We start from the raw sequence: 57,671 nt of genomic DNA, 5'->3' as shown, positions 1-57,671 counted from the left end.
CAGGCTCACTTTGCCCGACCAGCGCAGGCTAAGCGCACAACATAGATCGCGTAACAGAACAGCATCACTTTGGCCAGCTTCACCGGCCTTTGACGGCAAGCTCCGGACGGCCGGTCCGGAGCCGACCGACAACTGCAACCGGCCGCCGGCGATGCCCTCGCGTGGGCACCGCTGACGGAAAGCTACCCACAGCCAGCCGCTCCGGTCGGGCGTCCAGAGTCGCAGGTGCGTGCCCAGTCGCACGCCGCCTGCGGCGCCGACGTTCAGGGGAGGCGGCCATGGCGGGGCGGCACAGGTTCACCGGCGGTCTTCCAGGCGCTGCCGGCCGCTCCTCGCCGGGTGATGGCCCGGCCCGGGTCGCTGCGGTTGCGCACCGGTTCGGAGCGGCCGCATGACCACCTTCAACGTCGTCATCCTGGTCGTGGTGCTGCTGCTCGTCGTGGTGGTGGCCGGCGCCGTCCTGTTCGGCGTGCGTACCCTGCGGCGGCTCAGCCTCGCCCCGGCCCCGGAGGATCCGGCCTTCATCGCCGAGAAGGACCGCCAGGAGCAGTCCCTGGCGGCCCTGCGCAGCGCCGCCGACGAGGCGAACAGCACCATCGACGTGGCGAAGTCCGCCGCCGCCGCGGCCCGCGCCGAGGCCGCCGCCGCCAAGGCCGAGGCGAAGGCGGCCCGGGCCGAGGCGCGGCGGGTGCTCGACGACGCCCGGGCCGAGGCCGACACGGTGCTGGAGCGGGCGCACAAGCAGGCCGAGGCGGACGCCGAGCAGCTCCGCGCCACCGCCCGGCGCAGCGGCGAGCGGGAGGTGGCGGTGCTCGCCGCGACCACCCGGGAGCAGGCCGCCGAGGTCGAGCGGCGGGCCGCCCGGATGGACGAGCGGGAGCGGCTGCACACCGAGGAGGTGGAGCGGCTCGCCGAGCGGGAGCGGCAGCTCACCGCCGCCAGCGCCGCGCTCGCCGCCCGGGAGGCCGCCCTGGTGGAGCGGGAGCAGGCGCTCGCCGAGGCGGAGGAGCAGCGCCGCCGCGAGCTGGAGCGGGTGGCCGGGCTGACCGCCGACACGGCCCGGGCCGAGCTGGTCGAGTCCATCGAGGGGCAGGCCAAGCGGGAGGCCGCGCTGCTGGTCCGGGAGATCGAGGCCGACGCGCGGAGCACCGCCGAGCAGCGCGCCCGGCACATCGTGGTGGACGCCATCCAGCGGGTGGCCAGCGAGCAGACCGCGGAGAGCGTGGTCAGCGTCCTGCACCTGCCCGGGGACGAGATGAAGGGGCGGATCATCGGCCGGGAGGGGCGCAACATCCGCGCCTTCGAGTCGGTCACCGGCGTCAACCTGATCATCGACGACACCCCCGAGGCGGTCCTGCTCTCCTGCTTCGACCCCGTACGCCGGGAGGTCGGCCGGCTCACCCTGGAGAAGCTGGTCCTGGACGGCCGGATCCACCCGCACCGGATCGAGGAGGTCTACGACCTGGCCCGGCACGAAGTGGAGGAGCTGTGCCACCGGGCCGCCGAGGACGCCCTGGTCGAGGTCGGCATCACCGAGATCCACCCGGAGCTGGTCACCCTGCTGGGCCGGCTGCGCTACCGGACGTCGTACGGGCAGAACGTGCTCAAGCACCTCGTGGAGACCGCGCACATCGCCGGGATCATGGCCGCCGAGCTGCGGCTGGACGTGCCCACCATCAAGCGCTGCGCCTTCCTGCACGACATCGGCAAGGCGCTCACCCACGAGGTGGAGGGCAGCCACGCCATCATCGGCGCCGACCTGGCCCGCAAGTACGGGGAGAGCGAGGACGTGGTGCACGCCATCGAGGCGCACCACAACGAGGTGCCGCCGCAGACCATCGAGGCGGTGCTCACCCAGGCGTCGGACGCCTGCTCGGGCGGGCGGCCGGGGGCGCGGCGGGAGAGCCTGGAGGCGTACGTCAAGCGGCTGGAGCGGATCGAGGAGATCGCCGCCGGCAAGCTCGGCGTGGAGAAGGTCTTCGCCATGCAGGCGGGCCGCGAGATCCGGGTGATGGTCAAGCCGGAGGACGTGGACGACATCGGGGCGGCGGTGCTGGCCCGGGACGTGGCCAAGCAGATCGAGGAGGAGCTGACCTACCCGGGTCAGATCCGGGTGACCGTGGTCCGCGAGTCCCGGGTCACCGAGATCGCCCGCTGAACCAGCCGCGATGAAGACGCCGACGGGCGGGTGGGAAGACCACCCGCCCGTCGTATGTCGTGGGTCAGACCAGCTGTGTGGCCCCGGTGCCGCCGTCCGTCTGCACCGAGGGCACCGGCTTGGCCGCGGTGCGGGGCAGGCGGGTGAGCCGGCGCTGCAGCCACCACGCCAGGGCGGACAGCAGCCCGCAGATCGAGATGTAGATGGCCGCGACGATCAGGTACGTCGGTACGTACGGCAACCCGAACGGCAGACGCCCACCGATCTGCTTGCCGACGAAGAGCAGCTCCGGGTACGTGATGATGAAGCCCAGGGCGGTGTCCTTGAGCAGCACCACGAGCTGGCTCACGATGGCCGGCAGCATCGACCGGAACGCCTGCGGCAGCAGGATCAGCCGCAGCACCTGGTTCTTGCGCAGTCCGATGGCGTACGCGCCCTCGGACTGGCCGTGCGGCACGGCGTTGATGCCGGCGCGGAAGATCTCCGCCAGCACCGAACCGTTGTACAGGGTCAGGCCGATGACCAGCGCCCACAGCTTGTCGATCGACCAGCCGTACTGCAGCGGCACGTAGTAGCCGAAGAAGATCAGGATCAGCAGCGGGATGGCGCGGAACAGCTCCACCACGAAGGTGGCCGGGGCCCGCAGGATCCACCGGTCCGACAGCCGGGCGCTGGCGAAGACCGCGCCGAACAGCAGGGCCAGCACCGTGGCGATGGCGGCGGCCTTCAGGGTGGCCCAGAGGCCGGTGAGCAGCTCGCGCTGCACCGAGGCGTACTGGAACTGCTCCCACTTGCGGGCCTCGAACTGGCCGGTCTGGTTGAACTTGTAGACGATGAACGCGACCAGCGCGACGATCGCCGCGATCGAGACGATGCCGAGGATCCGGTTGCGCAGCCGGGCGCGAGGGCCGGGCAGGTCGTACAGGAGACTGCTCATCGGGCCACCGCCCACTTGCGCTCGAGGAACCGCTGGAGCACCACCAGCGGAATGATCAGGACGAGGAAGCCGATCACGATCCAGGTGAGCACCGCGAACTGCGGCTCACCCCGCTCGGCCATGTACGCCGGGATGGCGCCCGCCTCCACCACCGAGAAGCCGGCCGCGATCGTGGTGTTCTTCAACATGGCGATGAAGACGCTCATCATCGGCGGGACCATGGCGCGCAGCGCCTGCGGCAGCACGATCAGCGTCAGTACCTGGCCGAAGGTCATGCCCAGCGCGCGGGCGGCCTCGGCCTGACCGGTGCCCACCGTGTTGACGCCGGAGCGGACCACCTCGCAGACGAACGCGGAGGTGTAGACCGTGAGCGCGATGCAGGCGCTCGGGAAGTAGTCGATGTTGACGTCCAGCTTCGGCACCGCGAAGACGAGGAACGCGAACACCAGGGTCAGCGGCGTGTTGCGGATCAGGTTCACGTACGTGGCGCCGAATGCCCGCAGCGCGGGCACCGGCGAGACCCGCATCGCGCCGAGCAGCGTACCGAGGACGAGGCTGCCGACCGCTGCGATCAGGAACAGCTTGACGGTGTTCGTGAACCCGTCGAGGAACACCTGCTGGTTGTCCGTCAGGACGCGGAAGAACTCGCCCATGCCTCGCTCTCACTCTCGGGACGGGTACCGGGCGGGGAGAGAGCGCCTCCCCGCCCGGCCTGGTGTCGGACCGTCAGTACCGCTCGAGCTGCGGCGCGGTCGCCGGGGAGCCGGACTTGCCCAGCGTGCCGTCGTAGATCTTCTTCCAGGTGCCGTCGGTGAAGGCGGCCTCGATCTGGTCGTTGACGTAGTCGCGCAGCGCCTTGTCGTCCTTCGGCAGGCCGATGCCGTACTTCTCGGTGCTGAACGGCTGGCCGACCACCTTCAGCTCGTCCGGGTTCTGTGCGGCGTAGCCCTTGAGGATGGCGTCGTCGGTGGTGACCGCGTCGACCTTCTTGTCGAGCAGCTGGGAGACGCACTCGGAGTAGGTCTTGAACTCGACGATGTTGTTCGGCTCGGTCAGGCCCTCGTCGCGCACCCGCTGGATCGGGGTGGAGCCGGTGGCGGAGCAGACCTTCTTGCCCTTGAGGCTGTCCTTACCGGTGATGGAGGAGTCGTCCTTGCGCACCAGCAGGTCCTGACCCGCCACGAAGTACGGGCCGGCGAAGGAGACGTCGTTCTTGCGCTTGTCGGTGATCGAGTACGTGCCGACGTAGTAGTCGATCTCGCCACCCTTGATCGCGGTCTCCCGGTTGGCGGACGCGATCTCCTTGTACTCGATCTTCGCCGGGTCGACGCCGAGCTTGCTGGCGATGTACTGGGCGATCTCGACGTCGAAGCCGCAGCGCTTGCCCTGGGCGTCCTTGTAGCCGAGGTTCGGCTGGTCGAACTTCACGCCGACGGTGACCTTGCCGGCGCCCTTGATCTTCGTGAAGGTCGAGCTGCCGGCGATCGCGGCGTCCGTCTTCGGGGTGAAGGTCACGCCCGACGTTTTGCAGTTGTCGGACTGTGCCCCACCGCTGGCGTTGCCGCCGCTCGGGGCGGGGTTCCCTTCCTTGCCGCAGGCGGCGGCGGACAGGGCGAGCGAGGCCATCATGGCGACCGCCGCCACGCGCTTCATACGCATACTCTTCTCCTTCTTCGACGGAGCCGCCGGGGGACGGCGCGCTCCACTACGGACGCTCAGTGGGTGAGGATCTTGGAGAGGAAGTCCTTGGCCCGCTCGCTGCGCGGGTTGGCGAAGAACTCGGCCGGGGGCGCGTCCTCGACGAGCCTGCCGTCGGCCATGAAGATCACTCGGTTGGCCGCGTGCCGGGCGAAGCCCATCTCGTGGGTGACCACGACCATGGTCATGCCGTCGCGCGCGAGGGACGTCATCACGTCCAGCACCTCGCCGACCATCTCCGGGTCGAGCGCGCTGGTGGGCTCGTCGAAGAGCATCGCCTTGGGCTGCATGGCCAGCGCGCGGGCGATCGCCGCCCGCTGCTGCTGGCCGCCGGAGAGCTGCGCCGGGTACTTGTCCGCCTGGTTGGCGATGCCGACCCGGTCCAGCAGGGCCAGGCCGCGCTCACGCGCGGCGGCCGGCTTCTCCCCGCGCACCTTGACCGGGCCGAGGGTGACGTTCTCCAGGATGGTCTTGTGCGCGAAGAGGTTGAACGACTGGAACACCATGCCGACCTCGCTGCGCAGCTTGGCCAGCGCCTTCCCCTCGGCCGGCAGCGGGGTGCCGTCGAAGGTGATGGTGCCCGAGTTGATCGGTTCCAGCCGGTTGATCGTGCGGCACAGCGTCGACTTGCCGGAGCCGGACGGGCCGATGACCACGACCACCTCGCCCCTGCCGACGGAGAGCGAGACGTCGTCCAGCACGTGCAGGGGGCCGAACCACTTGTTCACCCCGTCCAGCACGATCAGCGGTTCGCCCGTCGTCACGTCGTCCACCGTCCCTGTCGTCCGTACGGAAAAGTGGGGTCGCGAGACCCCCGGTTGGGCCACTGTAGGCGGGGTGATGTGGCGGAACGCAACTCGAATGGTCACGGAGCGGTAACACCGGTCACCGCCGTGCCCGTGAGTCCGAATTCCGTCACGCAACGGGGCCTCCGAGTGGCGGCCACGAGGGTTCGCGGAGATCATGTGGGGATGACGGTGGCGCTGCGGTTGACCGATTACGCCCGGGGCGGCGGCTGCGCCTGCAAGATCCCGCCGGGCGAGCTGGAGACGATGGTGGCCGGCCTCGGTCCGGCCACCGGCGCCGCCGACCTGCTGGTCGGTCTGGAGCACGGCGACGACGCCGCGGTGGTCCGGCTGGACGAGCGCACCGGCCTGGTCAGCACGGCGGACTTCTTCACCCCGGTGGTCGACGACGCGTACGACTGGGGGCGGATCGCCGCCGCCAACGCGCTCTCCGACGTGTACGCCATGGGCGGCACCCCGCTCGTCGCGCTCAACCTGCTCTGCTGGCCCCGCGAGGTGCTGCCCCTGGAGTTGGCCCGGGAGGTGCTGCGCGGCGGTCAGGACGTGGCCCGGGAGGCCGGCTGCCACCTGGCCGGCGGGCACAGCGTCGACGACGACGGCCCGAAGTACGGCCTGGCGGTCACCGGCGTGGTCCGCCCCGAGGAGCTGATCACCCTGGACGCCGGCCGGGCCGGCCTGCCGCTGTCGCTGACCAAGCCGCTCGGCGTCGGCGTGCTGAACACCCGGCACAAGCGCACCGGGGAGCGGTTCGCCGAGGCGGTCGCCTCGATGGCCCGGCTCAACCGGGACGCGGCCCGGGCGGCGGTCGCGGCCGGGATCCGCTGCGGCACCGACGTGACCGGCTTCGGGCTGCTCGGGCACGCCTCGAAGCTGGCCCGGGCCAGCCGGCTCACCGTGGCGATCGACGCGGCCGCGGTGCCGTACCTGCCCGGCGCCCGGGAGGCGCTGCGCGACGGGTTCGTCAGCGGCGGCACCCGGCGCAACCTCGACTGGGTGACCCCGTGGACCGACTTCGGCGGGGTCGACGAGGGGGAGCGGCTGCTGTTGGCCGACGCCCAGACCTCGGGCGGGCTGCTGGTCGCGGGCGAGGTCCCGGGCGGCACGGTGATCGGTGAGCTGCTGCCGGCCAGCGAGCACCTGATCCAGGTCCGGTGACAGCCCGGTGATTCGAGGCGCGGACGCGGCACCATACCCGATAAACTGTCATCTTCCCGCTACTCTGGGCAACGTCGCCCGGGGAAATTTTGCCCGGAATGGTCACAGACCGGTAACTTGCGCCCGGCTGAGGTCATATGCACCCCACCATCGTCAGTAAGGCCCGATCCGGAGGCCGGTGGGACGAGCGCAGCGAGGAGGCGGCATGACCGAGCTGTGGAACTGGAGAATCGACGGCGCGGCGCCCGTGGAGGTCTACCCGGCGCTGGCCGAGGCGCTCGGCCGGGTGGTGATGCCCCTCGCCGTCGCCGACCCGGCCCGACTCCCCGCGTACGCGGTGGTCTGCGACGTGTGGGAGGCGCCCGGGGCGTACGGGACCGTGGTCGACTGTTACGGCGTGCCCGAGCGCCTGCCGGAGCTGCCCAGCATCGCGGCGCTGGCCCGGCTGCTGGACCGCAACTGCCTGATGCGCGACGACACCCTCGACGCCGGGCGGCACCTGCTGGTCGCCCCGGACGGCACGATCCGCCCGGTGCACTTCGACGTGGTCGAGACCGACGACGGCGAGGTCCTCAGCGACCAGCGGCTCTGCACCGTGGCGGACCCCCGCTGCCGGGGCTGGTCGCAGTGCCACCGCTCCCGGTGGGCCCCCGACTCGGTCGCCCCGGCCCTCGCCGCCGCCTGACCGGCGGCGAGGGGGGCCGGCCGGGCACAGCGGGCGCGGCTCCTCCTCGTTCGGTTCGACCAGCTCCGCCCGGATACGCTGTGCGGGTCATGACTACCGCAGCCGCGGGCAGCCCGCGCACCTACCAGGTGCGCACGTACGGCTGCCAGATGAACGTGCACGACTCCGAGCGCATCTCCGGCCTGCTCGAACAGGCCGGGTACGTGCGCGCCGCCGAGGCCGACGAGCAGCCCGACGTGGTGGTGTTCAACACCTGCGCCGTCCGGGAGAACGCCGACAACCGGCTCTACGGCAACCTGGGTCACCTGCGCCCCGTGAAGGACAAGCACCCGGGGATGCAGATCGCCGTGGGCGGCTGCCTGGCCCAGAAGGACCGCGGCGACATCGTCCGCAAGGCGCCCTGGGTGGACGTCGTCTTCGGCACGCACAACATCGGCTCGCTGCCGGTGCTGCTGGAGCGCGCGCGGCACAACACCGCCGCCGAGGTCGAGATCCTCGAATCCCTCGACGTCTTCCCGTCGACGCTGCCGACCCGGCGCGAGTCGACGTACGCCGGCTGGGTGTCGATCTCGGTGGGGTGCAACAACACCTGCACGTTCTGCATCGTGCCCTCCCTGCGCGGCAAGGAGAAGGACCGGCGCCCCGGCGACATCCTTTCCGAGGTGCGCGCCCTGGTCGACGAGGGCGTGCTGGAGGTGACCCTGCTCGGGCAGAACGTCAACTCCTACGGGGTGGAGTTCGGCGACCGCTACGCCTTCGGCAAGCTGCTGCGGGCCTGCGGCGACATCGAGGGGCTGGAGCGGGTCCGGTTCACCAGCCCGCACCCGAAGGACTTCACCGACGACGTGATCGCCGCGATGGCCGAGACGCCGAACGTCTGCCACTCGCTGCACATGCCGCTCCAGTCCGGCTCCGACGACGTGCTGCGCGCCATGCGCCGCTCGTACCGGTCGGAGCGGTACCTGGGGATCATCGAGAAGGTGCGGGCCGCCATGCCCGACGCGGCGATCACCACCGACATCATCGTCGGCTTCCCCGGCGAGACCGACGCCGACTTCGAGAAGACCCTCGACGTGGTCCGGGAGGCCCGCTTCTCATCGGCGTTCACCTTCCAGTACTCCAAGCGCCCCGGCACCCCGGCCGCGACCATGGACGGCCAGCTGCCCAAGCAGGTCGTGCAGGAGCGGTACGAGCGGCTGATCGCCACGGTCGAGGAGATCACCTGGGCGGAGAACCGGAAGCTGGTCGGGGAGACCGTCGAGGTGCTGGTCGCGGTCGGCGAGGGGCGCAAGGACGAGCGCACCGGCCGGCTGTCCGGCCGGGCCCGGGACGGCCGGCTCGTGCACTTTGACGCCGGGTCGCTGGCCGGGCAGATCCGCCCCGGCGACATCGTCCACACCACGGTCACCTACGCCGCCCCGCACCACCTCAACGCCGACGGGGAGCCGCTGTCGCACCGGCGCACCCGCGCCGGCGACGCGGCCGAGGCGGGGCGCTCCCCGCGTACCCCCGGGGTGCTGCTCGGGCTGCCGACGATCGGCGCGCCGGCCGCGGTGCCCGCCCCCACCGGCGGCTGCGCCGCGCACTGACCGACGGCCGACGGCCGGGACCGCCCCGTGGCGGCCCCGGCCGTCGCCGTGTCAGCAGGCGGTGCCGTTGAGCTTCACGGCGCCCGGCGCGGCGGCCGTGCCGTTGGCCGTGAAGCCGATGGTCACCGAGGCGCCCGGCGCCAGCGACGACGCCCAGGTCGGTGCGGCCGCGGTGACCGTGGTGCCGGACTGGGTGACGGTGGCGTTCCAGCCGCTGGCCAGGTTCACCCCGGACGGCCAGGTCCAGGTGGCCGACCACGGGTTGAGCGCGGCCGTGCCGCTGTTCTTCACGGTCAGCTCGCCCTGGAAGCCGCCCTGCCACGCGTTCACCTGCTTATAGGTGGCCGTGCAGCCGCCGGCCGGCGCCGGCGTGGTCGGCGCCGGCGTGGTGGGCGCCGGGCTGGTGGTGCCGCCACCCGTCGGCGGGATCAGGTAGGGCTGGAGGATGTCCTGCTTGGCCTGGTTGATGGTGGTCCAGTCGTCGTTGGCGATGCCGCCCGTGTCACCCGAGTTGGGGTTCCACGACCAGTAGGTGAAGGACATCCCGGTCACGCCGGTCCCGGTGTACGCCATCAGGTTCTGCAACCACACCTTGTCCTTCGGGTCCTGGAGCGTGGTCCCGAACTCGCCCATCATGATCGGCGCGATGTTCTGCTTGTAGAGGTGGCCCCAGTACCTGTCCCAGATCGCCGGCATGTTCGCCGGGTAGGTCGGGTCGTCGAACCAGGCCTGGTGGTAGACCGAGGTGGCGTACTCGTGCGGGGAGTAGACCAGCCGGTTGGCCACGTTGAGCCGGACCGGGAACTGCCCGGCCTTCGACAGGTTGCCGCCCCACCAACCGCAGTCCTCGTCGTTGCTCGGGTCGTTGTCCCAGACGTTCGACAGGCCACCGCTCGGGCAGCTCACCCCCTCCACGAAGATCAGCCAGTTCGGCTGCACCCCGAGGATCGCGTTGCCGGCCCGCTCGGCGGCCAGCCGCCAGTCCCGCGCGGTGTCGCCGCAGCCCCAGCAGGCGCCGGTGGCCGCCGGGTTGGTGCCCTCGGCGTGCGGCTCGTTGTGCAGGTCCGCGCCGATCACCGTGGGGTTGTTCGCGTACCGCTGGGCGAGCATCTTCCAGTCGGCGATCCAGGTCGCCTCGGAGACCGTCGAGGTGTACCAGAGCGGCGACTGCCCGGCCGAGGTCGGCCGGTGCCGGTCCAGGATGACCCGCATCCCCTTGCTGCCCGCGTAGTCGACGACCTTGTCGAGGATCTGCAACGGGGACAGGCCGACCAGGTCCGGGTTGACGAAGTCGTTGATGCCGGTGGCCGTCGCGCCCGGCTTCAGCGCGTCGTTCGAGTACGGGATGCGCAGCGTGTTGTAGCCCAGCCGGGCCATGGTGTCGAGCTGGCCGCGCCACGGGTTGCTCGACCACAGACCGTGGAAGGTCTTGTTGTCGGTTTCCATGCCGAACCAGTTGATGCCGGTGAGCCGGACCGTGGCCCCCGTGCTGTCGACGATCTTGTTGCCACTGGTGCGCAGGTAGCCGGTGCCGGTGCCGCCGGTGGCGGCGGCGGCCGGTGTGGTGCTGACGGCGGCGGCGACGAGGACGCCGGCGGCGGCGGTGGCGAGCGCCGCGAGGGCGCCGCCGAGGGCGGTGGGTCGGTGCATTGGCGAGCTCCACTTCGGATGCCCGCGCCGCGCGAGCGCCGCGGGCGGAAAGACCAAGGGAGACGGCCCGCTCGTCATCGAGTACGCGGACAGCGCGCGCCGGGCCGTGTCACGTGGACGGCCACCCGCGGGGGAAGCACCGGCGATCGTCGACGGCGGGATCGGCCGTCGTGCCCTCGTGCCGGTGCTGGAACCTGGCTCCGCCGCCCATTCTGATCAGCGTGGCTCGATGCCGTCAACGTCGATCCATTGATCACGGCGACGGCGGCCAGGGACGATGGGCGCAGGGGATCCGCTCCCGGCCGTCCTGCCTGGACACCCGTTCACCTTTTGCGTCTTCGGTCACGGCTGTCGGGCGGCGTTCCCGTTCCCGGCCAACGATGGGGCGGCAGCCGCAGGAGTACCGGGAACGGGGAATCGACGATGCGTGTGACAGGCGGGAGCAGGGAACACCGACGAACACTTGCCGCCCTGGTGCTGCTCGCCCTCGTGGCGGTGCTGGCGCCGGCCGCGCCGGCCCGGGCGCTCGGGCTGTCCGCGCCGAAGACCGTCACTGCGACGGCGCTCTCCCATGAGCAGATCCGGCTCACCTGGACGGCGGGCACCGGCGCCACCGGCTACCGCGTGCTGCGGTCCGGCAGCAGCGGTGGGCCGTACCAGCAGGTCGCGTCCACGAGCCAGCGGGAGTGGACCGACGGGGGCCTCACGGCGGCCAGCCGGTACTGGTACATCGTGGTGAGCACCAGCGGCAACCTGACCTCCCGGCCGTCCCGCGAGGTCAGCGCGGTGACCTGGATCAGCCCGCCGCGGGGCGTCCGGGCCACCGGCACACCCGACCGGATCACGCTGTCCTGGGAACCGAGCCCGGGCGCGACCGGCTACACGGTGCTGCGCTGGAACAACGGCAGCTACGAGAGCCGGGGCGACACCACGGGCACCAGCTTCGTCGACACCGCGGTGACCACCGGACCCGAGTACCTCTACCGGATCCGGGCCGTCTCGGCCGCGTCGAGCAACGAGTCCGCCGAGGTCTGGGCCCGGGTCGGCGCGCCGAGCAGCATCACCCTGACCGTCTCCCCGGCGCGCACCGAGGCGGGGCAGGCCGCGCTGCTGACCGCGAAGGTCGTCGCCGCCGATCCGGACACCCCGACGTTCCTCGGCGGCGTCCGCTTCTACGCGGACGGCCAGGCGCTCCCGGGCGCCTGGCTCGACTCCTCCGGCCGCGCCGAGATCTTCACGAGCCTGCCGGTCGGCGCCCACACCCTGCACGCCCAGTTCGCCGGCAGCCAGACACCGGCCGTCGGCGCCAGTGCCTCGGCCGCCGTCACGCACACCGTCGTGCCGGCGTACGGCCAGGTGAACTACGCCTCCTACCGCACCTACGGCTTCGGCACGGTGGTCCCGTCGAGCGTGGCAGTGGCGGACGTGACCGGCGACGGCCGCGGCGACCTGCTGATGGGCACCTACACGTACGCGGAGCTGCCGGAGGACAACTGCAAGCTCCTCGTACTCGCCCAGCGGCCCGACGGCACCCTCGCCCCGCCGCAGGTCCTCGCCACGCACGGCTACCCGAACGGGACGGTGGTGCTCGCCACCGGCGACGTGGACGCCGACGGCGACACCGACGTCGCGGCGATCGCGAACTCCGGGGTGGACGTGTTCCTGCAACAGGCCGGCGGCCTGGCCGCACCGGTCCTGCTGCCGTTGGCAACCCGTCCCACCGACCTGCGGCTGGCCGATCTGAACGCCGACGACCGGGCCGACCTGGTCGTCGCCGAGCAGGACCGGCTGACCGTGCACCGCAGCGTGGACGGCCGGACCTTCGCCCCGCCGGTCCTCGTCGACGACGGCTACGACCGGGGCCTGGTGGACACCGCCGACCTCGACGGCGACGGCCGCCGGGACATCGTCCAGTTGACCCACACCACGGCGACGGTGGAGGTCTTCACCCAGACCGCCGAGGGGGGCTTCGCCCGCGCCGGCGCGTACCCGGTGCCCGACGGGACCGCCCGGGGCGTCGGGTCGATGGCGGCCGGCGACCTGACCGGGGACGGGCGGGCGGACGTCGCGGTGACGGCGGGCGGCAACAAGCCCGCCTCCCGGCTGCTGGTGTTCCCGCAGACCGGCGCCGGCGCCCTCGGCGCTCCGGTCGCCTACCCGCACTACGACATTCCCCAGCCGGTGGTGCTGGCCGACGTGAACGGCGACGCCCTGCTCGACGCGGTGACCGCGCACGGCGGCTGGCAGGCGGCGGGGGTCTCGTTGCAGCGCCCCGACGGCCAGCTCGGCCGCGAGCGCTTGTTTGGTCTGCCCTACGCCAGCAGCTACCCCGGCCGGGGCCTCGCCGTCGGTGACCTCACCGGCGACGGCCGGCCGGACCTGGCCCTCGCCGACTACAACAGCGGGGTCGTGGTGCTGCCGCAGGTCTGAACACCGGGCGGCCACGCGGAAGCCCCCGGTCCCGAGGCGGGACCGGGGGCTCCCGGTGAGGCTGAACTCAGCCGGCCTGCTCGGCCAGCTGGAGGAACTGCCGCTTCGAGGCGAGCGCCTGCTCGGCCTCCTTGATCCGGCGGGTGTCGCCGGCCGCCTGCGCCCGGGCCAGCCGGTCCTCGGCCTCGGCGACCTGGGCCCGCATCTGGGCCAGCAGCGGGTTGTCCTCCTTGGAGGTGCGCCGCCACGCCGAGTCCATGACCTCGCGGACCTTGTCGTCCACGGCGCGCAGCCGGCGCTCCAGCCCGGCGGCGGCCTCGCGGGGGACCCGGCCGGCCTCGTGCCACTGCGCCTGGATCTCGCGCAGCTTCGCCTGGGCGCCCTTCGGGTCGCCGTCGACGTCGAGCGCCTCGGCCTCGGCGAGCAGGGCCTGCTTGCGCTCCAGGTTGGCGCGCTGCTCGTTGTCCCGCGCCGAGAAGACCTCGCTGCGCCGGGTGAAGAACTCGTCCTGCGCCGCCCGGAACCGTTCCCAGAGCTTCTGCTCGGCCTCCTTGGAGGCGCGCGGCGCGGCCTTCCACTGGGCCATCAGGTCCTTGAGCTGGTTGGCCGTGGCGCCCCAGTCGGTCGACTCCTTGAGCTTCTCGGCCTCGGCGACCAGCTCCTCCTTGATCCCCTGCGCCTGCTTGCGCTGCTGGTCCAGGGAGGCGAAGTGGGCGCCCCGGCGGCGGGTGAAGCCGTCGCGAGCGGCGGCGAACCGCTTCCACAGCTCACCGTCGGCCTTCTTGTCGACCCCGCGGATGGTCTTCCACTCGTCGAGGATCTCCTTGAGCCGGTCGCCGGCGGTCTTCCAGCCGGTCGACTCGGCGGCCAGCTTCTCCGCCTCCTCGACCAGGGCGGTCTTGCGCGCGAGGGCCTCGACGCGGGCGGCGTCGCGGGCCGCCCGGGCCTCGCCGGCCTTCTCCTCGGCCACCGTGGCCAGCTTGTCCAGGCGCGCGGCCAGGGCGTCGATGTCGCCGACGACATGCGCCTCGGGCAGCGAGGCGCGGATCCGCCGGATCGTGGTCAGCGAGTGGCCGGCGTCCGCCGCGCCCGAGTTGAGCCGGGCCTCGGTCAGGTCCACCTCCGTCACCAGGTCGGCGAAGCGCCGGGCGAAGTGGGCGAGCCCCTCCTCCGGTGCCCCCGCCTGCCAGGATCCGACCACCCGCTCGCCCTCGGCGGTCTTGACGTAGACGGTGCCGTCCCCGTCGACCCGTCCGAAGGCAGTCCAGTCGCTCATGTGCCCATCCTCGTTCTCCCGGCGTCGACGGGACTCCTCCCGCGATCGCCGCCACGGCGCAGCAAAGTTCTCCCGGCATTGTCACAGGTCCGACCCGGTCCGTGTCGAGCGCCTGTCGTCGACCGTGACCATACGGTGTCGTAGCGCCTCGATGACCGGATCGGCGCGGGGACGCACCGGGGGATACGGATAGGTTGGTGCCGTGCCCCTGGTCGCCGCCGCCGTCTGCCCCCATCCGCCCCTGATCGTGCCCGAGCTGGCCGGCGCCGCCGCGCCCGAGCTGGACGACCTCCGCGCCGCCGCCGACGCGGCCGTGGCCCGGCTGCTCGCCGCCGATCCCGAGGCGATCCTGCTGCTCGGCGCCGGACCCGAGACGGGGCGGTTCGGCACCGCCGACCACGGCTCGCTGCGCCCGTTCGGGCTGGACCGGCACGTCCGGCTCTGGAAGGTCAACTGCACGGGCGTCGACGAGCTGCCGCTGAGCCTGACCATCGGCGCCTGGCTGGTGAACCGGTCCGGCACGGAGCTGCCCCGGCTGGCCCGGGCGGTTGCCGCCGACGCCGCCCCGGCCGAGTGCGCCGCCCTCGGCGCGGAGCTGGTCGCCGAGGCCGACGGGCGGGTCGCGCTGCTGGTGCTCGGGGACGGGTCGGCCTGCCGGGGCGTCAAGGCGCCCGGCTACGACGACCCGCGCGCGCCCGCGTACGACGAGGGGGTCGCCAGGGCCCTGGCCGGCGCGGACGTCGAGGCCCTGCTCGGCCTGGACCCGGTGCTGTCGGCGGAGCTGAAGGCCGCCGGGCGGGCGCCCTGGCAGGTGCTGGCCGGCGCGGCCCGCGCGGCGGGCGGCGACTGGCGCGGCGACGTCAGCTACCACCAGGCCCCCTACGGCGTTGCCTACTTCGTGGCGAACTGGGAGAAGGTGTGAGTCGAACCGTCGTCGCCGTGGTCGGGCCGACCGCGGCGGGCAAGTCGGCGCTGAGCATCACCCTGGCGCACGCCCTCGACGGCGAGGTGGTCAACGCCGACTCGATGCAGCTCTACCGGGGCATGGACATCGGCACCGCCAAGCTGACCCCGGCCGAGCGGGAGGGCGTGCCGCACCACCTGCTCGACATCTGGCCCGTCACCGAGCCGGCCAGCGTCGCCGAATACCAGCGGCTGGCCCGCGCGGCGGTCGACGACATCCTGGCCCGGGGGAAGGTGCCGCTGCTGGTCGGCGGCTCGGGGCTCTACGTCCGGGCGGTGCTGGAGCAGTTCGAGTTCCCCGGCACCGATCCGGCGGTCCGGGAGCGGCTGGAGGCGGAGCTGGCCGCGGTCGGCCCCGCCCCGCTGCACGCCCGGCTGGCCGAGGCCGACCCGGTGGCCGCGGCGGGCATCCTGCCGAGCAACGGCCGGCGCATCGTGCGGGCCCTGGAGGTCGTCGAGCTGACCGGCGCCCCGTTCACCGCGTCGCTGCCCGCGCCGACGCCGTACTACCCGTCGGTGCAGCTCGGCGTCGACCTGGACACCGCGCTGCTGGACGAGCGGATCGCGCTGCGGGTGGACCGGATGTGGGCCGACGGCCTGGTCGCCGAGACGCGGACGCTGGTCGGCGAGGGCCTGCCCGAGGGGCGTACGGCCAGCCGGGCGCTCGGCTACCAGCAGGTGCTGCGGTTCCTGGCCGGGGAGCTGACCGAGACGCAGGCGTACGAGGAGACCATCCGGGCCACCCGGCGTTTCGTCCGCCGGCAGCGGTCCTGGTTCCGCCGCGACCCGCGGATCCACTGGCTGGACTCGGCCTCGCCCGCGTTTGTCGACACTGCGCTGCGGATGGTCGCCGAGCATCGGGAATGATGGAGGCGTGGAGTTCACCAAGGGCCACGGCACCGGCAACGACTTCGTCATCCTGCCCGACCCGGACGGGGCGCTCGACCTGACGCCCGACCTCGTCGCCGCGCTCTGCGACCGGCGGCGCGGCATCGGCGGCGACGGCGTGCTGCGCGTGGTGCGCGCCGCCAAGCACCCGGAGGGCGTGGCGCTGGCCGGCGAGGCCGAGTGGTTCATGGACTACTGGAACTCCGACGGCTCGTTCGCCGAGATGTGCGGCAACGGCGCCCGGGTCTTCGTGCGCTACCTGCTGGAGGCCGGGCTGGCCACCCCGTCCGGCGCGGCGCTGCCGGTGGCCACCCGGGCCGGCCTGGTCCGCGCCCGGGTCGAGGGCGCCGAGGTCGCCGTCGAGATGCGCCGCCCCCGGCTGTACGACACGGCGACCGCCACGGTGGGCGGGCTCACCCTGACCGGCGCGGCCGTGGACGTGGGCAACCCGCACCTGGTCTGCGCGCTGCCGGCCAGCCTGGACCTGAACGTCCTGGACCTCAACCGGGCGCCCGACGTCGACCCGTCCCTCTTCCCGTCCGGGGTGAACGTCGAGTTCACCACCCCCGGCGAGCCGGTCGAGGGCACCGACGGGCACGTGCTCATGCGGGTCTACGAGCGGGGCTCGGCCGAGACGCTCTCCTGCGGCACCGGCGCGTGCGCGGTGGCCGCGGTGGCCCTGCGCGACGCCGGCCGGGATACCGGCACGATGACCGTCGACGTCCCCGGCGGCCGCCTCACGATCACGATCACCGACGACACCTGCTGGCTCTCCGGCCCCGCCGTACTGGTCGCAACCGGCGAGATCACGCCGGCCGCGCTGCAGGCGTGAGCACCCGGTCGAGGTGGTAGGTCAGGACCGCGAGCGCCGCCCGCCCGTCGCGTTGCCCGCCGAGCACGCTGGAGCCGAGCCCGTTGGTCAGGGCGAGTAGCCCGGCGGCGGTCAGCTCGGGGTCCAGTCGCGGGTCGACCTCGCCGTTCTCCTGCGCCTGCCGCAGCTGCCGGCCGAGCAGCCGTTCGATCTTGTCGGATACGTCGCGCCGTGCCGCTCGGCGAGGTTGGCTGGGTGGTTTGCCCTGGTTCAGGGCGGCCAGCCTCATGATCAACGCTGAGAGGGCCCACGTGTGGTTGGGTTTGTGTCGCTCCAGTGGCAGCGGTGGACCCGGAAGGCGCGGTCAGGGGGTGGCGCTGGCGTTGGCCGCGATCTCGGGGAGGTCGGCCGGGCCCGGGTCGGCGGCCGGCGGGGGCGTCGTGGCCGGGTTCTGGGCGGCGGCGCGCACCGCGGCGGCCACCGCGGGGGCGACCCGCGAGTCGAAGACGCTCGGCACGATCACCGTCGGGTTGATCTTGTCTTCGCCGACCACGTCCGCGATGGCCCGGGCCGCCGCGATCGCCATCTCCTCGGTGAACTCCTCGGCGTGCGCGTCGAGCATGCCCCGGAAGACGCCCGGGAAGGCGAGCACGTTGTTGATCTGGTTCGGCTGGTCGGACCGGCCGGTGGCGACCACCGCGGCGTGCTTGCGCGCCTCCCGCGGGTCGACCTCCGGGTCGGGGTTGGCCAGCGCGAAGACGATGGCGTCCTTGGCCATGGCGGCGATGTCCTCGCCGGTGAGCAGGTTCGGCGCGCTCACCCCGATGAACACGTCCGCGCCCCGGATCGCACCGGGCAGGTCGCCGGCGTAGTTCTCCTTGTTGGTGTGGTCCGCCAGCCACTGCCAGGCCGGGTTGAGGTCGGGCAGCCCGCGGTGCAGGGCGCCCTGCCGGTCGTACGCGATGATGTCGCCCACGCCCTGCCGCAGCAGCAGCTTCATGATCGCGGTGCCGGCCGCGCCGGCGCCGGAGACCACGACGCGGACGTCGCAGAGCTGCTTGCCCACCACCCGCAGCGCGTTGGTCAGCGCGGCCAGCACGCAGATCGCGGTGCCGTGCTGGTCGTCGTGGAAGACCGGGATGTCCAGCGCCTCGCGCAGCCGGGCCTCGATCTCGAAGCAGCGCGGCGCGGCGATGTCCTCCAGGTTGATGCCCCCGTACGCGGGCGCGATCGCCTTGACGATCTGCACGATCTCGTCGGTGTCCTGGGTGTCCAGCACCACCGGCCAGGCGTCCACCCCGCCGAAGCGCTTGAACAGCGCGGCCTTGCCCTCCATGACGGGCAGCGAGGCGGCCGGCCCGAGGTTGCCCAGGCCGAGCACGGCCGAGCCGTCGCTGACCACGGCCACGGTGTTGCGCTTGATGGTGAGCCGGCGGGCGTCGGCGGGGTTCTCGGCGATCGCCTGGCAGACCCGGGCCACCCCCGGGGTGTACGCGCGGGACAGCTCGTCGCGGGTGCGCAGCGCGACCTTGGAGCTGACCTCGATCTTGCCGCCGAGGTGCAGCAGGAACGTCCGGTCGGAGACCTTGCGGACGTCCACCCCGTCGAGCGCGGTCAGCGCGTCGACCACCTGGTCGGCGTGGTTGGAGTCGGCGGTGTCGCAGGTGAGGTCCACGATCACGTGGGCGGGGTCGGAGTCGACCACGTCCAGGGCGGTGACGATGGCGCCGGCCTCGCCCGCCGCGGTGGTCAGCCGCCCGATGGAGGAGGCGTCCGCGGGTACCGCGATCCGGATCGTGATCGAGAATCCGGCACTCGGCAGTCGGGTGTTGGCCACGTAGAACTCCTCCGTCGGCGCTGAGCGGCTCGCCTGGCATTTCTACCCGCCCACCCTGGTCGGCCGGCATCCGGCCCCGCTACCGGTTAGTAGCGCCACGGGCATATAGCAGGTGCGTGGGGCGTTGGTACGTGTCAGGATGCTCATGCGAACGGGAAATGCCCCGACAAAAGACATAACGGACAGGAGTCGCGGTTTGCGAGAGCAGGAGACCTTCCTTCCCTACGAGGACGACGAGCTCGACGCCACCACGGGCGAGTACGAGCTGTCGGAGCGGCAGGCGCTGCGGCGGGTCCCCGGCCTCTCCACCGAGCTCACCGACATCACCGAGGTCGAATACCGCCAGCTCCGGCTGGAGCGGGTCGTCCTCGTGGGCGTCTGGACCGAGGGGACCCAGGACGACGCGGACAACAGCCTCACCGAGCTGGCGGCGCTGGCCGAGACGGCCGGCTCGCAGGTGCTCGAGGGGCTGATCCAGCGGCGCAACCGGCCCGACCCGGCCACCTACATCGGTCGGGGCAAGGTCGACGACCTGGGCGCGGTGGTGCTCGCCACCGGCGCCGACACGGTCATCTGCGACGGTGAGCTGTCGCCGTCGCAGCTGCGCAACCTGGAGCAGCGCACCAAGGTCAAGGTGGTCGACCGGACCGCCCTGATCCTCGACATCTTCGCCCAGCACGCCAAGAGCCGCGAGGGCAAGGCGCAGGTCGAGCTGGCTCAGCTCGAATACCTGCTGCCGCGACTGCGCGGTTGGGGTGAGACCCTCTCCCGGCAGACCGGCGGTAGCGGCCGTGGCGGTGGCGCCGGCGGCGGCGTGGGCCTGCGCGGTCCCGGTGAGACCAAGCTCGAGACCGACCGGCGCCGGATCCGGCACCGCATCGCGCGGCTGCGCCGCGAGATCAAGAGCATGACGACGGTACGCCAGACCAAGCGTGCCCGCCGCTCCCGCAACGCGGTGCCCGCGGTGGCCATCGCCGGCTACACCAACGCCGGCAAGTCCAGCCTGCTCAACCGCCTCACCGGGGCGGGTGTGCTGGTGGAGAACGCGCTGTTCGCCACCCTGGACCCGACCACCCGCCGGGCCACCACCTCCGACGGCCGGCTCTACACCCTCTCCGACACGGTCGGGTTCGTCCGGCACCTGCCGCACCAGATCGTCGAGGCGTTCCGCTCGACGCTGGAGGAGGTCGGCGACGCCGACCTGGTGGTGCACGTGGTCGACGGCACCCACCCCGACCCGGAGGAGCAGGTCCGCGCGGTCCGCGAGGTGCTCGCCGAGGTGGGCGCCGACCGACTGCCCGAGCTGCTGGTGGTCAACAAGACCGACGCCACCGACGAGGAGACGCTGCTGCGGCTCAAGCGGCTCTGGCCGGAGGCGGTCCTCGTCTCCGCGCACAGCGGGCAGGGGATCGACGGGCTGCGCGAGGCGATCGAGCAGCGGCTGCCGCGGCCGGCCGTCGAGGTCCGGGCGGTGCTCCCGTACGACCGGGGTGACCTGGTGGCCCGGGTGCACCGGCAGGGCGAGGTGCTGAACAGCACGCACCTGCCCGAGGGCACGCTGCTGCACGTCCGGGTGGGTCAGGCGCTGGCCGCCGAACTCGCGCCGTACCGGGCGGGGGACCGGCTCACCAGCGAGGAGCGGGTGGGCGCCGGGCGGTGAGCCGTCCGGCGTCACCCGCCGGAAACGCGGGTCGTGCGACACTTGGCGCCATGCGGCACGCTGTCTCCTCGGTCACGATCGCGCTGAGCCTCGTCGGCGCGGTCGTGGCGCCGGCCGGGATCGCCCTGGCGGCTCCCGCCGCGGCCCCCGTGCTGGCCGCGGTTCCCAAGAAGAAGTGCACCATCGAGGACAAGCGGCTCCGGGAGCTGTCCGGCATCGTCGCCACCAGCACCGGCTACGTCGTGATCAACGACGGCACCGACGACGAGAGCCGCAAACGCGTCTTCTTCCTCGACACCAAGTGCGAGATCGCCAAGGACCCGGTCCGCTACTCGGGCTCCGGGCCCTATGACACCGAGGACCTGGCCCTCGGGCCGGACAAGAAGACCCTCTTCATCGCCGACACGGGCGACAACGTCGAGGCCAAGACCCGCCGGGAGCGGGTCGCGATCTGGACCATGCCGCTGAGCGGGTCGAAGCAGCCGGTGCTGCACCGGCTGACCTACCCGGGCAACGAGCCGCACGATGCCGAGGCGCTGCTCGTCGGCAACGACAACCTGCCGCTGGTCATCACGAAGGACCTCTCCGGCAAGTCGGAGATCTTCACGCCCACGGCGAAGTTCAAGAGCAGCGGTGACCCCGAGCCCATCCCGATGAAGAAGGTCGGCGAGGTCACCCTCCCCAAGACCAACACCGAGAACAAGCTGGGCGGCCCCGGCCGGCTGCTGGTCACCGGCGCGACCCGCTCGCCCGACGGCAGCAAGGTGGTGCTGCGCACCTACGGCGACGCCTTCGAGTTCGACGTGACCGGCGGCAACATCGTCGCCGCGCTGACCACCGGCAAGCCGCGGGTGACCCCCCTCGCGGACCCGTTCGGCGAGGCCATCTCCTACACGGCGGACGGCAGGTCCTTCGTCACCGTCTCCGACGGCGGCCTCCTGGACGCCACGGACCCGATCGACATCCTCAGCTACGCCCCGGCCACCACGGGGGTCGAGGCGCTGCCCAACGCCGGCAGGGACGTCACCAGGCCGGCCGCGGAGAAGTCCTGGATCGAGGGGCTCACCCTGGACGAGATCACGTACCTGATCGCGGCGGTCGGCGTGCTCGGCGCGCTCATGGTCGGTGCGGGCATCTTCGGCATCCTGAAGGCCCGCCGCAAGCCGGCGCCGCCCGCCGAGCCCACCGACGAGCGTGGCGACGAGTTCCCGGGCAATCCCGGCTACCCGCCGCCGGCCAACCGGCCCGACGTCCCGCCGCGCGGCGGGGTCTACGGCGGCGGTGGCGGCCAGGGTGGGCTCTACGGCGGCACCCCGGCGAACGGCGGCCGCCCGGCCGGCGGCGTCTACGGCGGCGGCCGACCGCAGGGCGGCGGCGGTCGTGGAGGCGCGGTCTACGGCGGCGGCCCGCAGGGCGGTGGCCGCCCGCAGGGTGGCGGCGTCTACGGCGGAGGCTCCCCGGGCGGTGGCGGCTACGGCGGCCGGCCGGGCGGCGGTGGCGGCTACGGGCCGGGGCGGGCCGAACCGCCGCGCCGGGAGCCCGACCGCCGGGAACCGCGCGACGGCGGCCACGGCGACCGCGGCCACCAGCACGGCCAGTTCTCCGGCGGCGGCCGGGAGTACCGGGGCGACCGCTACTGAGCGCAGAAAAAGGGGGTGACCGCCGGTCACCCCCTTTTTCGTGGTCTCAGATGCGGCGGAGCACGGCGACCACGCGACCCATGATGGTGGCGTCGTCGCCGGGAATCGGGTCGAAGGCCGGGTTCTGCGGCATCAGCCAGACGTGCCCGTCGCGCCGCCGGTAGGTCTTCACGGTCGCCTCGCCGTCGAGCATGGCCGCCACGATGTCGCCGACCTCGGCGGTCGGCTGCTGCCGGACCACCACCCAGTCGCCGTCGCAGATCGCCGCGTCGAGCATCGAGTCGCCCTTGACCTGGAGCATGAAGACCTCGCCCTCACCGACCAGCTCGCGGGGGAGGGGGAAGATGTCCTCCACCGCCTGCTCGGCGAGGATCGGGCCACCGGCGGCGATCCGGCCCAGCATCGGCACGTACGCCGGGGCGGGGCGCTGGGCCCGGGCCGCCTCGTCGTCGACCTCGCCCGGGGCCCGGACGTCCACGGCGCGCGGCCGGTTCGGGTCGCGGCGCAGGAAGCCCTTCTTCTCCAGCTCCTTGAGCTGGTAGGCGACGCTGGACGGGGAGACCAGGCCGACCGCCTCGCCGATCTCGCGGACGCTCGGCGGGTAGCCGTGGCGCTCCACCCAGGTGCGGATGAACTCCAGGATCCGGCGCTGCCGGGCCGTGAGGTCGACCGTCGTCGGGTCGGGGAAGCTGCTGACCACCGGGGTGACCGGACGCACCGCGGGCTGGGCCGCCCGGCTGCGCGCGGTGCGGGGTCGACGGGTCGCCGGCGGACCCGCCCCGTCGATCGGCTGCGGGTTCTTCTGCCGGCTGGCCCGGTCCTCGGTCACGTCCGTCCCTCCCTGGTCGGCGCTGGGTGCCTCGTCGGCTCGTGGTGCGTGCTCAGGTGGTGCTCCCGACCGGTCCGTGGCGATCCGCCGCGCCCGGTCGTTGTTGACCGTATAGGTGAGATCGGCCATTTTCAAACATCTGTACGACCTGTTGTCGGCGTGTCGCCCCGAAATCCTGGATTTCCGAACGCCTGTTCTGATAAATGGTACGTCGCTCTCGAACGCTTGTTCCATCCCAGCGGGCCGTGACGCCGGCGGCGCTCGGCCGTTGGGCTCCTCGGTACGTCGGGGACGAGGCGGCACGGGCGCGTGATTCTGGCGACTCGCCGGACACGCCGCTCAACTTGACCTCGCTAGTGCGACGACATACGGTCGACCCCTAGATGTTGTGGTTACACGGGCGTAAGTTGCCTACAGGTTGGGTCCGGTTACCGACCGCACTCCCGCACCGCCGACCGGCGGCGGCCATCGCGAGATGGTGCCGTCGCGGTGACGCGTGCCCGGAGGCGGGCGGTGGGCCGCGGTCGATGAAGGAGGTCAGGCGATGCGGTGTCCGTACTGCCGGCACGCCGACTCCCGGGTGGTCGACTCGCGGGAGGCCGACGACGGCCAGCTCATCCGGCGGCGGCGGTCCTGCCCGGAGTGCGGCAAGCGGTTCACCACCGTCGAGGAGGCGGTGCTCGCGGTGGTCAAGCGCAGCGGGGTGACCGAGCCGTTCAGCCGCACCAAGATCATCGGCGGGGTGCGCAAGGCGTGCCAGGGACGGCCGGTCGACGACGACTCCATCGCGCTGCTCGCGCAGAAGGTGGAGGAGACCGTCCGGGCCAAGGGGGCCGCCGAGATCCCCAGCAACGAGGTCGGGCTGGCCATCCTCGGGCCGCTGCGCGACCTCGACGAGGTGGCGTACCTGCGGTTCGCCAGCGTCTACCGCTCCTTCGACTCGCTCGCCGACTTCGAGCGCGAGATCGAGACGCTGCGGGCCGCCGCGCGGGCGCGGGAGGGCGCCGGGGCCGTCGAGGCCGCCGGCGCGACCAGTTGAGTTTCACGGATTTCTGACAGTTTGACGACGCGCGGTGGGTGACCGCGCTGACGAGGGGGGCGAGGGCGTGACGACCAGCAAGTCACGGAACAAGGCCGGGACAGGGCTGAAGATCGAGCGCGTCTGGACGACCGAGGGGGTGCATCCCTACGACGAGGTCACCTGGGAGCGCCGCGACGTCGTGATGACGAACTGGCGGGACGGTTCGATCAACTTCGAGCAGCGCGGGGTGGAGTTCCCCGAGTCCTGGTCGGTCAACGCGGCCAACATCGTGACCACCAAGTACTTCCGGGGCGCGGTGGGGACCCCGGAGCGGGAGTGGTCGCTCAAGCAGCTGATCGACCGCGTGGTCGGCACCTACCGCACCGCCGGTGAGGAGTACGGCTACTTCGCCACCCCGGCCGACGCCGAGGTCTTCGCGCACGAGCTGACCTGGATGCTGCTGCACCAGGTGTTCAGCTTCAACTCGCCGGTCTGGTTCAACGTCGGCACGCCGTCGCCGCAGCAGGTCAGCGCCTGCTTCATCCTGGCCGTCGACGACTCGATGGACTCCATCCTCGACTGGTACAAGGAGGAGGGGCTGATCTTCAAGGGCGGCTCCGGCTCCGGCGTCAACCTGTCCCGGATCCGCTCCTCCCGCGAGCTGCTGTCCTCCGGCGGCAACGCCTCCGGCCCGGTCAGCTTCATGCGCGGCGCGGACGCCTCCGCCGGCACCATCAAGTCCGGCGGCGCCACCCGGCGGGCGGCCAAGATGGTCATCCTCGACGTGGATCACCCGGACATCCAGGAGTTCGTGGTCACGAAGGCGCGCGAGGAGGACAAGATCCGCGCGCTGCGGGACGCCGGCTTCGACATGGACCTGGGCGGCGCCGACATCGTCAGCGTCCAGTACCAGAACGCCAACAACTCGGTCCGCGTCTCCGACGAGTTCATGACCGCGGTCGAGAACGGCGGCGGCTTCGACCTGCGCGGCCGGCTCGACGGCCAGGTCATCGAGACGATCGACGCCAAGAAGCTGTTCCGCAGCATCTCCCAGGCGGCCTGGGAGTGCGCCGACCCCGGCCTCCAGTACGACGACACCATCAACGACTGGCACACCTGCCCGGAGACCGGGCGCATCACCGCGTCGAACCCGTGCTCGGAGTACCTGCACCTGGACAACTCCTCGTGCAACCTGGCCTCGCTGAACCTCATGAAGTTCATGCGCGCCGACGGCGGCTTCGAGGTGGAGAAGTTCGTCAAGTCGGTCGAGTTCGTCATCACCGCGATGGACATCTCGATCTGCTTCGCCGACTTCCCGACCGAGAAGATCGGTGAGACCAGCCGCGCCTACCGGCAGCTCGGCATCGGCTACGCCAACCTCGGCGCGCTGCTGATGGCCTCCGGCCTGCCGTACGACTCGGAGCAGGGCCGGGAGGTCGCCGCGGCGATCACCTCGCTGATGACCGGCACCGCCTACCGCCGCTCCGCAGAGCTGGCCGGCGTCGTCGGCCCGTACGACGGCTACGCCCGCAACGCGGAGCCGCACAAGCGGGTCATGCGCAAGCACGCCGCCGCCAACGACGCCATCAAGCCGACCGGCACCGTGGCCACCGCCGTCCAGCGCGAGGCCACCAGGCAGTGGACGCTCGGCAACAAGATCGGTGACAAGAACGGCTGGCGCAACTCGCAGGCCAGCGTCCTCGCGCCGACCGGCACCATCGGCTTCATGATGGACTGCGACACGACCGGCGTGGAGCCGGACCTGGCGCTGGTCAAGTTCAAGAAGCTGGTCGGCGGCGGCTCGATGCAGATCGTCAACCAGACCGTCCCGCGCGCCCTGCGCAGCCTCGGCTACCCCGAGGAGCAGGTCGAGGCGATCGTCGAGCACATCGCCGACCACGGCCACGTGGTGGACGCTCCCGGCCTCAAGCCGGAGCACTACCCGGTCTTCGACTGCGCCATGGGCGAGCGGTCGATCGCCCCGATGGGCCACGTGCGGATGATGGCGGCGATCCAGCCGTTCGTCTCCGGCGCGATCTCCAAGACGGTCAACATGCCGGAGCAGGCGACCGTCGAGGACGTCGAGAAGATCTACTTTGAGGGCTGGAAGCTCGGCCTCAAGGCGCTGGCGATCTACCGGGACAACTGCAAGGTCGGCCAGCCGCTCTCGGTGGCCAAGTCCAACAAGACCGCCGCCGAGACCCAGGCCCCGGCCGCCGAGGTCGAGAAGGTCGTGGAGAAGGTCGTGGAATACCGGCCGGTCCGCAAGCGGCTGCCGAAGAAGCGCCCGTCGCAGACCATCTCGTTCTCGGTCGGCGGCGCGGAGGGCTACCTCACCGCCTCGTCGTACCCGGACGACGGCCTCGGCGAGGTCTTCCTCAAGATGTCGAAGCAGGGCTCGACCCTGGCCGGCGTGATGGACGCCTTCTCGGTGGCCATCTCCATCGGTCTCCAGTACGGCGTCCCGCTGGAGACGTACGTCAGCAAGTTCACCAACATGCGCTTCGAGCCGGCCGGCATGACCGACGACCCGGACGTGCGCATGGCGGCCTCGGTGATGGACTACATCTTCCGTCGCCTGGCCCTGGACTTCCTGCCGTACGAGCGCCGCGCGGAGCTGGGCATCTTCACCGCCAAGGAGCGGGCCGCCCAGCTCGCGGCCGAGGCGGAGGCGGAGGCGAGCGGTGCGGACCTCACCGCGATGGCCGCCTCCGCCCCGGTCGAGGCGCCCGAGCCGAAGACCGGCCCGGTGGCCCAGCCGGCGCAGGAGATGGCCGACGTGGCCGCCGTCAAGCCGGCGCCGTCGGTGGGCTCCAGCACCGAACTGCTGGAGGCCGTGATCGGCAAGGCCGCGGACGCGCCGCTCTGCTTCACCTGCGGCACCAAGATGCGGCCCGCCGGCAGCTGCTACGTCTGCGAGGGCTGCGGCTCCACCAGCGGCTGCAGCTGACGCACGACCGCTCGCGAGCGCGGCAGGGAGCTCCCTGCCGCGCTCGCGGCTGTTTCACGGCGGGACGAAGCTCACGTCGCGCGGGACCGCGTCCGGCTGGGAGGCTCGGGCCATGACCACCGCCGACCGCTACGCCACCTTCGCCGCCCGTGAGACGCGCGGGGTGTCGCCCGCGTACGAGCGGCTCTCGGAGGCGGTTTCCCGCGACGACGAGCTGCTGGCCCGGATCGACACCCTGCCGCCGGCCAAGCGCCAGCCGAACCTGCTCTTCGCCGTGGTCCGGCTGCTCGGCGGCCCCGTCACCGATCCGGCCGCCTTCCGGGGGTACGCGCTGGCGAACTGGCCGGCCGTCGAGGCGGAGCTGCGGGTCCGGGCCACGCAGACCAACGAGCCGGGCCGGTGCGCCGTACTCCTGCCGGTGCTGGCGGCGCTGCCCGGGCCGCTCGCCCTGCTGGAGGTCGGCGCCTCGGCGGGCCTGAATCTCTACCCCGACCGGTACGCCTACCGCTACGGCGATCATCCGCTCGGCACCGGTGAACCGGTCCTCGACTGCGCGATCGGCGGGACGGCACCGCCGGCCCGCCGGCCCGAGGTGGTGTGGCGGGCCGGCCTGGATCTCAACCCGCTCGACGTGACCGACCCGGCCGACGTGGCGTGGCTGGACGCGCTCATCTGGCCGGAGCACGGGCACCGCCGTGAGCGGTTGCGGGCCGCGGCTGCCGTCGCCGCCGCCGACCCGCCGCTGCTCGTCCGGGGCGACCTCGTGGACGACCTTCCGGCGCTGGCCGCGCGGGCGCCGCGGGACGCGACCCTGGTGGTGTTCCACACCTCGGTGCTGTACCAGGTGCCGCCACCACGGCGGCTGGCGTTCGTCCAGGTGGTACGCGGGCTGCCCGGGCACTGGATCGCCAACGAGGACCCCGACGTGCTGCGCTACCCCGCGCTGCCCGAGCAGCCGCCCGGTGGTTTCCACAACGTGCTGGCGCTGGACGGGAAGCCACTGGCCTGGACCCGCGGCCACGGTCAGGCGATCACCTGGTTCGGCAGCGCCACCTGAATCCTGGACACGTGCTCATCAACACCGCCGCGGTCGAGGCAGCCGCCGCCCCGCCTGGCTGATCAACCACAGGCCGGAGCGGCGGGCGACAACTTCATGATCAACGGGGCGGGGTGACCTCGGTGAGGCGGGCGGTCAGGAAGGCGCGTTCGGCCTCGTTGTCGACCAGGCTCAGCGCCGCCCGGTAGGCGTCCGCCGCCTCCTCGGCCCGGTCGAGGCGGCGGAGGAGGTCGGCGCGGATGGCCGGGAGGTAGTGGTAGCCGGACAGGTGGGGGTCGGCGGCCAGGGCGTCGACCTCGGCCAGGGCAGCGGCCGGCCCGTCGACCATCGACACCGCGACGGCCCGGTTCAGCGCCACCACCGGGGACGACCAGCGTTTCAGCAGTTCGTCGTAGAGGCGTACGACCTGGGGCCAGTCGGTGTCGGCGTAGCTGGGGGCGACCGCGTGCAGCGAGGCGATGGCGGCCTGGAGGGCGTACCGGCCGACCCGGCCGGTGCGGAACGCGCCGAGGACCAGCGTGTTGCCCTCGGCGATGGCGGCCCGGTCCCAGCGGGACCGGTCCTGCTCCTCCAGCACCAGCAGCCGCCCGTCGGCGTCGGTGCGGGTGGCCCGGCGGGCGTCGGTGAGCAGCAGCAGGGCGAGCAGCCCGCGTACCTCCGGCTCGTCGGGCATCAGGGCGAGCAGCATCCGGGTCAGGTGCACCGCCCGGTCGACCAGGTCGGCGCGGACCAGGGCGGCCCCGGTCGGCGCGGTGTGCCCGGTGGTGAAGAGCAGGTGGATCACGGTGAGCACGGCGTCGAGCCGTTCGGGCAGCTCGGCGGCGTCCGGCACCCGGTACGGGATCCGCGCCGCCGCGATCTTCTTCTTGGCCCGGGTGACCCGGGCCGCCATGGTCGTCTCGGTGACCAGGAACGCCCGGGCGATGTCGCCGGTGGCCACCCCGCAGACCAGGCGCAGGGTAAGCGCCACCTGGGCCTCGCGGGCCAGCGCCGGGTGGCAGCAGGTGAAGACCAGCCGCAGCCGGTCGTCGGGGACCGGGTCCCCGGCGGGCTCCTCCGTCATCTCGGCCTCCGCCGGCTCGACGAGCAGGGGCATCTTCGACCGGAACACCTTCTCCCGGCGCAGCACGTCGAGCGCCTTGCGCTTCGCCGTGGCGGTCAGCCAGGCGCCCGGCTTGTCGGGGACGCCGTCCCGCGCCCAGGCGGCCAGCGCGGCCAGGTACGCGTCCTGCACGCACTCCTCCGCCACGTCGAGGTCGCCGGCGACGCGCGCCGTCGCGGCGAGCACGAAGGCCCACTCGCGACGGTGCGCGTCCGCCACGGCGCGTTCGGCGGCGGCCGTGGCCGCGTCGCTCACTCGGCCGGCGGCTGGAAGAGCGGCCGGACCTCGACGCCGCCGTCGATGGTGGCCGGGTTCAGCTTGGCGATCTTCAGGGCCACGTCCAGGTCGGGCGCCTCGAGGATGAAGAACCCGGCGACGACCTCCTTGGCCTCGATGAACGGGCCGTCGGTGACCACGTCGCCGCGGATCGCCGTGGCCGTGGTGCTCGGCTGGAGCGCGAACCCCGTGAGGATCTGGCCGCCCAGCTCGGCGACCTGGGACCCGTACCGGTCCAGCAGGGCCACGTAGTCGGGGGTGAGGTCCATCGGGTCGGCCGGCGCGGGCGAGTAGACGAGGACTGCGTACTGGGCCATCGGGATCTCCTTGGGGTTGTCGTTTCCCTCTTCCGTCTCACCGACGGGCGGGCGTGGCCGGATTCGACAGCGGCCCGGGAAAAATCTTGCCTCTTTTCACGGCGTCGCGAAGTCCCGCATCCGGCGCAGCGGAGAGAAGACCACGAACAGCGCCGCGCTCCACATGCCGAGCACGCAGACCAGCAGCGCCGGGCGCAGCCCGAGCCGGGTGCCGAGGGCGCCGCCGACCAGCGCGCCGAGCGGGATCGCGCCGTAGCAGATCCACAGGAACGCCGCGTTGACCCGGCCGAGCAGCCGGGCCGGGGTGACCCGCTGCCGGTAGGACATGGCCGCCACGTTGAACAGCACCGCGTTGGCCGCGAACGCGGCGGTGCCGACCGCGTAGAGCAGGGTGCCCCAGCCGGGCCGGGCCAGCGGCATCAGCAGGTAGAGCGGGCCGGGCACCGCCATCGACACCCAGATGGTCCGGGCGCCGCCGAGCAGGGCGGTCACCCGACCGGCCAACACCCCGGCCAGCAGCCCGCCCACCGAACCCAGGCTGAACAAGAGGCCGATGGTGGCCGGGCCGGCGTGCAGCACGCGCAGCAGGTAGGGCACCTCGATGGACCGGGTGGCCATGACGAAGAAGTTCGAGGTGGCGGTGCAGGCGAGCACCAGGGCGAGGATCCGCTGCCGGCGGATGAAGCCGAGCCCCTCGGTGAGCGCCGCCCGGACCGGCACCCGACCGCCGGCGCGGGGCGCCGGGCGGTGCCGCACCAGCAGCAGCGTGACCGCGCTGGCCAGGAAGCTGGCGGCGTCGGCCACGAAGGTCCGGGCCGGGCCGAGCAGCCCGACGAGCACGCCGCCGGCGCTCGGCCCGGCCAGAGCGGCCAGGTTCTCGCTCACCTCCAGCCGCGCGTTCGCCGAGGTCAGGCCGTCCGCCGGGACGAGCGCGGGCAGCAGGCTCCGGTACGCCACGGTGAACGCGACGGTCAGCACGCCGGAGAGCCCGACCACCGCGTACAGGAAGGCCAGCGTGAGGTGACCGGCCAGGGCGACCACCGGCACGGACAGCAGCAGCGCCGCCCGACCCAGGTCGCACCCGATCATGAGCCGCCGCTGGTCGACCCGGTCGGCCAGCATCCCGGCCGGGAGCGAGAAGAAGAGGTACGGCAGCCAGGCCAGGAACGTCAGCAGCGAGACCTGGAAGACGGTGGCGTCGAGCACGCCCGCGGCGAGCAGCGGCACCGCCACCCCGGAGACCCGGGTGCCCACCTCGCTGACCGTCTGGCCGCTCCACAGCAGCAGGAAGTCCCGGCTCCGCCAGAGCGAGGTGCGGGTTCCGGTCGTGGTGGGCGTCAGTTGCTGGGTCACCGTTCGGCCTGTCCGTCGGGGTCACGGGTCGCGACCCGGCACCGTATCCCGCCGGCCCGTCGCCCGGCGCGAGATTTCTCCCGAGCACCACGCGTGGTCGCGGGACCACGCAGCGCGCTCGTGCTGGCTAGGGTGGACGGTCCGGGACGAGGGGAGATCACCATGCGGATGCGGCTTCTTCTCGCGCCGGCCCTGCCGGCGGTCTGGGGCGTGGTGGCGGGCTGGTGGACCCCGCGCGGGCCGGGCACGGTCGGCACCACGCTCGCCTCGATCGTGGTCAGCCTCGCCGTCGGGCTGCTGGCCGGCTGGTCGAGCCGCTCCCGCTGGGCGATGCTGGCCGCGCTGGTGCTCTTCGCGCTCGCCGTCGAACTGGTCCGGCTCCGCCTGCGCGGGCCGACCGTCGACCGGCCGCACCTCACCGGCCTCGGCGTGGCGGCACTGCTGGCCGGGCGGGGCGTGCACGGCCTGTTCACCCTGCTGCCGCTCCTCGTGGGCGCGGCCTACGGGGCCGGGCTGGCCCGCCGGCTCGACGGCACGGCGCCCCGCCGGCCACTGGCACGGTGGTCGGGGCGTGCCGTCGTAGGCCTGCTCGCGGCCCTCCTCGCCCTGGTCACCGTCGGAGCGGCAGTGCCGGGCCGCACCGACCCGATCCCGGGTGGCATCGCCCGCTTCGACACCGTCGCGTCCGACGGGCGCGACCTGGGGCTGCTGATCCGGGGTACGGACCGGAACGCCCCGGTCCTGCTGGTGGTGCCCGGCCCGCCCGGCGGCTCGGAGGTCGGCTCCGTCCGCCGGCACCTGGCTGCCCTGGAACGGCAGTTCGTGGTGGCCGTCTGGGACCGGTCGGGTGGCCCGCGCTCCTGGTCGGCATTCCGCTCCGCGGCGGACTGGCACCTGGCGGACGAGGTCGACGACCTGCTGGCGGTGACCCGGCACCTGCGGCAGCGGCTCGGCCGCGACCGGGTTTACCTGCTCGCCCATTCCGGCGGCACCGTCCCCGGCCTGCTCGCCGTGCAACGCCATCCCGAGCTGTTCGCCGGCTACGTGGGGGTCGGGCAGGTGGTGAGCCTGCGCGAGGCCGACCGCAGCCAGTACGCCGACACCCTCGCCTGGGCCCGCCGAACCGGCCGCGACGACCTCGCCGAGCGGATGGCGGCACAGGGCCCGCCGCCCTACCGGGACATCTGGGCCTACGAGCCGCTGCTCACCAACGAGGCCGGCGCGTTCGGGTTCGACCGCACCGGGGCGAGCGAGGACGAGACCGGGGCGGTCGGCAACCTGGGTGTGCCGGAATACAGCCCACTGGAGAAGGTGCACCTGTTCGGCTTCCTCGACGGCTGGGACGTGCTCTATCCCCGGATGCAGGACCTGGACTTCCGCCGGGACGTCCGCGAGCTGCGGGTGCCGGTGTGGTTCGTGGACGGCGCGCACGAGGTGCCCCGCCGGCTGCGCCTCTTCGACGAGTGGTACGCGCAGCTCCGGGCCCCGCGCAAGGACCACCTGGTCATCCCGGGCGCGGGTCACCGGTCGCTGTTCGAGCGGCCGGAGGCGTTCGTGGCCTACCTGGGCCGGGTGCGGGCGGACGCGGGGCCGGCCGGCGACTAGGGTCGACCTTCGTGATCGAACCGGACTGGCTCACCGAGACGCGCGCCGCCTACGACACCGTGGCCGTGGACTACGCACGGCTGATCCCCGACGTGCTGGAGGGCCCGCTCGACCGGGGGATGCTGGCCGCGTTCGCCGAGCTGGTGGGGCCCGGCCGGCCGGTGCTGGAGGCGGGCTGCGGGACCGGCCGGATCACCGCCCACCTGCGCGGTCTCGGGCTCGACGTCTCCGGGGTCGACCTCTCCCCGGGCATGCTCGAGGTGGCCCGCCGGAACCATCCGGAGCTGCGCTTCGAGGTCGGCTCGATGACCGCGCTGGACCTCCCCGACGCGGCGCTGGCCGGTCTCGTCGCCTGGTACTCGATCATCCACCTGCCGCCGGACCTGCTGCCCGGGGTGTTCGCCGAGTTCCACCGGGTGCTCGCCCCGGGCGGTCACCTGCTGATCGCGGTCAAGGCCGGCGACGAGCGGATCCGGCTGGAGCAGGCGTACGGCCACACCGTCTCGTACGACGTGTACTGGCTGCCGCCGGACCGGCTGGCCGAGCAGCTCACGGCGGCCGGCCTGACCGTGCACGCCACGCTGGTCCGCGAAGCGGAGGAACTCGACCGGGGACCGCAGGCGTTCCTGCTCGCCCGGAAGGCCGAGCGGTGACCGTCGCACTCTTCACCCTGGGCGGCACGATCGCCATGGCGGGCACCGGTTCCGGGCAAGTGGTCAGCCGGCTCACCGGCGCCGACCTCACGGCCGCCGTGCCGGGGCTCGCCGGCATCCCGCTCGACGTGCGGGACGTCGAGGCGGTGCCCAGCGCCGCCCTGGCGTACCGGCAGATCCTGGACCTGGTGGACGCGGCCGGCGCGGCGGTCGCCGACGGGGCGACCGGCGTGGTGGTCACCCAGGGCACCGACACCCTGGAGGAGACGGCGTTCCTGGCCGACCTGGTCTGGCCGCACCCGGAGCCGCTGGTGTTCACGGGCGCCATGCGCAACCCCACCCTGGCCGGCCCGGACGGCCCGGCCAACCTGCTCGCGGCCGCCCGGGTCGCCGCCGCGCCGGCCGCGCGGGACCTCGGTGCGCTGGTGGCGTTCAACGACGAGGTCCACGCCGCCCGCTTCGTCCGGAAGACCCACAGCACCAGCACGGCGACCTTCGCCTCGCCCAACGCCGGCCCGCTCGGGCACGTCATCGAGGGGGCGGTACGCCTGCTCACCCGCCCTTCCCGGCACGCGCCGCTGCCGCCGGTCGACTCCGACCGGCTCGCCGCCACCCGGGTGGCGCTGCACACCGTCACCCTCGACGACGACCCGGCGCTGCTCGACGCGCTCAACCCGGGGCTGGACGGGCTCGTGGTGGCCGGCTTCGGGGTGGGGCACGTGCCGCCCGATTTCGCCCCGGCGCTGGGCGGGCTGGCCGCGCGGATGCCCGTGGTGCTCGCCTCGCGCACCGGGGCGGGTTCGGTGCTGCGGGACACCTACGGTGCGGTCGGCTCGGAGACGGACCTGCGGCGGCGCGGGCTGGTCTGCGGTGGGCTGCTCGATCCGTACAAGGCGAAGGTGCTGCTCCGGATGCTGCTGGCTGGCGGTGCGGACCGGGCGGCGGTCGACGCGGCGTTCGCCCGGCACGGCTGAACCGGCGCCCCTCAGGGCGCTCCGTAGACTCGCCCGGTGACCGGAGAGCGACGACCCCTGGCGGGCCGGCCGTTGACCGAGCCGCACCCGTCGCGGCTGCCGCCCGACCACCCCGACCGGGAGCGGATCCTGGCCGCGCACGCCGCCGCCCTGGCCGCCGGCGAGGCCGGCTACCTCGACCCGGCCACCGGGCTCTTCGTGCTCAGCGCCGGCTTCCTGGCCCGCCGCGGCACGTGCTGCGGGCGAGGCTGCCGGCACTGTCCGTATGTGGACGATTGAGGTCTTCCGTCCCCGGCGGGCAGCCCGTACGGTGTCCGACGGACATCCGGCGGGCGGCTCCCCCGCCGACGACTGCGGAGGTCTCCACGTGCGCGCCCGTACCTGGCTGGCCGCTTCGGCCGTACTGCTGACCGCCGGTTGTGCCAGGGAGGTCCCGCCGGTGGCGGCGCCGGCTGCGGAACCGAGGGCGGTCGAGGTCTCCGCGGCGTCGTCGGGCGGGGCGTGCCGGCTGCTCGACTTCGCGGTGATCGCCAAGCACACCGGCGGCAAATTCGACGTGGCCGCCGCCATGGACAAGGGCGACACCCACACCTGCGTGGTCCGCGCCGAGCAGGCCGTGCTGCCGGAGTTGACCCTCACGGTGACCGACACGTCGATCGACACGTCGACCTTCACCCTGGACGTGCTGCCCCGCGGCGCGAAGAAGGTCACCAAGCTCGGGAAGATCGCCTACCGGCACACGCTGCCGAAGACCGCGAAGGTCGGCCCGACGGCCGAGGTGGGCTGGCTGGCCAGCGAGGGGCGGCTGGCCACGCTGCGCTGGACAAGCCCGCGCGGCACGGCCACGGCCGAGGCCGACAAGGTGGCCGGGAAGCTGGTCACCCTCGCCAAGACGATCGACACCCGGCAGCTCTGACCGCCGGGCCGGGCGGGACCGGGCGGGACCGGGCGGGTCAGCGGGCCGCGACGAAGACCCGGGAGGCCACCTCGCGGGGCAGCCGCACCCGGTCACCGGAGCGGTCGATGGAGACGCCGTCGCGTTCCTGGGCCACGGTGACCGTCGCGCCCGGGTCGACGCCCGCCGCGTGCAACTGCCGGAGGACGTCCGCGTCGGTCTGCACGCTCTCGCAGATCCGCCGCACCACGACCGGCCCGGACAGGCCCGGGAAGGCCAGGTTGCGCTCACCCTCGGCGGTCTCGGCCTCCCGCAGGCCCGGGTCGCCCAGCTCCTCCAGGCCCGGGATCGGGTTGCCGTAGGGCGAGCGGGTCGGGCGGTTGAGCAGGTCGTAGACCCGCTTCTCGACCGCGTCGCTCATCACGTGCTCCCACCGGCAGGCCTCCTCGTGGGCCTCCTCGTAGGGCATCCCGATCACGTTCACGAGCAGCAGCTCGGCCAGCCGGTGCTTGCGCATGACCGAAACCGCCGTGCCGCGGCCCAGCTCGGTGAGCGTCAGGTGCCGGTCGCCCTCGACGGTCAGCAGGCCGTCGCGCTCCATCCGGGCGACGGTCTGGCTGACGGTGGGACCACTCTGCTTCAGCCGCTCGGCGATCCGCGCACGCAGCGGCGGCACCCCCTCCTCTTCCAGCTCGAGGATGGTGCGCAGGTACATCTCGGTCGTGTCCACTAGGTCGTGACTTTTCACTTTCGCCCCTTCTGTCCGAAAGCGGCGAACGTAACTTCGCACTCAGTGGTGTCGACCAGGTCATGCTTCACGTCAGCGGCCCTCCGGCGTCCGATGCTACCCCGGACCCCCGACGATCAACGGCCGCCGAACCGGGAGGTCGCTGCCCGGATGGTGTTGACTGGACCGCATGTCCGGAACCGAAGACCTCCTGGTGGAGCCCGACCGGCTCGCCGCCGAGCTCGACTTCGCTGATCCGCCCACCCTGCTCGACGTCCGGTGGCGGCTCGCCGGGCCGCCCGGCCGGGCGGACTACCTGGCCGGTCACCTGCCCGGCGCGGTCTTCGCCGACCTGGACACCGAACTCTGCGGCCGGCCGGGCGCCGCCGGCCGGCACCCGCTGCCCGACCCCGCCGCGCTCCAGGCCGCGCTGCGGGCCGCCGGCGTGCGCGCCGGGCACCCCGTGGTGGTGTACGACGGCGGCGACGGCATGTCGGCCGCCCGCGCCTGGTGGACCCTGCGGTGGGCCGGTCACCGGGCGGTCCGGGTGCTGCACGGCGGCTTCCCGGCCTGGGTCGCGGCTGGCCTGCCGCTGTCCACCGAGGCGCCGGCGCCCCCGCCCGGGGACGTCACGGTCACCCCGGGCGAGTTGCCGGTGCTGGACGCGGGGGAGGCCGCCCGGCTGGCCGCCGCCGACACCGGGGTGCTGCTCGACGTGCGGGCCGCGCCCCGCTACCGGGGCGAGACCGAGCCGATCGACCCCGTCGCCGGGCACATCCCGGGCGCGCTGAACCTGCCCGCGCCGGAGTACGTCGCCGAGGGGCGCTTCCCCGCCGCCGAGGCGCTGCGCGAGCGGTTCGCCGCCGTCGGGGTGGCTGAGGGCGCGCCGGTCGGCGCGTACTGCGGCTCGGGGGTGACCGCCGCCCAGGCGGTGCTGGCGCTGCACCTGGCCGGCCGCCCGGACGCCGCCCTGTACGTCGGCTCGTGGAGCAACTGGGTGGCCGACCCGGACCGTCCGGTGGCCACCGGGGGGACGTCCGGCCGCTGAGCCGCGCATGCCGTGGGCCTGTCCCGACCCCCGTGCGACGATGGCCCCATGGCCGACGACACGGTGGTGGTGTGGGACGACGCCCTGCTCGGGTACGACATGGGCGACCATCCCCTCGACCCGGTGCGGGTCGAGTTGACCATGGCGCTCGCCCGCGAGCTGGGGGTGCTGGACCGGCCCGGGGTCCGGCTGGTGAAGCCGGCGCCGGCCGACGACGCGCTGCTGACCCGGGTGCACGACCCGCGCTACCTCGACGCCGTGCGGGCCGCGCCCAAGGACCCGCTGTTCGCCGGCTTCGGCCTCGGCACCTCCGACAACCCGGTCTTCGAGGGCATGCACGAGTCGAGCGCGCTGATCGCCGGGGCGAGCGTGGCCGCGGCCGAGGCGGTCTGGCGGGGCGAGGCGCTGCGGGCGGTCAACGTGGCCGGTGGGCTGCACCACGCCATGCCGGCCCGGGCCGCCGGCTTCTGCGTCTACAACGACCCGGCGGTGGCCATCGCCCGCCTGCTCGACCTGGGCGCGGAGCGGATCGCGTACGTGGACGTGGACGTGCACCACGGCGACGGCGTGCAGGAGATCTTCTACCGGGACCCGCGGGTGCTCACGGTCAGCCTGCACGAGACCCCCCTCGCGCTCTTCCCGGGCACCGGGTTCCCCGACGAGACCGGTGGCCCGGGCGCGGAGGGTTCGGCCGTCAACGTGCCGCTGCCGCCGGGGGTCGGCGACCCGGGCTGGCAGCGCGCGTTCCACGCGATCGTGCCGTCGGTGCTGCGGGCGTTCCGGCCGCAGGTGCTGGTCACCCAGTGCGGGGCGGACGGGCACCGGCTCGACCCGCTGGCCGACCTGCACCTCTCGGTCGACGGGCAGCGGGCCACCTATGTGGCGCTGCGCGGGCTCGCCGACGAGCTCTGCGACGGCCGCTGGGTGGCCTTTGGCGGCGGCGGGTACGCGCTGGTCGAGGTGGTGCCGCGGGCCTGGACGCACCTGCTCGCGGTGGCCACCGGGGAGCCGCTGGACCCGGCCACGCTCACCCCGCCGGGCTGGCGTGACCTGGCGGCGCGGCGGCGCCCCGGCCACGAGGTGCCGTTGCGGATGACCGACGACGTCGACCCGTCGTACCAGCCGTGGCAGCCGAGCGGCGAGCCGACCGCGGTGGACCGGGCGATCGCGGCGACCCGCAAGGCGGTCTTCCCGCTGTTCGGGCTCGACCCGCACGACCCGCGCGACTGAGCCGCCGGGTGGGGAGGACCGACCGGTGACCACCGTGGAGCAACCGGTGGACGTGCTGCTCAGCGACGGCACGACCGTCCAGCTGCGGCAGATCCGCCCGGACGACGCCGAGGCGATCGTGGCGATGCACTCGCGCTTCTCCGAGCGCACCCGCTACCTGCGCTACTTCTCGCCGTACCCGCGGATCCCGGAGCGGGACCTGCAACGGTTCGTCAACGTCGACCACCGCGACCGGGAGGCGTTCGTGGTGCTGGCCGGCGACCGGATCGTCGCGGTCGGCCGGTACGAGCGGCTCGGCCCGGCCTCGCCCGAGGCCGAGGTGGCCTTCGTGGTGGAGGACGCGTACCAGGGCCGGGGCATCGGCTCGGTGCTGCTGGAGCACCTGGCCGACGCGGCCCGGCGCTACGGCATCGTGCACTTCGTCGCCGAGGTGCTCCCGGCCAACGGCACGATGCTGCGGGTCTTCTCCGACTTCGGCTACCAGGTCCAGCGCCAGTACGCCGACGGCGTGGTGCACCTGAACTTCCCGATCGCCCCCACCGAGGCGACCCTGGAGGTGCAGCGCGGCCGGGAGCACCGCACCGAGGCCCGCTCGATCGCCCGGCTGCTCGCCCCGCGCGGCATCGCCGTCTACGGCGCCAGCACCACGGGCCAGGGGGTCGGCGCGGCCCTGCTCGGGCACCTGCGCGACGGCGGGTTCACCGGCGCGATCGTCCCGGTGCACCCGACCGCGGCCACCGTGGCGGGGCTGCCCGCGTACCCGTCGGCGGTCGACGCCGGCGCGGACATCGACCTGGCCGTGGTGGCCGTCGCCCCCGAGGCGGTGACCGACGTGGTGGCCGACGCCGCGAAGGCGGGCGCGCACGGGCTGGTGGTGATCTCCGCCGGGTTCGCCGAGTCCGGCCCGGCGGGGGCGGCCGCCCAGCGCGCCCTGGTCCGCGCCGCCCACCTGGCCGGCATGCGGGTGGTCGGCCCGAACTGCCTGGGCGTGGCCAACACCGACCCGGCGGTACGCCTCAACGCCACCCTCGCCCCCGTGCTGCCCGCCCCCGGCCGGGTCGGCGTGTTCAGCCAGTCCGGCGCGTTCGGGGTGGCCCTGCTCGCCGAGGCGTCCCGGCGCGGCCTCGGCCTGTCCAGCTTCGTCTCGGCCGGCAACCGGACCGACGTCTCCGGCAACGACCTGCTCCAGTACTGGCAGGACGACCCCGCCACCGATGTCATCACGCTCTACCTGGAGACGTTCGGCAACCCGCGCAAGTTCGCGCGGCTGGCCCGGCGGATCGGCCGGAGCAAGCCGGTGGTGGCGCTGGCCTCGCTGGCCCGCCCGCCGGGGGTCGGCGACGCCCCGGCCCTGGACGCCGCCGCGGTCAGCGCGCTCTTCGCCCAGTCCGGGGTGATCCGGGTGGACACCGTCGCGGAACTGCTCGACGTCGGCGTGCTCCTGGCCCACCAGCCGCTGCCGGCCGGTCGCCGGGTCGCCGTGGTCGGCAACTCGTCGGCGCTGACCGGGCTGGCCGCCACGGCCTGCGCCGCCCTGGGCCTCACCGTGGCCGACGGCTACCCGCACGACGTCGGCCCCCGGGCCACCGCCGCCGAGTACGCCGCCGCGCTCGCCGCGTCCGCCGCCGACGAGCGGGTGGACGCCGTGGTGGCGGTCTTCGCACCGCCGCTGCCGGGCCAGCTCACCGACCCCGAGGGCGACTTCACGGCCGCGCTGCCGGACGCGCGGACCACCGGGAAGCCGGTGGTGGCCACCTTCCTCGCCGGCCGGGTGCCCGCCGGGGTCCCCGCGTACCCGAGCGTGGAGGAGGCGGTGCGGGCCCTGGCCCGGGTCACCGCGTACGCCGACTGGCTGCGCCGTCCGCCCGGCGTGCTGCCCGAGCTGGACCGGGTCGACCGGTCGGCCGGGCAGGCCGCGCTGCGACCCGACGGGGCGGAGACGGCGGCGCTGCTGCGCGCGTACGGGATCGACGTGGTGGAGTCGGCGCCCGCGCAGTCGGCCGAGGAGGCGGTGGCGGCGGCCGAGCGGCTCGGCTGGCCGGTCGCGCTCAAGGCGGCCGCCCCCGGGCTGCGGCACCGCCTCGATCTGGGCGCGGTCCGGCTCGACCTGGCCGACGCCGCCGCGCTGCGCCGCGCGTACGCCGAGATGGCCCCGGTCTTCGGCGCGGACGTGCTGGTCCAGCCGATGGTCCCGCCCGGGGTGGCCTGCGTCGTGGAGCTGGTGGAGGATCCGGCGTTCGGGCCGGTGGTCGGCTTCGGCCTGGGCGGCGTGGCCACCGAGCTGCTCGGCGACCGGGCCTGGCGGGCCGTGCCGCTGACCGACCGGGACGCCGCCGAACTGGTCGACGAGCCCCGGGCCGCGCCGCTGCTGCGCGGGCACCGGGGGGCCGCGCCGGTGGACCGGGCCGCCCTGGTCGACCTGCTGCTGCGGGTCGGACGGCTCGCCGACGAGCAGCCCCGGGTGCGGTCGCTCACCCTCAACCCGGTACTGGCCCGGCCGGACGGCATCTCGGTGCTGCACGCCACCGTCCGCACCGGCGCCGAGGCGTCCCGCCCCGACACCGGCCCGCGCCGGCTGTGAAGCCCAGAGCCCGGCTGCACGCGCGACAGGCCCCGGCGAACCGCCGGGGCCTGTCGTGAATCGGGGTCAGCAGGCGTACGCCTCCAGCCGGTTGGCCCGCTCCGGGGCGCGCAGCTTCAGGAGCGTCACCTTCTCGATCTGCCGGATCCGCTCCCGGGACAGCCCGAACTCGCGGCCCACCTCGTCGAGGGTGCGCTGCCGGCCGTCGTCCAGGCCGAACCGCAGCCGGATCACCGCCTGCTCCCGCTGCGAGAGGGTGGCCAGCACGATGCGGACCTCGTTGCGCAGCTCGCCGTCGCCGGTGGCGTCGCCCGGCTCCGCGTTGGGGTCCACCGCGGCGACGAAGTCGCCCAGCGCGCTCTCGCCGTCCTCGCCGACCGTCTGATCCAGGCTCACCGGCTCCCGGTCGTACGAGATCAGCTCGATCACCTGGTACTCCGGGATCTCCAGCGCGGTGGCCACCTCGGCGACGGTGGGCTCCCGGCCCAGCGTGACCGACAGCTCGCGGCGGACCCGGACCATCCGGTTGACCTGCTCGACCATGTGGACCGGGATGCGGATGGTGCGGGCCTGGTCGGCCATGGCGCGGGTGATGGCCTGGCGGATCCACCAGGTGGCGTAGGTGGAGAACTTGTAGCCCTTGGTGTAGTCGAACTTCTCGACCGCGCGGATCAGGCCGAGGTTGCCCTCCTGGATGAGGTCGAGGAAGGCCATGCCGCGGCCGGTGTAGCGCTTCGCGATGCTCACCACCAGCCGGAGGTTCGCCTCCAGCAGGTGGTCCTTGGCGGCGCGGCCCTCGGCCGCGATCAGCTCCAGGTCGGCGCGCAGCTCCGTGGACACCGGGGTGCAGGTGGACAGCTTCTCCTCGGCGAAGAGGCCGGCCTCGATCCGCTTGCTCAGCTCGACCTCCTGCGCCGCGGTGAGCAGCTTGGTGCGGCCGATGCCGTTCAGGTACGCCCGGACCAGGTCCGTGGAGACGCCGCGCTCGTCGGTGGCGTCCAGGTCGGTCAGGGTGACGTCCATGTCCTGGTGCTCGATCATCTGCTGGGCCATCTCGTTTTCTCCCCGTGTCCTCGTGCCGTACCGGTTCCGTGTCGTCCGCCGACGCGGTGGTGCCGGTGATGAACAGCTTGGCGGGCGGGGCGTGAAACGGGAGTGAGGCGATCGGGGACCCGACAGCAATCCGGGCGGAACGTCGGCTGTGCCTTGCCGGGCCCGGTTACCGTGCCAGCGGCCGGCCAGCGAGGCTCGGCACGCACAGGCGAACGGAGGACGTGGTGGTCTTCAAGCGGCTCATGCAGGCGATGGGTGTGGGTGGACCGTCGGTGGAGACGGTGCTGGCCAACCCGAACTGCCGTCCCGGCGGCCAGTTGGAGGGCCGGATCCAGGTGGTCGGCGGCGACCACCCGGTGGACGTGAGCTACGTCGCACTCGGTCTGGTCACCCGGGTCGAGGTGGAGAGCGGCGACTCGGAGTACGACACCACCCAGGAGTTCGGCCGTGCCCAGGTGACCGGCGCGTTCCGGCTGGACCCGGGCCAGCGGTACGACGTGCCGTTCCGCTTCCAGGTGCCCTGGGAGACCCCGCTCACCGACCTGTACGGCCAGCACCTGCACGGCATGACGATGGGGCTGCGGACCGAGCTGGAGGTGGCCCGGGCCGTCGACAAGGGCGACCTGGACGCGGTGGCGGTGCACCCGCTGCCGGCGCAGGAGCGGTTGCTGGAGGCGTTGCTGCGGCTGGGCTTCCGGTTCGCCCGGGCCGACGTCGAGCGCGGGCACATCTACGGTCTGCGGCAGAGCCTGCCGTTCTACCAGGAGATCGAGTTCCACCCGGCGCCCCAGTACGCCCGCGCCATGAACCAGCTCGAACTCACCTTCGTCACCGACCCGCACCAGATGCACGTGGTGCTGGAGCTGGACAAGCGCGGCGGCCTGTTCACCGAGGGCCACGACGCCTTCGGCCGCTTCACGGTCGACCACGCCACGGCGGACCGCACCGACTGGACCGCGCAGCTCGACGGCTGGCTCCGCCAGTCCCTGTCCCGCCGCGGCCTCTTCTTCTGACCGGTCAGAGGTCCAGGAGGAGGGTGCGGGGGCCCACGTTGACGCTTTCCACCAGCATGTGGGTGCGGAAGCGGCCGGTTTCGACCTTGGCGCCGCGGGCGCGGAGGGCCTCCACCACGGCGTTCACCAGGGGTTCCGCCACCTCGGCCGGGGCGGCGGCGGTCCAGCTCGGCCTTCTGCCCTTGCGGGCGTCGCCGTAGAGGGTGAACTGGCTGACCACGAGGACGGGGGCGCCGGTGTCGGCGGCGCTGCGCTCGTCGTCCAGGATGCGCAGCTCGTGGATCTTGCGGGCCATGGTGGCGGCCACCTGCGGGGTGTCCGTGTGGGTCACCCCGAGCAGCACCAGCAGGCCGTCGGCGATCTCGCCGACCACCTCCCCGTCGACCGTCACGGCGGCCCGCCCGACGGTCTGCACCACGGCCCGCATCAGTCCGTCACCGGCTCGACGATGCCCCGCTCGACCAGGTGCGCCACGATCGGCCCGGCCGCCTCGGCCAGCTCGTCCGGGGCGACGTCGTGCGCGGCGGCGAGCAGGGCGAGCTGGTCGCGCAGGGGCAGCCGGCCGTCCGCGCCGCCGACCAGCGCGAGCACCAGCGGGTCGATCTCCTCGGACCAGCGCAGCCCGCGCGGCATCGCGAGGACCTGCCGGTCCACCGCCCAGCCGTCGGCGCCCATGGTGGCCTCCTGGCGCAGCTGGAGCCCGTCGGCCGCCCGGTAACGGGCGGCCAGCAGCCCGTCGGTGTCCCGGGCCCGCAGCCAGTCCTGCCGGTCGAACCACTCGCCGACCCGGTCGCCCAGTGGCGGCTCCACCCGCTGGCGCAGGTCCTCCACCCGGACGATCGGCTCGTCGTGGCCGGCCCGGCGCAGCGAGACGATGCCGAACCCGACGGCCTCCACCTTGTGCGCGTCGAACCAGTCCAGCCAGGCCGCCATCCGCTGCGGGTCGGCCGCCTCGCCGACGTCGGTGAGCCACAGGTTGACGTACGCCATCGGGTCCGCCACCTCGCGCTGGATCACCCAGGCGTCCAGGCCGGTGCCGGCGAACCAGCCGGTCACCCGCTCGGCCCAGTCCTCGCCGGTGACGTGCACCCAGTTGGCCAGGTACTGCATGGTCCCGCCCTCGGTGAGCAGGTGCGGAGCGGCGGCGGCCAGCTCGGCGCCGATCGCGTCGCCGACCCGGCCGGAGTCCCGGTAGACGTGCGTGGTGGTGCCGGGGCCGACCACGAACGGCGGGTTGCTGACCACGAGGTCGAACCGGCGGCCGGCCACCGGGGCGACCAGGTCGCCACGGAGCAGTTCCCAGTCCTGCCCGTTGAGCGCGGCGGTGGTGGCGGCGAAGCGCAGCGCCCGCTCGGAGACGTCGGTGGCGGTCACCCGGTGGGCGTGGGTGGACAGGTGCAGGGCCTGGACGCCCGAGCCGGTGCCCAGGTCCAGCGCGGTCTCCACCGGCCGGCGCACGGTCGCGCCGATCAGCGTCTGGGTGGCCCCGCCGATGCCCAGCACGTGTTCGGCGTGCAGCGGGCGGCCGGGGCGGGCGCTGGCCGGCACGTCGGCGAGCACGAACCACTCGTCTCCGTACGGCTCCAGGTCGACGCCGGCGCGCAGCCCCTCGCCGTGCCGCTCGACGAGGCCCCCGGCGAGCGCCTCCTCGACGGTCAGCGGGGCGAGCGCGGCGGCCACCACGGGCTCCGGCTCGGTCTGGTCGCAGATGAACACCCGGATCAGCGTGGCGAGCGGGTCACGGTCCTCGGTGGCGCGCAGCGCGGCCCGGTAGTCGTTGCGGGCGACCGCGCCGGTGGCCTGCGGGCCGAGCCGGTCGGCGATGCCGTTGGCGGTGAAGCGCGCCCGGGTCAGCGCGGCGCGCAGCGCGTCGACCCCGGCGGGGGAGAGCAGCATGTCGTGACGGTCCACGTCGTCATCCTGCCTCCCCGGGGCGCCCGCCCGGCCGGCACCCGCCGGATCCATACCGTCAGCTGACTGTATCGGCCGTTATCTCTTTCATGTTCATCAATGAATGGCTAGCATCTGCGCCAACATCCGTCGAGGGGCGTCCCGGTGGCCACGAGCCCGGGAACGCCCGGTAGGGAGCCAGACGATGTCCGACGTGTCCGTTCCCCGGCGGCGTGGGCTGCGCGCGCTCGCCGTCACGGCCGCCGCCGCGGCCCTCGCCGCCGCCGCCTCCACCCCCGCCCTCGCCGCGCCGGCCGGCGACGTCCGCTACGCCTCCGCCCCCGACGCCATCAGCGGCAGCTACCTGGTGGTGCTGAACAGCGACACAGTCGGCGCCGCGAACAGCCTCGCCGCCCGGACCGCCGTGCCGGACCGGGCCGCCGGCCTGGCCAAGCGCTACGGCGGCACCGTCGGCACGGTGTGGACCTCCGCCCTCACCGGCTACAGCGCGAAGCTGAGCCCCGCCCAGGCCCGCCGACTGGCCGCCGACCCGGCCGTCGCGTACGTCGAGCAGGACCGCGTGGTCAGCGCCCAGGCCACCCAGACCAACCCGCCGTCCTGGGGCCTGGACCGGATCGACCAGCGCAACCTGCCGCTGAACGCCAGCTACACCTACCCGAACACGGCCTCGAACGTCCGGGCGTACATCATCGACACCGGCATCCGGACCACCCACACCGACTTCGGTGGCCGGGCCACCTGGGGCACCAACACCGTCGACACCAACAACACCGACTGCAACGGCCACGGCACCCACGTGGCCGGCACCGTCGGCGGCACCCGGTACGGCGTGGCCAAGGGCGTCCGGCTCATCGCCGTGAAGGTGCTCAACTGCTCCGGCAGCGGCAGCACCACCGGCGTGGTGAGCGGCATCAACTGGGTCACCTCGAACGCGGTGAAGCCGGCCGTGGCCAACATGAGCCTCGGCGGCGGCGTCAGCAGCTCGATCGACAACGCGGTGACCAACTCCGTCAACTCCGGCGTCACGTACGCCGTCGCGGCCGGCAACTCCAGCGCCAACGCCTGCAACTACTCGCCGGCGCGGGCCGCCGCCGCGATCACCGTCGGCTCCACCACGAGCAGCGACGCACGCTCGTCCTTCTCCAACTACGGATCCTGCGTGGACATCTTCGCCCCCGGGTCGAGCATCGTCTCCGCGTACCGGACCAGCGACACCGCCAGCAGCACGCTGAGCGGCACCTCGATGGCCTCGCCGCACGTGGCGGGCGCGGCGGCGCTGGTGCTCGGCGCCAACCCGTCGTACAGCCCGGCGCAGGTGGCCAGCTACCTGACCACCAACGCCACCACCGGCAAGGTGACCAACCCCGGCTCCGGCTCGCCGAACCGGCTGCTCTTCGTCGTCAACTGACGATCGGCGGCCCCCACGGCCCGGTGGACCCCACCCCGGTCCACCGGGCCGTGTCGCGCACACGGTCAGCGGCAGGCGCGGCAGGATGGGGGCATGACGCTCTCGCTGCCCATCGACCCGCAGGCCAACGAGCTGCTGGCGCGCAGCCCGCTGGCCCTGCTCCTCGGCATGGTGCTGGACCAGCAGGTGCCGATGGAGAAGGCGTTCTCCTCCCCGTACGTGCTGGCGCAGCGGCTCGGCCACGAGCCGGACGCCCGGGAGCTTGCCGGATACTCCCCGGAAGCCCTGGTCGAGCTGTTCGCCACGCCGCCGGCCCTGCACCGGTTCCCCAAGGCCATGGCGGCCCGGGTGCAGGAGGTCTGCCGGGCCCTGGTCGAGCGCTACGACGGCGACCCGGCCCGGCTCTGGTCGGAGGCGGCCGACGGCCGGGACCTGCTGCGCCGGGTCGGCGAGCTGCCCGGCTTCGGCAAGCAGAAGGCGCAGATCTTCGTCGCCCTGCTCGGCAAGCGGTTCGGGATCACCCCGGACGGGTGGCGCGAGGCGGCCGGCGGGTACGGCGACGCGGACGCGTACCGGTCGGTGGCCGACGTGACCGATCCCGAGTCGCTGCGCCGGGTCCGCGAGTACAAGCAGCGGATGAAGGCGGAGGCGAAGGCCGCGAAGGGCTGACGCAACCTGCGCCCACCCTGGCTCGTTGTCATGATCGTCAAGGCGGTGACGGCGGGCGGGGTGATGACGGACGAGCGGGGGGCGGAACTCCTGCGCGGCGGCGGGGGCAGTCACCGTGCGACCTTCCTGGAGCTCTTCCTCGACGTCGTCTTCGTCTTCGCCTTCACCCGGGTCTCGCAGCGTCTGATCACCGACGTGGCGGCGGGCGGCGGACGCCTCCCGCTGGAACTGGCGCAGACGCTGTTCCTGCTGCTCGCGCTCTGGATGGTCTGGTCGCTGACCGCCTGGGCCACCAGCCACTACGACCCGGAGCAACCGCCCATCCAGGCGGTGATGGTCGGGTCCATGTTCGGCAGCCTGGTCATGGCGGTCTCGGTGCCGGACGCGTACGGCCCGCACGGCTTGAGCTTCGCCGCCGGGTACGTCTCCATCCAGCTGGGCCGCTCGGTCTACCTGACGGTGGCGCTGCGCCGGCACTTCCAGCGGCACCTGTCCATCCGGATCCTGGTCTGGTCGGCCGTCTCGGCCGTGCCCTGGCTCGTCGGTGGCCTGGTCGGGGAGGACCTGCGGCTGCTCTGCTGGGGGGTGGCCCTGGCGATCGACTACCTGGGCCTGGTCATCGGCTGGCCGGTGCCCCGGCTGGGCCATGCGCCGGCAACGGCGTGGACCGTGACCGGCGAGCACCTGGCCGAGCGCTACCAGCAGTTCACCATCATCGCGCTCGGCGAGATGATCTTCGTGGCCGGCGTCGGGTTCAGCGGCAGCGACTTCACGCTGCTGCGCTGGATCGCCCTCGTGGACGCCTTCGCCACCACCGTGCTGCTCTGGCGCATCTACTTCTACCGGGCGGGCTCGGTGCTGGCCCAGGCGGTGGCCCGCGCCCGGCAGCCGGCCCGGCTCGGCCAGTCGGCCTCCTGGACCCACCTCACGATGATCGCCGGCATCGTGACCGCGGCGGTCGGCTACGAGGTGGCCATCGCCGAGCCCGCGGGGCACGCCGACGCGGTGCGGGTGGCGGCCATCGTCGGGGGCCCGGCGCTCTTCGTGATCGGCCGGGCCCGGTTCGAGTACGAGGTGTTCGGCCGGGTTTCCCCGTCCCGCGTGATCGGCCTGCTGCTCCTGGTCCTCGGGGTGCCGCTGCTGAGCCGGCTGCCGCTGCTCGACATCGCCTTCGGCGTCACGGCGGTGCTGACCGGGATGGCCGTGGCGGACGCGCTGCGGGCCCGGGGCCGCCCGCCGGAACGCCCCGCCTCGCCCATGTGACCGCCCGGCGCGGGATACGCAACCGGCGCGGCGGTCGGGTCGTTGGGAGCCGGGACGGCGGACGGGGGTGGGTGGTGGACGAACGGGGTGCCGGGCTGCTGCGGTCGCCGGGCAGTTCCGGCCGCGCCACCTTCCTGGAGCTCTTCTTCGACCTGGTCTTCGTCTTCGCGCTGACCCGGGTCTCCCAGCGACTCATCAACAGCCTGCCCGCCACCGGGTGGACGCTGGCCGCCGCGGTCGGCCGTACCGTGCTGCTCTTCCTGGCGCTGTGGATGATCTGGATGATCACCGTCTGGGTGACCAGCCGCTACGAGCCGGAGCAGGGCGTCATCCAGGCGGTGGTGGTCAGCACCATGTTCGCCAGCCTGGTGATGGGGGTGGCGCTGCCGCGGGCCCTGGAGGAGCGGGCGCTGCCGTTCGCGGTCGCGTACGTGGCGGTGATGTTCGGCCGGCCCGTCGTCATCGCCGCCGCGCTGCACCGCCATCCGCGGCGGCTGGTGGCGCTCCGGCTGGCCGCCTGGGCCGGGGCGACCGCGCCGCTCTGGCTGGGCGGCGCGCTGGGCCCGGACGAGATGCGCCTGCCGCTCTGGGCTCTCGCGCTCACCGTCGACTACGTCGCCCTGTCCACCGGCTGGCCGCTGCCGCGGCTCGGATCCTCGCCGACCCTCGGCTGGCGGATCGCCGGCGAGCACCTGGCCGAGCGTTACCAGCAGATCTTCCTCATCGCGTTGGGCGAGTCGATCCTGGTCATCGGGGTGACGTACAGCGGCGAGAAGTTCTCGGCCGAGGGCGCTTGGGCCTTCGTGGTCGCGTTCGTCACCACGGCGCTGCTCTGGCGGATCTACTTCCACCGGGCCGGGCGCCTCCTGGGCGAGGCGCTGCGGCTGGCCCGCGTGCCGGGCCGGCTCGGCACGTCGGCCGCGATCACCCACCTGGTCATCGTGCTCGGGGTGCTCACCACGGCGGTCGGCTACGAGGTGGTCATCGCCGAGCCGTTCCACCGGTCCGACGCGGCCCTGCTGCTGTTCGTCGTGGGTGGACCGCTGCTCTTCCTGGTCGGCCGGGCCCGCTTCGAGTACGAGATCTTCGGCCGCGTCTCGCTGCCCCGGATTCTCGGCGGGGGCGTGCTGCTCCTGCTCGTCCCGCTGCTGGCGCACGGTCCCGCCGTGCGGGCCCTGTGGCTGGTGGCCGCCGTGTTGGCCGGGGTGGCGGTGGCGGACGCGTGGCGCGGCCGGGGCCGCCCGCCGGAGATGCCGGCCTCCCCGATCGGGCGGCAGGGGCCGGAGAGCGGCGGCCCGGAGGCGTGACGGCTCAGGCGGCGGTGGGGCGGGAGAGCGCCGCCAGGGCCCGGCGCACGTCGGCCAGGGACACGGTGGCGGAGTCGTCGAGGTCGGCCAGGCCGGCCTCGATCCACTGGCGCATGAGCGTGGTGACCCCGATGCCGCGCGTCTCGGCGGCCGCCCGGACCCGCTCGTACGTCTCCAGCGGCAGGCGCACCGAGCGGCTGACCATCGGCACGTCGGTGTCGGGGGTGGGCAGCTCCGCGGGCTGGGTCTCGTCGATCAGGTCGGCGAGCGCGTCGCCGCCGTCGTGGAACCGCTTGGTCGCGTCGTTACGGTGCATCGTGACCGCCTCCTCGTCGGCGTGACCTCCGCACCGCGTCGTCGTAGCGCTTGGCCTCGACGTCGCTCAGTTCGCGGGCGGAGAGGATGTCCCAGTCGTTGTCGGTGCCGTCGGCCTCGGCCAGCAGCACCGCGAGGCGTCGCCCCCGGTGGTCGGTCGCGTAGACCACCATGACGTCGTCCCCGAGGTGCCGGATGACCCGCCGCGTGCTGTGCAGGGCCTCCCAGACTTCCCCGGGCGTGACGTCGTAGACCCGCAGGTTGGCCAACGCCTCGTCGGTGAAGCTGAACCGGTTGCCCACGGGGCGAGCGTACCACGCACGTAACACGGGCTGCCTTGTCACGATTCTCGCCGATCAACCGTCGGGGGTGACAGGATGGGTCGTAATCCCTCGAGGAGGTCCGTGGTGAAGCGTCAGGCGTATCAGCCGATCCTGATCACCGACGCCTCGCGCAGCCAGGACGACCAGCTCACCAGCCGGCAGAAGCGTTACGTGCTGATGATGGGAATCCGGGTCGCGTGCCTGGTGATCGGTGCGGTCCTGGTCGGTGTCAAGGCACCGCTGCTCTGGCTGTGGCTGCCGCTCTGCGGTCTCGGGATGGTGCTCATCCCGTGGCTGGCCGTGCTGCTGGCCAACGACCGCCCGCCGAAGGAAGAGCACCGGCTGGCCGGAAAGTTCCAGCACCGCCACCGCGACGAGACGCCACCCATGGCCCTCACCTCGGAGGAACGCCCCCACAAGGTCATCGACGCCGAACCCTGACCGGCCCGGGCGGCAGCCCGCCCGGACCGACCACCGTCAGGGCTGGGGGCGGGCGCCCACCGTCGTGACGGCCAGGGCGCCCAGGTCGCCGGCGCGGGTCAGTGCCGCGCGGGGGTTCGCGCCCTCCAGCCACGCCGTGAGCAGGCCGGCGGCGAAGGCGTCGCCCGCCCCGGTCACGTCCACCACGGCCACCCCGGGCGCCGGGGCCGTCTCGACCAGGCCGTTCCGGTCCACCCAGACCGCGCCGGCCGCGCCCCGCTTCACCACCACCCGCCGGGCCACCGAGGTCAGCGCCCGGGCCTGCGCCGCCGGGTCCAGCCCGCCGGCCAGCACCGTCGCCTCGTCCGTGTTGACCAGCAGCAGGTCGACGTCGCGTACCCAGGTCAGGAACGCCGTGCCGACCCGCCGCAGCGGGGCCGCGGAGGCCGCGTCGACGCTCGTGGTCAGCCCGCGCTCGCGGGCCGCGGCCAGCGCGCGCAGGCCCGCGCCGCGCGACCCCACGTCCAACAGGGTGTACGCGGACAGGTGCAGGTGCCCGGCGTCGGGCGCCGCCGCGACGGTCCGGTCGACGTGCCCGGCGGTCAGCCGCAGGTTCGCCCCCCGCTGGCTGACCATGGTGCGCTCCCCGTCATGGGTGAGCACGATGACCGTGCCCGTCGGGTAGCCCTCGTGGCGCTCCACCGCGCAGGTCACCCCGACCCGCTCCAGTTCGGCGACCCGCTCGCGGCCGGTCTCGTCGTCGCCGACGGCGGCCACCAGGGTGACGGCCGCCCCCTGGCCGGCCAGCCAGGCCGCGGTGTTGGCCGCCTGGCCGCCGCCGCTGAACCGGATCCCGGCCGCGGTGTCCGAGCCGGTGGCCAGGGGACCGGAGAGCACCGCGAGCACGTCGGTGATCACGTCGCCGACGACGATGATGCGAGGCGCGGGGCTCATGCCGAGGGGGCGGTGCGGCGGGACGCCGAGGCGACCGCGATCCGGGCCGCCAGGTCGGCGTTGCGCAGGATGATCCGGACGTTCACCGCCAGGCTGGCGCCCTCGGTGGCCGAGTGGAAGTGGGCCAGCAGGAACGGGGTCACCGCCTTGCCGGTCACCCCGTCGCGGGCCAGCATCGCCAGGCCGGTGGCCAGGGTGCGGTCGTGCAGCGCCGGGTCGAGCTGCTCGTCCACGGGCAGCGGGTTCGCCACGATGAGCCCGCCGTGGTGCACGCCCTGGTCGCGGCGGGCGGCCAGCACGTCGGCGGCCTGCTCGGGGGACTCGACCGACCAGTCCAGGTCGAAGCCGGCGTCGGTGAGGTAGAAGCCGGGGAAGCGGCGGGTGCGGTAGCCGACCACGCTCACCCCGAGGGTCTCCAGCCGCTCCAGGGTGGCGCCCACGTCGAGGATCGACTTCACGCCGGCGCAGACCACCGCGATCGGGGTGCGGGCCAGGGTGACCAGGTCGGCGGACTCGTCGAAGGTCTGCGCGGCCTCCCGGTGCACCCCGCCGAGCCCGCCGGTCGCGAAGACGCCGATCCCGGCCGCCGCGGCCACCGCGCTGGTCGCCGCCACCGTGGTGGCGCCGTCCGCGCCGGTCGCCGCCGCCACGGCGAGGTCGCGCACCGAGAGCTTGCTCACCCCGTCGACCGTGGCGAGCCGGGTGAGCTGGGCGTCGTCCAGCCCCACGATCAGCTCACCGGCGACCATGCCGATGGTGGCCGGGACGGCCCCCGCGTCCCGGACCGCCTGCTCGATCTCCCGCGCGACGCGAAGATTGTCCGGCCGGGGCAGACCGTGCGAGACGATGGTGCTCTCCAGGGCGACGACCGGACGCCCGTCGCGCAGGGCGCCGGCCACCTCGGTGCCGAGACTGATGTGAAAGTTGGTCACTTCGGCTACGGTACGGGCCGCTCTCGGCGCGAGCCCAGGTGGACCGGGCCGGATCGACCTGCAAAACTGGACCGTTGGAGGTGTAGACGTGAGTACAGAGGTTCTCGAGCGTCCCGAGCTGAAGGACGCCGACACCGGCCCGGAGATGTTCCACTACGTCCGCAAGGAGAAGATCGCGGAGAGTGCCGTCATGGGCACCTTCGTGGTGGCTCTGTGCGGCGAGACCTTTCCGGTGACCAAGGCGGCGAAGCCGGGTTCCCCGGTCTGCCCCAAGTGCAAGGAGATCTACGACTCGTACGCCGAGTGATCCCGGGCGGCCTCCCCGGCCGCCCGCGTAACCTGCGGCGGTGACCACCTCCACCCCGCTGCTCCTCGCCGACCTCACCGGCGTGGCCGTCTTCGCGGCCTCCGGCGCCTCCGCGGCGGTGGCCAAACGGCTCGACCTCTTCGGGGTGGTCTTCGTCGGCGTCGTCGCCGCCCTCGGCGGCGGGATCTTCCGCGACCTGGTCATCGACGAGGTGCCGCCGCTGGCCTTCGCCGACTGGCGGTACGCGGTCACCGCGGCGGTCACCGCCGCCGCCATCTTCTGGCTGCATCCCCAGCTCGCCCGGCTGCGCACCACCGTGCTGGTGCTCGACGCGGCCGGACTCGGCCTGTTTACCGTCACCGGCACGCTCAAGGCCCTCGACGCCCACGTGCCGGCCGTCGGCGCCTGCATGATCGGCATGCTCACGGCGATCGGCGGTGGGCTGGGCCGGGACCTGCTCACCGGCGAGATCCCGGTGGTGCTGCGCCGGGAGATCTACGCCGTGGCCGCGCTCGCCGGGTCGATCGCGGTGGCGCTGCTGTCGACGTACGGCCTGGCGACCAGCGGGCCGTTGACGGCCGCGGCGGTCTTCGTCTTCGGACTGCGCCTGGTGTCGCTGCGGCGGCGCTGGTCCGCCCCGGTGCCGGCGCTGCGGCCGCCGCGCACCGGCGCCCGGGGACCGCAGGTCTGAGCCCCGCCGCGCCGGGCTGGGCGGATGTGACCAGCGTGGCGTCGAGTGGGGCGGAACGCCCCCGCTGGTTATGCTGAGTCGGCCTTCGCGGCACCGATGCGCGAGGGCGTTTTCATGGGCGGCGGCACCCGTGGCCCTCGGCCGGGCGGGGCCCGTCGCCGCCTGCGAGCGGAGAGGAGCTACCCGTGGCACCGCGGTTGCCGGCGCTCGACACGTTCCCACCCCTGCGTGCCTGGCAACGCAAGGCGATGGTGGAGTACCTGCGCCGCCGCACCGAGGACTTCACTGCGGTCGCCACGCCCGGCGCCGGTAAGACCACCTTCGCCCTCCGGATCGCCGCCGAACTGCTGAACGACGGCACCGTCGAGGCGGTCACCGTGGTCGCCCCGACCGAGCACCTGAAGACCCAGTGGGCGGAGTCCGCCGCCCGGGTCGGCATCCAGCTCGACGCCGCCTTCCGCAACGCCGACCTGCACTCCGCGGCCGACTTCCACGGCGCGGTCGTCACGTACGCCCAGGTCGGCATGGCGCCGCAGGTGCACCGGCGCCGCACCATGACCCGGCGCACCCTGGTCATCCTCGACGAGATCCACCACGCTGGCGACTCACGGACCTGGGGCGACGGCGTCAAGGCGGCCTTCGAGCCCGCGGTACGCCGGCTGATGCTCACCGGCACGCCGTTCCGCTCCGACGACAACCCGATCCCGTTCGTCAGCTACGAGCGGGGCGGGGACGGGCTGCTCCGCTCCCGCGCCGACTCGGTCTACGGCTACTCCGACGCGCTGCGCGAGGGCGTCGTCCGGCCGGTGCTCTTCCTGGCGTACTCGGGGGAGACCCGGTGGCGCACCAACGCGGGCGAGGAGCTGGCCGCCCGGCTGGGTGAGCCGATGACCCAGGACCTCATCGCGCAGGCGTGGCGGACCGCGCTGGACCCGGCCGGCGACTGGATGCCGCAGGTGCTGCGGGCCGCCGACGCCCGGCTGACCGTGCTGCGCGACAACGGCATGCCCGACGCGGGCGGCCTGGTGATCGCCAGCGACCAGCAGGTGGCCCGTTCGTACGCCAAGCTGCTGGAGCAGGTGACCGGTGAGAAGGCCGCCGTGGTCCTCTCCGACGACCAGGGCGCGTCCGCGCGGATCGCGACGTTCGCGGCCTCCGAGCAGCGCTGGCTGGTCGCGGTGCGGATGGTGTCCGAGGGCGTCGACATCCCCCGGCTGGCCGTCGGCGTCTACGCGACCAGCGCCAGCACCCCGCTCTACTTCGCGCAGGCGATCGGCCGGTTCGTCCGGGCCCGGCGGCCCGGTGAGACCGCCTCGGTCTTCCTGCCCAGCGTGCCGCACCTGCTCGGGCTGGCCAGCGAGATGGAGGCCGAGCGGGACCACGTGCTCGGCAAGCCGAAGGACTCCGACGGGCTCGACGACGACCTGTTGGAGCGCGCCCAGCGGGACGACCAGGCCAGCGGCGAGCTGGAGAAGCGGTTCGCGGCGCTGTCCGCCACGGCCGAGCTGGACCAGGTGATCTTCGACGGTGCGTCGTTCGGCACGGCCGCCCAGGCGGGCACCCCGGAGGAGGAGGAATACCTCGGCCTGCCCGGGCTGCTCACCGCCGACCAGGTCTCGATGCTGCTCACCAAGCGGCAGGCCGAGCAGCTCGCCGCGCAGCGGCGCCGGGCCACCCAGCGGGCCGCTGAGCCGGCCGCTGCGGCCCCGACGGCGCCCCCGGCACCGATGAGTGCCGCCCAGCGCCGGGTGGCCCTCCGGCGGCAGCTGAACGCCCTCGTGGCGGCCCGCCACCACCGCACCGGCCAGCCGCACGGCAAGATCCACGCCGAGCTGCGCCGCCTGTGCGGCGGCCCGCCCAGCGCCCAGGCAACGATCGAACAACTGGAAGAGCGCATCGCCACCGTCCAGACCCTCTGACCGGTCTGGGCCCGCCCCCTTCACCCGGTCCGGGTGATCATGAGGTTAGCGGCGAAGTCGATCTCCGAAACCGCCGCTAACCTCATGATCAACGGGCCGTGCGGGACGGGTGGGGTCGGTGGGTGGGTGGGCGAAAAAGCCGGCCGGAGGTCCCTGGGGACCTCCGGCCGGCTTTATGTCGAGTTGCGGATTCCTCGTACTCAGTTCGCCATCAGATCGGCGCCACGCCAGCTGAACTCCGGGTCCGACGCGTAGCGCACGGTGATCTTCACGAGATCCTCCGCGTACTTGTTCGCGTGGTGCCCACAGAACACCAGCTCGCTCCCACCCGCCAGAGTGATCCGGAGCTTGCCGGCAGCATTGCAGCGGTCGCACCGTTCATCGGCGGCCGGGGGGCTCACCGTCTCGGGCGGCGGCGTGAGGGTCGGGGTCATCGCCTTCCTCCTCTGGTCGTCACCGATGAACACTCTCTTCGGTTGCTCACCTATCGTGCAACACCCTTCTCGGGCCCTGCCTTCCCTGTGTGCCCGTCGGGGACGGAGGTCACACCTGGCGTGGAAGACAGTGTGCCGTGCACCAAGGGTGCCACGTCAACGATCACAAACGGGCAACCGTCAGGTCACCGGAGAGTGTTCTACGGCTGGTGATCAAACCGACACGGCTGGTTGACGCGTGGCGGTCAGTCCAGGTAGTCGCGGAGCACCTGGGAACGCGAGGGGTGCCGCAACTTGGACATGGTCTTGGATTCGATCTGCCGGATGCGCTCCCGGGTCACGCCGTACACCTGGCCGATCTCGTCCAGGGTGCGCGGTTGGCCGTCGGTGAGGCCGAAGCGCAGACGTACCACGCCCGCCTCCCGCTCGGACAGCGTCTGGAGGACCTGCTGGAGCTGGTCCTGCAGCAGCGAGAACGACACCGCGTCGACCGCGACGACCGCCTCGGAGTCCTCGATGAAGTCGCCGAGCTGGCTGTCACCCTCGTCACCGATGGTCTGGTCGAGCGAGATGGGCTCCCGGGCGTACTGCTGGATCTCCAGCACCTTCTCCGGTGTGATGTCCATCTCCTTCGCCAGCTCCTCCGGGGTGGGCTCGCGGCCCAGGTCCTGGAGCAGCTCGCGCTGGATCCGGCCGAGCTTGTTGATCACCTCGACCATGTGCACCGGGATGCGGATGGTGCGGGCCTGGTCGGCCATGGCGCGGGTGATGGCCTGGCGGATCCACCAGGTGGCGTAGGTGGAGAACTTGTAGCCCTTGGTGTAGTCGAACTTCTCGACCGCGCGGATCAGGCCGAGGTTGCCCTCCTGGATGAGGTCGAGGAAGGCCATGCCGCGACCGGTGTAGCGCTTGGCCAGCGAGACGACCAGCCGGAGGTTGGCCTCCAGCAGGTGGTTCTTGGCCCGCTCGCCGTCGCGCGAGATCCACATCAGGTCGCGCTGCATGTCGCGGGTGAGCTTCTCCTCGCCCTCGTCGGCGGCGCGCAGCCGCTCGGCGGCGTAGAGGCCGGCCTCGATCCGCTTGGCGAGCTCGACCTCCTGCTCGGCGTTGAGCAGCGGCACCTTGCCGATCTGCTTGAGGTACGCCCGGACGGAGTCGGCGGAGGCGGTCAGCTCGGCGTCCCGGCGCGCCTGCTTGAGCGCCTCGGACTCCTCGTCGTCCCACTCGAAGTCGTTGTCCGTGGCGGAGCTGGCCGCGTCGGCCTCGGCGGCCTGGGTCAGCTCGGCCGGCTCCTCGACCACCACGTCCTCGATCTCGGCGGCGAGCTCCTCCGGGTCGATCTCACCCTCGGCGCCCTCACCCTTCGCCGCGTCCTTGGCCGGCTTCGCGGCGGCGTTCTTGGCGGCGACGGTGGCCTTGGTGGCCCGGGTCGTCTTGGTGGCCTTCGCGGGGGCGGCGGCCTTGGCGGCCACCTCGGCGGTGGTGCCGGCGGCCTTGCGGGCCGTCGCCTTCCGCGGGGCGGGGGCCGGGGCCTCCTCGGCGGCCGGCGCCTGCTTCGGGGCGGGCGCGGCGGCCTTCTTGGTGGTCTTGGCGGTGGTGGCCCGGGAGGCCGGGGTGGCGGACCGGGCGGCGGCGACCCGGCGGCGGGTGCTCGCCGAGCCGTCCACGACCACCGTCACGCCCGCCTCGGAGAGCGCACGGAGGATCTTCTTGGCCTGGGCCGGGGTCACCTCAGCGGACTCGACGGTGCGCGCGAGCTGGGCCGACGTGAGCTGGCCGCCGGCGCTCTGCGCGTGGGCGATCAGGGTGTCGGTGAGCGAGCGAACGTCGGCGCCGGTCTGGCGTGGTTCTGTCACGAATGACCTTCCGGAGGCGAAGAGCGAGCACGGCCGGGTCGTCCGGCGCAGCACGGGCCGCCGTGCCGGGCGATGTCGTTGAGGGACCCCCGTGT

General features: G+C 73.3%; 51 protein-coding genes and 1 pseudogene. 30 read left to right on the top strand and 22 right to left on the bottom strand.

The window, feature by feature from the left end:
- Positions 1-391 precede the first annotated feature (391 nt).
- Positions 392-2,158: a ribonuclease Y gene (gene rny / locus FXF50_RS14465; protein WP_148428073.1), complete on the top strand. Its 1,767-nt coding sequence runs from the start codon at positions 392-394 to the stop codon at positions 2,156-2,158.
- A 64-nt stretch (positions 2,159-2,222) separates the two neighbouring features.
- Here the strand turns inward: rny and FXF50_RS14460 are convergent, their stop codons facing one another.
- The 4 genes from FXF50_RS14460 to FXF50_RS14445 form a co-directional block, all read right to left on the bottom strand.
- Positions 2,223-3,095 (bottom strand): amino acid ABC transporter permease, encoded by an 873-nt coding sequence (locus FXF50_RS14460; RefSeq protein WP_148428071.1) that lies wholly within the window; start codon positions 3,093-3,095, stop codon positions 2,223-2,225.
- Positions 3,092-3,748, bottom strand: coding sequence for an amino acid ABC transporter permease (locus FXF50_RS14455; RefSeq protein WP_148428069.1), 657 nt, complete (start codon positions 3,746-3,748; stop codon positions 3,092-3,094). The genes FXF50_RS14460 and FXF50_RS14455 overlap by 4 nt, the downstream gene beginning before the upstream one ends.
- Positions 3,749-3,821: 73 nt before the next feature.
- Positions 3,822-4,754: a glutamate ABC transporter substrate-binding protein gene (locus FXF50_RS14450; protein ID WP_148428067.1), complete on the bottom strand. Its 933-nt coding sequence runs from the start codon at positions 4,752-4,754 to the stop codon at positions 3,822-3,824.
- Positions 4,755-4,810: 56 nt separating this feature from the next.
- Positions 4,811-5,566 carry an amino acid ABC transporter ATP-binding protein gene (locus tag FXF50_RS14445; RefSeq protein ID WP_148428065.1) on the bottom strand — a complete coding sequence of 252 codons (756 nt, stop codon included), beginning with the start codon at positions 5,564-5,566 and terminating at the stop codon, positions 4,811-4,813.
- A 198-nt stretch (positions 5,567-5,764) separates the two neighbouring features.
- On the opposite strand from FXF50_RS14445, the gene selD reads away from it, so the two are divergent.
- From selD to miaB, 3 genes are all read left to right on the top strand, one after another.
- Entirely contained in the window at positions 5,765-6,754 is a 990-nt protein-coding gene (gene selD / locus FXF50_RS14440; protein ID WP_148428063.1) for a selenide, water dikinase SelD, read from the top strand.
- Positions 6,755-6,959: 205 nt separating this feature from the next.
- A complete protein-coding gene (locus FXF50_RS14435; protein WP_148428061.1) occupies positions 6,960-7,439 on the top strand; it encodes a hypothetical protein in 480 nt (159 codons plus the stop codon).
- 89 nt (positions 7,440-7,528) lie between these two features.
- Entirely contained in the window at positions 7,529-9,028 is a 1,500-nt protein-coding gene (gene miaB / locus FXF50_RS14430) for a tRNA (N6-isopentenyl adenosine(37)-C2)-methylthiotransferase MiaB (protein WP_148428059.1), read from the top strand.
- A gap of 51 nt (positions 9,029-9,079) precedes the next feature.
- Here miaB and FXF50_RS14425 read toward each other — a convergent pair whose 3' ends face one another.
- On the bottom strand, positions 9,080-10,678 hold the full coding sequence (locus tag FXF50_RS14425; RefSeq protein WP_148428057.1) for a cellulase family glycosylhydrolase: 1,599 nt from the start codon (positions 10,676-10,678) through the stop codon (positions 9,080-9,082).
- A 474-nt stretch (positions 10,679-11,152) separates the two neighbouring features.
- On the opposite strand from FXF50_RS14425, the gene FXF50_RS14420 reads away from it, so the two are divergent.
- Positions 11,153-13,108, top strand: coding sequence for an FG-GAP-like repeat-containing protein (locus FXF50_RS14420; protein WP_187399671.1), 1,956 nt, complete (start codon positions 11,153-11,155; stop codon positions 13,106-13,108).
- A 67-nt stretch (positions 13,109-13,175) separates the two neighbouring features.
- On the opposite strand, the gene FXF50_RS14415 is transcribed toward FXF50_RS14420, so the two are convergent.
- A complete protein-coding gene (locus tag FXF50_RS14415; RefSeq protein ID WP_148428053.1) occupies positions 13,176-14,384 on the bottom strand; it encodes a DUF349 domain-containing protein in 1,209 nt (402 codons plus the stop codon).
- Positions 14,385-14,586: 202 nt separating this feature from the next.
- Between FXF50_RS14415 and FXF50_RS14410 the strand changes: the two genes are divergently transcribed.
- From FXF50_RS14410 to dapF, 3 genes are read left to right on the top strand one after another with little or no spacing between them, the layout of a single operon-like run.
- Positions 14,587-15,306, top strand: coding sequence for a hypothetical protein (locus FXF50_RS14410; protein ID WP_148428051.1), 720 nt, complete (start codon positions 14,587-14,589; stop codon positions 15,304-15,306).
- Positions 15,189-16,214 carry a tRNA (adenosine(37)-N6)-dimethylallyltransferase MiaA gene (miaA, locus tag FXF50_RS14405; RefSeq protein ID WP_148428330.1) on the top strand — a complete coding sequence of 342 codons (1,026 nt, stop codon included), beginning with the start codon at positions 15,189-15,191 and terminating at the stop codon, positions 16,212-16,214. Before FXF50_RS14410 ends, miaA begins: the two co-directional genes overlap by 118 nt.
- A gap of 7 nt (positions 16,215-16,221) precedes the next feature.
- Positions 16,222-17,067 carry a diaminopimelate epimerase gene (gene dapF, locus FXF50_RS14400; RefSeq protein ID WP_148428049.1) on the top strand — a complete coding sequence of 282 codons (846 nt, stop codon included), beginning with the start codon at positions 16,222-16,224 and terminating at the stop codon, positions 17,065-17,067.
- Here dapF and FXF50_RS14395 read toward each other — a convergent pair.
- Together FXF50_RS14395 and FXF50_RS14390 are read right to left on the bottom strand one after the other, a co-directional pair.
- Entirely contained in the window at positions 17,042-17,335 is a 294-nt protein-coding gene (locus FXF50_RS14395) for a TetR family transcriptional regulator C-terminal domain-containing protein (RefSeq protein ID WP_148428047.1), read from the bottom strand. The genes dapF and FXF50_RS14395 overlap by 26 nt on opposite strands.
- 75 nt (positions 17,336-17,410) lie before the next feature.
- Positions 17,411-18,883, bottom strand: a complete 1,473-nt coding sequence (locus FXF50_RS14390) for an NAD-dependent malic enzyme (RefSeq protein ID WP_148428045.1) — start codon at positions 18,881-18,883, stop codon at positions 17,411-17,413.
- 196 nt (positions 18,884-19,079) lie between these two features.
- Here FXF50_RS14390 and hflX point away from each other — a divergent pair, with 196 nt between their 5' ends.
- A complete protein-coding gene (hflX, locus tag FXF50_RS14385) occupies positions 19,080-20,543 on the top strand; it encodes a GTPase HflX (protein ID WP_148428043.1) in 1,464 nt (487 codons plus the stop codon).
- Between the two features lie 50 nt (positions 20,544-20,593).
- The gene (locus FXF50_RS14380; protein WP_148428041.1) at positions 20,594-22,183 is read left to right on the top strand and encodes a hypothetical protein; all 1,590 of its coding nucleotides are present in this window, start codon (positions 20,594-20,596) and stop codon (positions 22,181-22,183) included.
- 46 nt (positions 22,184-22,229) lie between these two features.
- On the opposite strand, the gene lexA is transcribed toward FXF50_RS14380, so the two are convergent.
- The gene (gene lexA / locus FXF50_RS14375; protein WP_148428039.1) at positions 22,230-23,012 is read right to left on the bottom strand and encodes a transcriptional repressor LexA; all 783 of its coding nucleotides are present in this window, start codon (positions 23,010-23,012) and stop codon (positions 22,230-22,232) included.
- 544 nt (positions 23,013-23,556) lie between these two features.
- On the opposite strand from lexA, the gene nrdR reads away from it, so the two are divergent.
- From nrdR to FXF50_RS14360, 3 genes are all read left to right on the top strand, one after another.
- Positions 23,557-24,051, top strand: coding sequence for a transcriptional regulator NrdR (nrdR, locus tag FXF50_RS14370; protein WP_091311916.1), 495 nt, complete (start codon positions 23,557-23,559; stop codon positions 24,049-24,051).
- A gap of 34 nt (positions 24,052-24,085) precedes the next feature.
- Positions 24,086-26,983 carry a vitamin B12-dependent ribonucleotide reductase gene (locus tag FXF50_RS14365; RefSeq protein ID WP_148428037.1) on the top strand — a complete coding sequence of 966 codons (2,898 nt, stop codon included), beginning with the start codon at positions 24,086-24,088 and terminating at the stop codon, positions 26,981-26,983.
- A 112-nt stretch (positions 26,984-27,095) separates the two neighbouring features.
- Positions 27,096-28,040 carry a DUF2332 domain-containing protein gene (locus tag FXF50_RS14360; RefSeq protein WP_148428035.1) on the top strand — a complete coding sequence of 315 codons (945 nt, stop codon included), beginning with the start codon at positions 27,096-27,098 and terminating at the stop codon, positions 28,038-28,040.
- Between the two features lie 100 nt (positions 28,041-28,140).
- On the opposite strand, the gene FXF50_RS14355 is transcribed toward FXF50_RS14360, so the two are convergent.
- The 3 genes from FXF50_RS14355 to FXF50_RS14345 form a co-directional block, all read right to left on the bottom strand.
- Positions 28,141-29,328 carry an RNA polymerase sigma factor gene (locus FXF50_RS14355; RefSeq protein WP_148428328.1) on the bottom strand — a complete coding sequence of 396 codons (1,188 nt, stop codon included), beginning with the start codon at positions 29,326-29,328 and terminating at the stop codon, positions 28,141-28,143.
- Positions 29,329-29,393: 65 nt separating this feature from the next.
- A complete protein-coding gene (locus FXF50_RS14350) occupies positions 29,394-29,735 on the bottom strand; it encodes a YciI family protein (protein WP_148428033.1) in 342 nt (113 codons plus the stop codon).
- A gap of 96 nt (positions 29,736-29,831) precedes the next feature.
- On the bottom strand, positions 29,832-31,088 hold the full coding sequence (locus FXF50_RS14345) for an MFS transporter (RefSeq protein ID WP_148428031.1): 1,257 nt from the start codon (positions 31,086-31,088) through the stop codon (positions 29,832-29,834).
- A 162-nt stretch (positions 31,089-31,250) separates the two neighbouring features.
- On the opposite strand from FXF50_RS14345, the gene FXF50_RS14340 reads away from it, so the two are divergent.
- From FXF50_RS14340 to FXF50_RS14320, 5 genes are all read left to right on the top strand, one after another.
- On the top strand, positions 31,251-32,693 hold the full coding sequence (locus FXF50_RS14340; protein ID WP_148428029.1) for an alpha/beta fold hydrolase: 1,443 nt from the start codon (positions 31,251-31,253) through the stop codon (positions 32,691-32,693).
- Between the two features lie 11 nt (positions 32,694-32,704).
- A complete protein-coding gene (locus FXF50_RS14335; RefSeq protein ID WP_187399669.1) occupies positions 32,705-33,346 on the top strand; it encodes a class I SAM-dependent methyltransferase in 642 nt (213 codons plus the stop codon).
- Positions 33,343-34,320, top strand: coding sequence for an asparaginase (locus FXF50_RS14330; protein WP_148428027.1), 978 nt, complete (start codon positions 33,343-33,345; stop codon positions 34,318-34,320). The genes FXF50_RS14335 and FXF50_RS14330 overlap by 4 nt, the downstream gene beginning before the upstream one ends.
- Before the next feature lie 36 nt (positions 34,321-34,356).
- Positions 34,357-34,599, top strand: a complete 243-nt coding sequence (locus FXF50_RS14325; RefSeq protein WP_148428025.1) for a DUF5522 domain-containing protein — start codon at positions 34,357-34,359, stop codon at positions 34,597-34,599.
- An 88-nt stretch (positions 34,600-34,687) separates the two neighbouring features.
- Positions 34,688-35,236, top strand: coding sequence for a hypothetical protein (locus tag FXF50_RS14320; RefSeq protein ID WP_148428023.1), 549 nt, complete (start codon positions 34,688-34,690; stop codon positions 35,234-35,236).
- A gap of 37 nt (positions 35,237-35,273) precedes the next feature.
- Here the strand turns inward: FXF50_RS14320 and FXF50_RS14315 are convergent, their stop codons facing one another.
- On the bottom strand, positions 35,274-35,963 hold the full coding sequence (locus tag FXF50_RS14315; protein ID WP_148428021.1) for a metal-dependent transcriptional regulator: 690 nt from the start codon (positions 35,961-35,963) through the stop codon (positions 35,274-35,276).
- A gap of 169 nt (positions 35,964-36,132) precedes the next feature.
- Here FXF50_RS14315 and FXF50_RS14310 point away from each other — a divergent pair, with 169 nt between their 5' ends.
- From FXF50_RS14310 to FXF50_RS14300, 3 genes are read left to right on the top strand one after another with little or no spacing between them, the layout of a single operon-like run.
- The gene (locus FXF50_RS14310; protein WP_148428019.1) at positions 36,133-36,990 is read left to right on the top strand and encodes a sulfurtransferase; all 858 of its coding nucleotides are present in this window, start codon (positions 36,133-36,135) and stop codon (positions 36,988-36,990) included.
- Positions 36,991-37,038: 48 nt separating this feature from the next.
- Positions 37,039-38,220, top strand: coding sequence for an acetoin utilization protein AcuC (locus FXF50_RS14305; protein WP_148428017.1), 1,182 nt, complete (start codon positions 37,039-37,041; stop codon positions 38,218-38,220).
- 25 nt (positions 38,221-38,245) lie between these two features.
- Complete coding sequence (locus tag FXF50_RS14300) at positions 38,246-40,801, top strand: bifunctional GNAT family N-acetyltransferase/acetate--CoA ligase family protein (protein WP_148428015.1); 2,556 nt, start codon at positions 38,246-38,248, stop codon at positions 40,799-40,801.
- A gap of 66 nt (positions 40,802-40,867) precedes the next feature.
- Here the strand turns inward: FXF50_RS14300 and sigB are convergent, their stop codons facing one another.
- Positions 40,868-41,854 (bottom strand): RNA polymerase sigma factor SigB, encoded by a 987-nt coding sequence (gene sigB / locus FXF50_RS14295; RefSeq protein ID WP_148428013.1) that lies wholly within the window; start codon positions 41,852-41,854, stop codon positions 40,868-40,870.
- Positions 41,855-42,078: 224 nt separating this feature from the next.
- Here sigB and FXF50_RS14290 point away from each other — a divergent pair, with 224 nt between their 5' ends.
- Positions 42,079-42,867 carry a sporulation protein gene (locus FXF50_RS14290; protein WP_091321865.1) on the top strand — a complete coding sequence of 263 codons (789 nt, stop codon included), beginning with the start codon at positions 42,079-42,081 and terminating at the stop codon, positions 42,865-42,867.
- 4 nt (positions 42,868-42,871) lie between these two features.
- Here the strand turns inward: FXF50_RS14290 and dtd are convergent, their stop codons facing one another.
- A complete protein-coding gene (gene dtd, locus FXF50_RS14285) occupies positions 42,872-43,294 on the bottom strand; it encodes a D-aminoacyl-tRNA deacylase (protein WP_148428011.1) in 423 nt (140 codons plus the stop codon).
- A complete protein-coding gene (locus FXF50_RS14280; RefSeq protein WP_148428009.1) occupies positions 43,294-44,778 on the bottom strand; it encodes a methyltransferase in 1,485 nt (494 codons plus the stop codon). Before FXF50_RS14280 ends, dtd begins: the two co-directional genes overlap by 1 nt.
- 184 nt (positions 44,779-44,962) lie before the next feature.
- On the opposite strand from FXF50_RS14280, the pseudogene FXF50_RS14275 reads away from it, so the two are divergent.
- From FXF50_RS14275 to FXF50_RS14260, 4 genes and pseudogenes are all read left to right on the top strand, one after another.
- A pseudogene (locus tag FXF50_RS14275) lies at positions 44,963-46,177 on the top strand (S8 family peptidase); the annotation flags it as partial.
- A gap of 102 nt (positions 46,178-46,279) precedes the next feature.
- The gene (locus FXF50_RS14270; RefSeq protein WP_148428005.1) at positions 46,280-46,855 is read left to right on the top strand and encodes an HhH-GPD-type base excision DNA repair protein; all 576 of its coding nucleotides are present in this window, start codon (positions 46,280-46,282) and stop codon (positions 46,853-46,855) included.
- A 30-nt stretch (positions 46,856-46,885) separates the two neighbouring features.
- A complete protein-coding gene (locus tag FXF50_RS14265) occupies positions 46,886-48,118 on the top strand; it encodes a low temperature requirement protein A (RefSeq protein ID WP_255510028.1) in 1,233 nt (410 codons plus the stop codon).
- A gap of 74 nt (positions 48,119-48,192) precedes the next feature.
- Positions 48,193-49,425, top strand: a complete 1,233-nt coding sequence (locus FXF50_RS14260) for a low temperature requirement protein A (protein ID WP_255510027.1) — start codon at positions 48,193-48,195, stop codon at positions 49,423-49,425.
- 4 nt (positions 49,426-49,429) lie between these two features.
- Here the strand turns inward: FXF50_RS14260 and FXF50_RS14255 are convergent, their stop codons facing one another.
- Both FXF50_RS14255 and FXF50_RS14250 read right to left on the bottom strand, forming a co-directional pair.
- Complete coding sequence (locus tag FXF50_RS14255) at positions 49,430-49,741, bottom strand: hypothetical protein (protein ID WP_091311847.1); 312 nt, start codon at positions 49,739-49,741, stop codon at positions 49,430-49,432.
- A complete protein-coding gene (locus FXF50_RS14250) occupies positions 49,731-50,042 on the bottom strand; it encodes a hypothetical protein (protein ID WP_244282502.1) in 312 nt (103 codons plus the stop codon). Before FXF50_RS14250 ends, FXF50_RS14255 begins: the two co-directional genes overlap by 11 nt.
- Positions 50,043-50,147: 105 nt before the next feature.
- On the opposite strand from FXF50_RS14250, the gene FXF50_RS14245 reads away from it, so the two are divergent.
- Positions 50,148-50,504, top strand: a complete 357-nt coding sequence (locus FXF50_RS14245; protein WP_148427999.1) for a DUF3099 domain-containing protein — start codon at positions 50,148-50,150, stop codon at positions 50,502-50,504.
- A 36-nt stretch (positions 50,505-50,540) separates the two neighbouring features.
- On the opposite strand, the gene FXF50_RS14240 is transcribed toward FXF50_RS14245, so the two are convergent.
- Complete coding sequence (locus tag FXF50_RS14240; RefSeq protein WP_148427997.1) at positions 50,541-51,437, bottom strand: carbohydrate kinase family protein; 897 nt, start codon at positions 51,435-51,437, stop codon at positions 50,541-50,543.
- Entirely contained in the window at positions 51,434-52,369 is a 936-nt protein-coding gene (locus FXF50_RS14235; RefSeq protein WP_148427995.1) for a pseudouridine-5'-phosphate glycosidase, read from the bottom strand. Before FXF50_RS14235 ends, FXF50_RS14240 begins: the two co-directional genes overlap by 4 nt.
- 88 nt (positions 52,370-52,457) lie before the next feature.
- On the opposite strand from FXF50_RS14235, the gene FXF50_RS14230 reads away from it, so the two are divergent.
- The 3 genes from FXF50_RS14230 (at position 52,458) to FXF50_RS14220 (ending at position 55,286) form a co-directional block, all read left to right on the top strand.
- Entirely contained in the window at positions 52,458-52,676 is a 219-nt protein-coding gene (locus tag FXF50_RS14230) for a DUF3039 domain-containing protein (RefSeq protein ID WP_030502976.1), read from the top strand.
- 40 nt (positions 52,677-52,716) lie between these two features.
- The gene (locus FXF50_RS14225; protein ID WP_148427993.1) at positions 52,717-53,367 is read left to right on the top strand and encodes a trimeric intracellular cation channel family protein; all 651 of its coding nucleotides are present in this window, start codon (positions 52,717-52,719) and stop codon (positions 53,365-53,367) included.
- Positions 53,368-53,552: 185 nt separating this feature from the next.
- A complete protein-coding gene (locus FXF50_RS14220; protein ID WP_148427991.1) occupies positions 53,553-55,286 on the top strand; it encodes a DEAD/DEAH box helicase in 1,734 nt (577 codons plus the stop codon).
- A 200-nt stretch (positions 55,287-55,486) separates the two neighbouring features.
- Here FXF50_RS14220 and FXF50_RS14215 read toward each other — a convergent pair whose 3' ends face one another.
- Together FXF50_RS14215 and FXF50_RS14210 are read right to left on the bottom strand one after the other, a co-directional pair.
- The gene (locus FXF50_RS14215; protein ID WP_013284786.1) at positions 55,487-55,720 is read right to left on the bottom strand and encodes a hypothetical protein; all 234 of its coding nucleotides are present in this window, start codon (positions 55,718-55,720) and stop codon (positions 55,487-55,489) included.
- Positions 55,721-55,965: 245 nt separating this feature from the next.
- A complete protein-coding gene (locus tag FXF50_RS14210) occupies positions 55,966-57,576 on the bottom strand; it encodes an RNA polymerase sigma factor (RefSeq protein WP_148427989.1) in 1,611 nt (536 codons plus the stop codon).
- Positions 57,577-57,671: the final 95 nt, after the last annotated feature.

It is taken from the genome of Micromonospora sp. AP08 (genome assembly GCF_008085935.1).
GTDB classification, from domain to species: domain Bacteria; phylum Actinomycetota; class Actinomycetes; order Mycobacteriales; family Micromonosporaceae; genus Micromonospora; species Micromonospora chersina.
This window is presented reverse-complemented; position numbering and strand designations above follow the sequence as displayed.

Coding starts and splice junctions, on each gene's coding strand:
- FXF50_RS14450 (WP_148428067.1), bottom strand. CDS start 4,754: ATGCGTATGAAGCGCGTGGCGGCGGTCGCCATGATGGCCTCGCTCGCC.
- sigB (WP_148428013.1), bottom strand. CDS start 41,854: ATGGCCCAGCAGATGATCGAGCACCAGGACATGGACGTCACCCTGACC.
- FXF50_RS14340 (WP_148428029.1), top strand. CDS start 31,251: ATGCGGATGCGGCTTCTTCTCGCGCCGGCCCTGCCGGCGGTCTGGGGC.
- miaB (WP_148428059.1), top strand. CDS start 7,529: ATGACTACCGCAGCCGCGGGCAGCCCGCGCACCTACCAGGTGCGCACG.
- FXF50_RS14435 (WP_148428061.1), top strand. CDS start 6,960: ATGACCGAGCTGTGGAACTGGAGAATCGACGGCGCGGCGCCCGTGGAG.
- FXF50_RS14255 (WP_091311847.1), bottom strand. CDS start 49,741: ATGCACCGTAACGACGCGACCAAGCGGTTCCACGACGGCGGCGACGCG.
- FXF50_RS14460 (WP_148428071.1), bottom strand. CDS start 3,095: ATGAGCAGTCTCCTGTACGACCTGCCCGGCCCTCGCGCCCGGCTGCGC.
- FXF50_RS14395 (WP_148428047.1), bottom strand. CDS start 17,335: ATGAGGCTGGCCGCCCTGAACCAGGGCAAACCACCCAGCCAACCTCGC.
- nrdR (WP_091311916.1), top strand. CDS start 23,557: ATGCGGTGTCCGTACTGCCGGCACGCCGACTCCCGGGTGGTCGACTCG.
- FXF50_RS14240 (WP_148427997.1), bottom strand. CDS start 51,437: ATGAGCCCCGCGCCTCGCATCATCGTCGTCGGCGACGTGATCACCGAC.
- FXF50_RS14425 (WP_148428057.1), bottom strand. CDS start 10,678: ATGCACCGACCCACCGCCCTCGGCGGCGCCCTCGCGGCGCTCGCCACC.
- FXF50_RS14215 (WP_013284786.1), bottom strand. CDS start 55,720: ATGACCCCGACCCTCACGCCGCCGCCCGAGACGGTGAGCCCCCCGGCC.
- FXF50_RS14270 (WP_148428005.1), top strand. CDS start 46,280: ATGACGCTCTCGCTGCCCATCGACCCGCAGGCCAACGAGCTGCTGGCG.
- dtd (WP_148428011.1), bottom strand. CDS start 43,294: ATGCGGGCCGTGGTGCAGACCGTCGGGCGGGCCGCCGTGACGGTCGAC.
- FXF50_RS14265 (WP_255510028.1), top strand. CDS start 46,886: ATGATCGTCAAGGCGGTGACGGCGGGCGGGGTGATGACGGACGAGCGG.
- FXF50_RS14380 (WP_148428041.1), top strand. CDS start 20,594: ATGCGGCACGCTGTCTCCTCGGTCACGATCGCGCTGAGCCTCGTCGGC.
- FXF50_RS14360 (WP_148428035.1), top strand. CDS start 27,096: ATGACCACCGCCGACCGCTACGCCACCTTCGCCGCCCGTGAGACGCGC.
- FXF50_RS14415 (WP_148428053.1), bottom strand. CDS start 14,384: ATGAGCGACTGGACTGCCTTCGGACGGGTCGACGGGGACGGCACCGTC.
- rny (WP_148428073.1), top strand. CDS start 392: ATGACCACCTTCAACGTCGTCATCCTGGTCGTGGTGCTGCTGCTCGTC.
- FXF50_RS14455 (WP_148428069.1), bottom strand. CDS start 3,748: ATGGGCGAGTTCTTCCGCGTCCTGACGGACAACCAGCAGGTGTTCCTC.
- FXF50_RS14310 (WP_148428019.1), top strand. CDS start 36,133: ATGTCCGGAACCGAAGACCTCCTGGTGGAGCCCGACCGGCTCGCCGCC.
- FXF50_RS14350 (WP_148428033.1), bottom strand. CDS start 29,735: ATGGCCCAGTACGCAGTCCTCGTCTACTCGCCCGCGCCGGCCGACCCG.
- FXF50_RS14305 (WP_148428017.1), top strand. CDS start 37,039: ATGGCCGACGACACGGTGGTGGTGTGGGACGACGCCCTGCTCGGGTAC.
- selD (WP_148428063.1), top strand. CDS start 5,765: ATGACGGTGGCGCTGCGGTTGACCGATTACGCCCGGGGCGGCGGCTGC.